The sequence below is a fragment of the Lentzea albidocapillata subsp. violacea genome, from assembly GCF_900100275.1.
In the GTDB taxonomy this organism is placed as follows: Bacteria; Actinomycetota; Actinomycetes; order Mycobacteriales; family Pseudonocardiaceae; genus Lentzea; species Lentzea violacea.
The window spans coordinates 57,672-114,695 of sequence record NZ_FNET01000003.1 but is presented as its reverse complement, the minus strand read 5'-3'; the positions used below and the strand labels follow the sequence as shown (position 1 = coordinate 114,695).

At 69.3% G+C, this 57,024-nt stretch carries 54 protein-coding genes and 2 tRNA genes (2 of these 56 running past the window's edge); 34 read left to right on the top strand and 22 right to left on the bottom strand.

Annotated elements, in window-relative coordinates; translation table 11 throughout:
• The 11 genes from BLR21_RS08395 to BLR21_RS08345 form a co-directional block, all read left to right on the top strand.
• Positions 1-1,111 carry the 3' portion of a J domain-containing protein gene (locus BLR21_RS08395; protein ID WP_090005258.1) on the top strand. 5 nt of this gene lie to the left of the window's left edge, so 1,111 of the gene's 1,116 nt are visible here — the last part of the coding sequence; its start codon lies off the left edge, out of view; its stop codon occupies positions 1,109-1,111.
• Between the two features lie 129 nt (positions 1,112-1,240).
• A complete protein-coding gene (locus tag BLR21_RS08390; protein WP_090005257.1) occupies positions 1,241-2,083 on the top strand; it encodes a type IV toxin-antitoxin system AbiEi family antitoxin domain-containing protein in 843 nt (280 codons plus the stop codon).
• Complete coding sequence (locus BLR21_RS08385; RefSeq protein WP_090005256.1) at positions 2,080-2,991, top strand: nucleotidyl transferase AbiEii/AbiGii toxin family protein; 912 nt, start codon at positions 2,080-2,082, stop codon at positions 2,989-2,991. Before BLR21_RS08390 ends, BLR21_RS08385 begins: the two co-directional genes overlap by 4 nt.
• Positions 2,992-3,034: 43 nt before the next feature.
• On the top strand, positions 3,035-3,601 hold the full coding sequence (locus tag BLR21_RS08380) for an HhH-GPD-type base excision DNA repair protein (protein WP_090005255.1): 567 nt from the start codon (positions 3,035-3,037) through the stop codon (positions 3,599-3,601).
• 91 nt (positions 3,602-3,692) lie between these two features.
• Positions 3,693-4,619, top strand: coding sequence for an SdiA-regulated/phytase-like domain-containing protein (locus BLR21_RS08375; protein ID WP_090005254.1), 927 nt, complete (start codon positions 3,693-3,695; stop codon positions 4,617-4,619).
• A gap of 38 nt (positions 4,620-4,657) precedes the next feature.
• A complete protein-coding gene (locus BLR21_RS08370) occupies positions 4,658-6,034 on the top strand; it encodes a serine/threonine-protein kinase (RefSeq protein WP_090005253.1) in 1,377 nt (458 codons plus the stop codon).
• A 112-nt stretch (positions 6,035-6,146) separates the two neighbouring features.
• Positions 6,147-6,857: an ABC transporter permease gene (locus BLR21_RS08365; protein ID WP_256334559.1), complete on the top strand. Its 711-nt coding sequence runs from the start codon at positions 6,147-6,149 to the stop codon at positions 6,855-6,857.
• Entirely contained in the window at positions 6,850-7,647 is a 798-nt protein-coding gene (locus tag BLR21_RS08360) for an ABC transporter permease (RefSeq protein WP_030478430.1), read from the top strand. Before BLR21_RS08365 ends, BLR21_RS08360 begins: the two co-directional genes overlap by 8 nt.
• Positions 7,644-8,615 carry an ABC transporter ATP-binding protein gene (locus BLR21_RS08355; RefSeq protein WP_090005252.1) on the top strand — a complete coding sequence of 324 codons (972 nt, stop codon included), beginning with the start codon at positions 7,644-7,646 and terminating at the stop codon, positions 8,613-8,615. Before BLR21_RS08360 ends, BLR21_RS08355 begins: the two co-directional genes overlap by 4 nt.
• 45 nt (positions 8,616-8,660) lie before the next feature.
• Positions 8,661-9,008 carry a hypothetical protein gene (locus tag BLR21_RS08350; RefSeq protein WP_090005251.1) on the top strand — a complete coding sequence of 116 codons (348 nt, stop codon included), beginning with the start codon at positions 8,661-8,663 and terminating at the stop codon, positions 9,006-9,008.
• A 97-nt stretch (positions 9,009-9,105) separates the two neighbouring features.
• Positions 9,106-9,297 (top strand): DUF1918 domain-containing protein, encoded by a 192-nt coding sequence (locus BLR21_RS08345; RefSeq protein ID WP_090005250.1) that lies wholly within the window; start codon positions 9,106-9,108, stop codon positions 9,295-9,297.
• Here the strand turns inward: BLR21_RS08345 and BLR21_RS08340 are convergent.
• Both BLR21_RS08340 and BLR21_RS08335 read right to left on the bottom strand, forming a co-directional pair.
• On the bottom strand, positions 9,294-10,109 hold the full coding sequence (locus BLR21_RS08340) for an inositol monophosphatase family protein (RefSeq protein WP_090005598.1): 816 nt from the start codon (positions 10,107-10,109) through the stop codon (positions 9,294-9,296). The genes BLR21_RS08345 and BLR21_RS08340 overlap by 4 nt on opposite strands.
• Positions 10,110-10,133: 24 nt before the next feature.
• The gene (locus tag BLR21_RS08335; protein WP_090005249.1) at positions 10,134-11,114 is read right to left on the bottom strand and encodes a malate dehydrogenase; all 981 of its coding nucleotides are present in this window, start codon (positions 11,112-11,114) and stop codon (positions 10,134-10,136) included.
• Positions 11,115-11,209: 95 nt separating this feature from the next.
• Between BLR21_RS08335 and BLR21_RS08330 the strand changes: the two genes are divergently transcribed.
• Positions 11,210-11,809: a pentapeptide repeat-containing protein gene (locus tag BLR21_RS08330; RefSeq protein ID WP_420843864.1), complete on the top strand. Its 600-nt coding sequence runs from the start codon at positions 11,210-11,212 to the stop codon at positions 11,807-11,809.
• On the opposite strand, the gene BLR21_RS08325 is transcribed toward BLR21_RS08330, so the two are convergent.
• Positions 11,795-14,455 carry a TNT domain-containing protein gene (locus BLR21_RS08325; protein WP_090005248.1) on the bottom strand — a complete coding sequence of 887 codons (2,661 nt, stop codon included), beginning with the start codon at positions 14,453-14,455 and terminating at the stop codon, positions 11,795-11,797. The two genes, BLR21_RS08330 and BLR21_RS08325, sit on opposite strands and share 15 nt — an antisense overlap.
• A gap of 138 nt (positions 14,456-14,593) precedes the next feature.
• Here BLR21_RS08325 and BLR21_RS08320 point away from each other — a divergent pair, with 138 nt between their 5' ends.
• The 3 genes from BLR21_RS08320 to BLR21_RS08310 are packed head-to-tail and all read left to right on the top strand — an operon-like array spanning position 14,594 to position 16,666.
• Entirely contained in the window at positions 14,594-15,514 is a 921-nt protein-coding gene (locus tag BLR21_RS08320; protein WP_256334558.1) for a DMT family transporter, read from the top strand.
• Entirely contained in the window at positions 15,511-16,359 is an 849-nt protein-coding gene (locus BLR21_RS08315) for a bifunctional methylenetetrahydrofolate dehydrogenase/methenyltetrahydrofolate cyclohydrolase (protein ID WP_090005246.1), read from the top strand. Before BLR21_RS08320 ends, BLR21_RS08315 begins: the two co-directional genes overlap by 4 nt.
• A gap of 13 nt (positions 16,360-16,372) precedes the next feature.
• Positions 16,373-16,666: a DUF3017 domain-containing protein gene (locus BLR21_RS08310; RefSeq protein ID WP_090005596.1), complete on the top strand. Its 294-nt coding sequence runs from the start codon at positions 16,373-16,375 to the stop codon at positions 16,664-16,666.
• Here the strand turns inward: BLR21_RS08310 and BLR21_RS08305 are convergent.
• Positions 16,663-17,238: a TetR/AcrR family transcriptional regulator gene (locus tag BLR21_RS08305; protein WP_090005245.1), complete on the bottom strand. Its 576-nt coding sequence runs from the start codon at positions 17,236-17,238 to the stop codon at positions 16,663-16,665. The two genes, BLR21_RS08310 and BLR21_RS08305, sit on opposite strands and share 4 nt — an antisense overlap.
• A 74-nt stretch (positions 17,239-17,312) precedes the next feature.
• Here BLR21_RS08305 and BLR21_RS08300 point away from each other — a divergent pair, with 74 nt between their 5' ends.
• The 3 genes from BLR21_RS08300 to BLR21_RS08290 all read left to right on the top strand — a co-directional run bounded on the left by BLR21_RS08300 (position 17,313) and on the right by BLR21_RS08290 (position 18,367).
• Complete coding sequence (locus tag BLR21_RS08300; protein ID WP_090005244.1) at positions 17,313-17,876, top strand: dihydrofolate reductase family protein; 564 nt, start codon at positions 17,313-17,315, stop codon at positions 17,874-17,876.
• Between the two features lie 250 nt (positions 17,877-18,126).
• Positions 18,127-18,198: transfer RNA gene (locus tag BLR21_RS08295), tRNA-Arg, on the top strand.
• Positions 18,199-18,295: 97 nt separating this feature from the next.
• Positions 18,296-18,367 (top strand) — tRNA-Asn (locus BLR21_RS08290).
• 1 nt (position 18,368) lies between these two features.
• Here BLR21_RS08290 and BLR21_RS08285 read toward each other — a convergent pair.
• The 3 genes from BLR21_RS08285 to BLR21_RS08275 are packed head-to-tail and all read right to left on the bottom strand — an operon-like array spanning position 18,369 to position 24,010.
• Complete coding sequence (locus tag BLR21_RS08285; protein WP_090005243.1) at positions 18,369-21,656, bottom strand: error-prone DNA polymerase; 3,288 nt, start codon at positions 21,654-21,656, stop codon at positions 18,369-18,371.
• A gap of 60 nt (positions 21,657-21,716) precedes the next feature.
• The gene (locus tag BLR21_RS08280; RefSeq protein WP_176929537.1) at positions 21,717-23,219 is read right to left on the bottom strand and encodes a DNA polymerase Y family protein; all 1,503 of its coding nucleotides are present in this window, start codon (positions 23,217-23,219) and stop codon (positions 21,717-21,719) included.
• On the bottom strand, positions 23,216-24,010 hold the full coding sequence (locus BLR21_RS08275) for a hypothetical protein (RefSeq protein WP_176929536.1): 795 nt from the start codon (positions 24,008-24,010) through the stop codon (positions 23,216-23,218). The genes BLR21_RS08280 and BLR21_RS08275 overlap by 4 nt, the downstream gene beginning before the upstream one ends.
• Positions 24,011-24,234: 224 nt before the next feature.
• On the opposite strand from BLR21_RS08275, the gene BLR21_RS08270 reads away from it, so the two are divergent.
• A complete protein-coding gene (locus BLR21_RS08270; RefSeq protein WP_143027655.1) occupies positions 24,235-24,954 on the top strand; it encodes a hypothetical protein in 720 nt (239 codons plus the stop codon).
• Positions 24,955-25,006: 52 nt separating this feature from the next.
• Here the strand turns inward: BLR21_RS08270 and purH are convergent, their stop codons facing one another.
• The 7 genes from purH to BLR21_RS08235 all read right to left on the bottom strand — a co-directional run bounded on the left by purH (position 25,007) and on the right by BLR21_RS08235 (position 33,697).
• Positions 25,007-26,587 carry a bifunctional phosphoribosylaminoimidazolecarboxamide formyltransferase/IMP cyclohydrolase gene (purH, locus tag BLR21_RS08265; protein WP_090005241.1) on the bottom strand — a complete coding sequence of 527 codons (1,581 nt, stop codon included), beginning with the start codon at positions 26,585-26,587 and terminating at the stop codon, positions 25,007-25,009.
• Positions 26,584-27,201, bottom strand: coding sequence for a phosphoribosylglycinamide formyltransferase (gene purN, locus BLR21_RS08260; RefSeq protein WP_090005240.1), 618 nt, complete (start codon positions 27,199-27,201; stop codon positions 26,584-26,586). The genes purH and purN overlap by 4 nt, the downstream gene beginning before the upstream one ends.
• Positions 27,202-27,246: 45 nt before the next feature.
• Entirely contained in the window at positions 27,247-28,749 is a 1,503-nt protein-coding gene (locus BLR21_RS08255; RefSeq protein ID WP_256334557.1) for a cell division protein PerM, read from the bottom strand.
• A gap of 118 nt (positions 28,750-28,867) precedes the next feature.
• A complete protein-coding gene (locus tag BLR21_RS08250; protein WP_090005238.1) occupies positions 28,868-29,575 on the bottom strand; it encodes a DUF5336 domain-containing protein in 708 nt (235 codons plus the stop codon).
• A gap of 176 nt (positions 29,576-29,751) precedes the next feature.
• Positions 29,752-30,639, bottom strand: a complete 888-nt coding sequence (gene sucD, locus BLR21_RS08245) for a succinate--CoA ligase subunit alpha (RefSeq protein ID WP_090005237.1) — start codon at positions 30,637-30,639, stop codon at positions 29,752-29,754.
• Positions 30,640-30,642: 3 nt separating this feature from the next.
• Positions 30,643-31,809, bottom strand: coding sequence for an ADP-forming succinate--CoA ligase subunit beta (gene sucC / locus BLR21_RS08240; protein WP_030478407.1), 1,167 nt, complete (start codon positions 31,807-31,809; stop codon positions 30,643-30,645).
• A 208-nt stretch (positions 31,810-32,017) separates the two neighbouring features.
• On the bottom strand, positions 32,018-33,697 hold the full coding sequence (locus BLR21_RS08235; protein ID WP_090005236.1) for a hypothetical protein: 1,680 nt from the start codon (positions 33,695-33,697) through the stop codon (positions 32,018-32,020).
• Positions 33,698-33,822: 125 nt separating this feature from the next.
• Between BLR21_RS08235 and BLR21_RS08230 the strand changes: the two genes are divergently transcribed.
• Positions 33,823-34,803 (top strand): esterase/lipase family protein, encoded by a 981-nt coding sequence (locus tag BLR21_RS08230; RefSeq protein WP_090005235.1) that lies wholly within the window; start codon positions 33,823-33,825, stop codon positions 34,801-34,803.
• 208 nt (positions 34,804-35,011) lie between these two features.
• Positions 35,012-35,800, top strand: coding sequence for a M23 family metallopeptidase (locus BLR21_RS08225; RefSeq protein ID WP_090005234.1), 789 nt, complete (start codon positions 35,012-35,014; stop codon positions 35,798-35,800).
• 1,368 nt (positions 35,801-37,168) lie between these two features.
• Here the strand turns inward: BLR21_RS08225 and BLR21_RS08220 are convergent.
• Together BLR21_RS08220 and pcrA are read right to left on the bottom strand one after the other, a co-directional pair.
• On the bottom strand, positions 37,169-37,438 hold the full coding sequence (locus tag BLR21_RS08220) for a hypothetical protein (protein ID WP_090005233.1): 270 nt from the start codon (positions 37,436-37,438) through the stop codon (positions 37,169-37,171).
• A 61-nt stretch (positions 37,439-37,499) separates the two neighbouring features.
• Entirely contained in the window at positions 37,500-39,815 is a 2,316-nt protein-coding gene (gene pcrA, locus BLR21_RS08215) for a DNA helicase PcrA (RefSeq protein ID WP_090005232.1), read from the bottom strand.
• Positions 39,816-39,874: 59 nt separating this feature from the next.
• On the opposite strand from pcrA, the gene BLR21_RS08210 reads away from it, so the two are divergent.
• Together BLR21_RS08210 and BLR21_RS44640 are read left to right on the top strand one after the other, a co-directional pair.
• Positions 39,875-40,087: a hypothetical protein gene (locus BLR21_RS08210; RefSeq protein WP_090005231.1), complete on the top strand. Its 213-nt coding sequence runs from the start codon at positions 39,875-39,877 to the stop codon at positions 40,085-40,087.
• Positions 40,017-40,439 (top strand): chorismate mutase, encoded by a 423-nt coding sequence (locus tag BLR21_RS44640; protein ID WP_420843869.1) that lies wholly within the window; start codon positions 40,017-40,019, stop codon positions 40,437-40,439. The genes BLR21_RS08210 and BLR21_RS44640 overlap by 71 nt, the downstream gene beginning before the upstream one ends.
• Positions 40,440-40,460: 21 nt before the next feature.
• Here the strand turns inward: BLR21_RS44640 and BLR21_RS08200 are convergent, their stop codons facing one another.
• Positions 40,461-41,513 (bottom strand): arginase family protein, encoded by a 1,053-nt coding sequence (locus BLR21_RS08200; protein WP_090005594.1) that lies wholly within the window; start codon positions 41,511-41,513, stop codon positions 40,461-40,463.
• A 70-nt stretch (positions 41,514-41,583) separates the two neighbouring features.
• Here BLR21_RS08200 and BLR21_RS08195 point away from each other — a divergent pair, with 70 nt between their 5' ends.
• From BLR21_RS08195 to BLR21_RS08170, 6 genes are all read left to right on the top strand, one after another.
• The gene (locus BLR21_RS08195) at positions 41,584-41,910 is read left to right on the top strand and encodes a hypothetical protein (RefSeq protein ID WP_030478398.1); all 327 of its coding nucleotides are present in this window, start codon (positions 41,584-41,586) and stop codon (positions 41,908-41,910) included.
• A gap of 105 nt (positions 41,911-42,015) precedes the next feature.
• The gene (locus BLR21_RS08190) at positions 42,016-42,864 is read left to right on the top strand and encodes a hypothetical protein (protein WP_090005230.1); all 849 of its coding nucleotides are present in this window, start codon (positions 42,016-42,018) and stop codon (positions 42,862-42,864) included.
• Between the two features lie 173 nt (positions 42,865-43,037).
• Complete coding sequence (locus BLR21_RS08185; protein ID WP_090005229.1) at positions 43,038-43,874, top strand: hypothetical protein; 837 nt, start codon at positions 43,038-43,040, stop codon at positions 43,872-43,874.
• A gap of 206 nt (positions 43,875-44,080) precedes the next feature.
• A complete protein-coding gene (locus BLR21_RS08180) occupies positions 44,081-44,923 on the top strand; it encodes a hypothetical protein (RefSeq protein WP_090005228.1) in 843 nt (280 codons plus the stop codon).
• Between the two features lie 147 nt (positions 44,924-45,070).
• Positions 45,071-46,387: a serine/threonine-protein kinase gene (locus tag BLR21_RS08175; protein WP_256334555.1), complete on the top strand. Its 1,317-nt coding sequence runs from the start codon at positions 45,071-45,073 to the stop codon at positions 46,385-46,387.
• Positions 46,388-46,516: 129 nt separating this feature from the next.
• Positions 46,517-48,160: a serine/threonine-protein kinase gene (locus tag BLR21_RS08170; RefSeq protein WP_090005227.1), complete on the top strand. Its 1,644-nt coding sequence runs from the start codon at positions 46,517-46,519 to the stop codon at positions 48,158-48,160.
• Positions 48,161-48,175: 15 nt separating this feature from the next.
• Here the strand turns inward: BLR21_RS08170 and BLR21_RS08165 are convergent, their stop codons facing one another.
• The gene (locus tag BLR21_RS08165; protein WP_090005226.1) at positions 48,176-49,078 is read right to left on the bottom strand and encodes a LysR family transcriptional regulator; all 903 of its coding nucleotides are present in this window, start codon (positions 49,076-49,078) and stop codon (positions 48,176-48,178) included.
• An 81-nt stretch (positions 49,079-49,159) separates the two neighbouring features.
• Here BLR21_RS08165 and BLR21_RS08160 point away from each other — a divergent pair, with 81 nt between their 5' ends.
• From BLR21_RS08160 to BLR21_RS08150, 3 genes are all read left to right on the top strand, one after another.
• A complete protein-coding gene (locus BLR21_RS08160; protein WP_256334554.1) occupies positions 49,160-50,086 on the top strand; it encodes a DMT family transporter in 927 nt (308 codons plus the stop codon).
• Positions 50,087-50,207: 121 nt separating this feature from the next.
• A complete protein-coding gene (locus tag BLR21_RS08155) occupies positions 50,208-50,627 on the top strand; it encodes an SsgA family sporulation/cell division regulator (protein WP_090005222.1) in 420 nt (139 codons plus the stop codon).
• A 227-nt stretch (positions 50,628-50,854) separates the two neighbouring features.
• Entirely contained in the window at positions 50,855-52,132 is a 1,278-nt protein-coding gene (locus BLR21_RS08150) for a serine/threonine-protein kinase (RefSeq protein WP_256334553.1), read from the top strand.
• On the opposite strand, the gene BLR21_RS08145 is transcribed toward BLR21_RS08150, so the two are convergent.
• Genes BLR21_RS08145 through BLR21_RS08135 form a run of 3 tightly spaced genes read right to left on the bottom strand, consistent with a single transcriptional unit; the run spans position 52,125 to position 54,636 of the window.
• A complete protein-coding gene (locus BLR21_RS08145) occupies positions 52,125-52,706 on the bottom strand; it encodes a hypothetical protein (protein WP_338061036.1) in 582 nt (193 codons plus the stop codon). The two genes, BLR21_RS08150 and BLR21_RS08145, sit on opposite strands and share 8 nt — an antisense overlap.
• A 5-nt stretch (positions 52,707-52,711) precedes the next feature.
• The gene (locus BLR21_RS08140) at positions 52,712-53,362 is read right to left on the bottom strand and encodes a response regulator (protein ID WP_090005221.1); all 651 of its coding nucleotides are present in this window, start codon (positions 53,360-53,362) and stop codon (positions 52,712-52,714) included.
• Entirely contained in the window at positions 53,359-54,636 is a 1,278-nt protein-coding gene (locus BLR21_RS08135; RefSeq protein WP_420843868.1) for a PspC domain-containing protein, read from the bottom strand. The genes BLR21_RS08140 and BLR21_RS08135 overlap by 4 nt, the downstream gene beginning before the upstream one ends.
• A 24-nt stretch (positions 54,637-54,660) precedes the next feature.
• Here BLR21_RS08135 and BLR21_RS08130 point away from each other — a divergent pair, with 24 nt between their 5' ends.
• Together BLR21_RS08130 and BLR21_RS41600 are read left to right on the top strand one after the other, a co-directional pair.
• Positions 54,661-55,845: a PspC domain-containing protein gene (locus BLR21_RS08130; RefSeq protein ID WP_256334552.1), complete on the top strand. Its 1,185-nt coding sequence runs from the start codon at positions 54,661-54,663 to the stop codon at positions 55,843-55,845.
• Entirely contained in the window at positions 55,838-56,029 is a 192-nt protein-coding gene (locus tag BLR21_RS41600) for a hypothetical protein (RefSeq protein ID WP_143027654.1), read from the top strand. The genes BLR21_RS08130 and BLR21_RS41600 overlap by 8 nt, the downstream gene beginning before the upstream one ends.
• 37 nt (positions 56,030-56,066) lie before the next feature.
• Here BLR21_RS41600 and guaA read toward each other — a convergent pair whose 3' ends face one another.
• Positions 56,067-57,024 carry the 3' portion of a glutamine-hydrolyzing GMP synthase gene (guaA, locus tag BLR21_RS08125; RefSeq protein ID WP_030478380.1) on the bottom strand. Its footprint extends 602 nt past the window's final position, so only the last 958 of its 1,560 coding nucleotides appear in the window; its start codon lies beyond the right edge, outside the window; the stop codon is at positions 56,067-56,069.

Here is a 57,024-nt window from a genome sequence, read left to right as displayed (position 1 = left end):
AGGGATCGACTACTACGAGTTGCTCGGTGTCGACCGGGGCGCCAGCGCCTCGGAGATCAAGTCGGCCTACCGCTCTCTCGCCAAGGTCATGCACCCCGACGCGGGTGGGACGTCTGGCGGCTTCCGCCTGCTCCAGGAGGCCTACGAGACGCTGAAGGACCCGGCCCGGCGCGCCGACTACGACCGCCCGACTCTCCGGACACCCTCCGTGGTGCGGCCACAAACACGGCCGCGACCTCGCAGAACAGGCCACACGGGCAGGCTGCGCGACTTCGGCGAGGACCCGAACTACATGGCGCCGCGCCCCCGTGTCGACCTCGGTTCGATGGAGTGGTGGCACCGCATCGACCTCGGCGCGCGCGTCCGGTACGTCCCCGCCACCGGCCTCGGCCACGCCCCAGCGGCGGCCGCGATCGGCGGCTGGCTCGTCCTGCTCATCCCCCTGACGATGACCCTGTCGCCGCTGCTGCTCGCCGTCTGGCTGCCGCTCGTGGCGGGCGCCGGCTACGGCGCGTTCCGGTTGGTACGCCGCTACATGACGGTCGCGCGAGCCGAACGGGCGTTCGCCGGCGAGTACGACGGGAACACGATTTTCGGCCGTCCGGGTGAAAACAGACGCGAACGGCTGACCGCCGGCCTGCTCACGGAGTACATGACCCAGCTACCGGGCGTGCGCATCTTCCACGGCCTCGCCTGGCCCGGCTCGGTCTTCACGGACATCGACCACGCCCTGCTCTGCGGCCGCCGCCTGGTCCTCATCGAGTCGAAGTCGTGGCTCCCCGGCCACTACTACCGCGACGAGGACGGCGAACTCTGGCGCAACGGCCACCCGTTCCGCGGCGGCGGCACCCAACTGATCGAGGGCGTCGAACGCTTCGCCGAACTCCTGCCGTGGCTGGAGGTCCGCGGCGCCCTGCTCGTCTACCCAAGCCGCGCCGGCGAGGTCACGTGCGACGACGACCTCGACTTCGAGATACCGCCGATGACACCCGAGCAGTTCGTCAGCGAGATCGGCGACTGGCTGGCCGACGACCCGGCCACCGTCGACCGCGAGGCATTGCGTGTCCTCGTGCGTCAGGTGGTCTCCGAAGTCCGCGTCGCCGGCGCCTGACATCGGGGCTTCGCCAGGATTCGTGGCCGTCTGCCGGGCATGCCAGGATGGCCGCCATGACCGCACGGGATGCAGCATTTGCTACACCCAGACCGTAGCAAACGCTGCGCCGCGTGTAGCGTTTGCTGAATGGAACGGGTAGAGGCTCTTCAAGTCGTAGGCGACATCGCCGCTGACCAGTGGGGCCTGTTCACAACCCGGCAGGCAGATGCCGCAGGAGTGAACCGCACGACTCTGACGAGGCTGGTGTCGGCGGGGCTTGTCGACCACGTGACGCGCGGCGTCCATCTCGTAGTCGCGGCAGGAACACCGAACCATCTCGAAGAGAAGTCGGCATGGCTCCACCTCGCTCCATCTCGCCGCGCCTGGGAGCGAGACGCCGCCGATCAGGACGACGGGGTCCTCTCGCATCGCACCGCTTGCGTCCTGCACGGGCTCGGCGACATCCCTGCGCCACAAGTCGAGCTCACCGTGCCACGGCGACGTACCACCCGAATCTCCGGGATACGGCTGCATCGTGGCGATCTGTCGCGTGACGAGATCACCACAACCAACGACGGTCTGCCGGTGACCACGGTCGAACGCACCATCAGAGACCTCCTCGCCGGCCAGGTCGACGGAGGTCATCTGGGCGGCGTTCTCAACGATGCGCTGCGTCGCCAACTGGTCGACGTGCAACGTCTTCTGGTGATACTGGCCGACTACGCACCCGCATACGGCGTCGCCGAGAACGGCGGGCTCGGCCTGCTCCGACACCTGCTGCACCAGGCAGGAGCAGACGCCGCGTTCGACGGCCGATCAGCGGTGACGATGGCCGCTGAATCCAGTCCTGAAGCAACCGCAACAGTTCACGCGATCGCTGCACAACTTGCGGGGTTGGACATGCCACAGCTGAAGAAGCTGCAGGCCGCCGTGAACGCGGCAATCGACGAACCAGGCAAGAACAACCCCAGGTTGGAGACCGAGCAGTGAGTTACGCGTCGCCTCAGGCGCTGAGCCGTGCGCTTCGGGATCGCGCCAAACGCGAAGCTGCGAACGCAGGCACACGGCCTGGCGATCTGCTCAACAGATTCTACTTCGAACGGCTCCTCGCCAGAGTCTTCCACCACGACCCCGACGGCTGGCTCCTCAAGGGCGGCCAAGCGATGCTCGTGCGCTACCGCGATGTCCGCCACAGCCGCGACATCGATCTGTGTCGCCCGTATGCCACCGATTTGAACGAGGCGGTGGCGGCGATCTGCTCCGCCGCGGCCGTCGATCTGGGTGACTTCGTTCGGTACGACTACCGAGGTCGTACCGAGATGACGGAGAACCGCCCGACTACACGCGTGTCGTTCATCATCCTGGTAGGCCTGCGAACGGAGGGCACCGTCAGTGTTGATCTGGTCGTGCACTCGCCCCTGCACGGAACACCCGAACTGCGAAGGCTTCAGCCGTCCGTCCCCGTTGACTGGCCTGACGACTGGCCGGTGGTCAGGCTCTACCCGCTGATCGCTCACGTAGCGGACAAGGTGTGCGCCCTCTACGAGAAGCACAACGGGAGGGTTTCCACGAGATATCGCGATCTCGTGGACCTGGTGCTCATCGCCCTGCGCGAGTCCATTCCCGGCCGGGAACTACAGGTCGCGATCAGGCACGAATGTCAGCGGCGGCGAGACGCAGGCATCGATCTTGAGCTGCCCGAGGTGTTCATCGTGCCAGAGCCGACCTCCTGGAACACAGGCTACGGACGCGAAGCCGGCACGCTCGATGCCTTGGCGGCACATCGGACGCTCGCGCAGGCCGCCGAGCTCATGGGGAGGTTCCTCAACCCGGCTCTGTCGGCACCGGACCCAGGTCGGTGGATCGCCACCGAACTGCGGTGGAGCCGGAACCCGTGAGCTCAGCAGGCGACAGTCGTCTGGTCCGTGACACCATTCCAACATGAACCGCACGGTGTGCCTCGCACAGAACCCCGACGCGGACGCACTCCTCGCGTCGGACATGTTCGCCCTGCTCACCGGAATGCTGCTGGACCAGCAGATCCCGATGGAGAAGGCGTTCTCCGGCCCCAAGGTCCTCGCCGACCGCATGGGTGGCCTGGACGTGCGCCGCATCGCCGAGGCCGACCCCGAGGCCTTCGCCACCGTCATGGCCACGCCGCCCGCCGTGCACCGGTTCCCCGGTTCGATGGCCAAGCGGGTGCAGGCGCTGTCGCAGTTCGTCGTCGAGACCTATGACGGCGACGTCACGCGGATCTGGGCCGACGGGGACGGGGCCGCGGTGTTGAAGCGGCTCAAGGCGTTGCCTGGGTTCGGGGAGCAGAAGGCCAAGATCTTCCTTGCACTTCTGGGCAAACAGTTCGGCGTCACGCCCGAGGGGTGGCGTGCGGCGGCTGGGCATTACGGGGACGAAGGAAGCCGACGTAGTGTCGCTGACGTGCGCGATCAGGCGTCGTTGCTGGAGGTGCGCGACTTCAAGAAGGCCGCGAAGGCCGCCGCCAAGAAGTAGCACGGCTGTTCATCGTCTGGTGCACTGGACATCCGCCGCCAGTCTGCGCGAGGTGCGATCTTGCCACCTCGTGAGAGAAGGGGCGTTTGCGTTGCGCATCAAGGTGATCGGCGTGTTCACGGTCCTCGTGCTCGGGTTGACCGGCCTTCCGGCGGGGGCGGCTACGTCATGGCCCGGTGACTCCGCCACGAAGTACGCGGGCGGGAAGAACGTCTTCGGCAAGAACCTGAGCGGGCTGTCGTTCGAGAGTCCGGGTGTCGTGTGGGCGGTCAAGAACGGGCCCTCCACGCTGTACCGGCTCGTGCCGAGCGGGAGCACGTGGAAGGTCGACCAGAAGCGGTCGCTCAGGTTCGCGGACGGGCAGGGTGCTCCCGACGCCGAAGGGGTTGTGAGCACTCCTGACGGGCTCTTTGTGGCTGTGGAGCGCGACAACGACGACGGTGACGTGAGCGCGCCGAAGATCCTCAAGTACGGCACCGGCAGCAACGCGGTCGCCGAGTGGGAGCTCGGTGGCATGCCCGAGGTCGACCCCAACGACGGGCCCGAGGCCATCTCGTGGGTGCCGGACTCGTTCCTCACGCGGAACGGCTTCAAGGACGACAGCGGCAGGACCTACAACCCCGCTGACTACCCCGGTCACGGCAGCGGGTTGTTCTTCGTCGGGCTGGAGGCCACCGGTGAGGTGTACGTGTACGCCCTGCAGGGATCCAGCGCCAAGTTGCTGAGCAGGTTCGCGAGCGGGCAGAGCCAGGTGATGGGCCTGGAGTTCGACGGCGGCAAGCTGTGGAGCCTCTGCGACAACCACTGCGGCGGCCGGGCGACGACGCTCGCCATCAGCAGCGGCAAGTTCAAGGTCACGGCGACGTACAACCGGCCGTCGACGCTGCCGAACGTGAACCTCGAAGGGTTCGCGATCTCGCCGAGCTGCACCAACGGCAAGAAGGTCGTTCTCTGGTCGGACGACAACAACACGAGCAGTCACGCGCTCCGGAGTGGCACGCTGAACTGCACGGTCTAGTCCTGGGATTGTCGGGGTGCGGAACTAAGCTGCCGCGCGTGACCGCACCCCACATTCCCGGCCTCACCGACCTGAGACCGTTGGGCGCGGGCGGGTTCGCCACCGTCTACACCGCCCATCAGGCCCAACTCGGTCGCGACGTCGCCGTGAAGATCGACAACCGGGTCCTGGTCGACGAGCGGGACCGGAGGCGGTTCCTCCGTGAGGCGCAGGCGGCGGCGAAGCTGTCGGGTCATCCGCACGTCGTCGGGGTGCACGACGCGAACATCACCGGCCATGGCACGCCGTACATCGTCATGGAGCTGTGCACGGGCGGGTCGCTCTCCGACCAGCTCGACCAACAGGGTTCGTTGCCTCCCGAGCGGGTCCGCGACCTCGGCATCAAGCTCGCCGACGCACTCGCCGCGGCACATCAGGAAGGCGTGCTGCACCGGGACATCAAGCCCGCCAACATCCTCGTCGACCGCTACGGCACGCCGAAGCTCGCCGACTTCGGGCTCGCGGCGCTGCTCGACGCGCAGGGCGGCAGCACGGTCACCAGGGACGCCCTGAGCCCCAGCTATGCGCCGCCCGAGGCGTTCGCGATGGCCGAGCCGACGCCGCAGGCCGATGTCTACTCGCTCGCGGCGACGCTCTACACGTTGCTCGCCGGCAAGCCGCCACGTCCGGTGCCGTGGCCGATCACCAGCTTCGACCAGCTCGGCGAGATCCTGCGCCGGCCCGTGCCCGCGGTGCCCGGGGTGCCGCCCGCGTTGCACGAGGCGCTGGCGAGGGCTCTGCACCCGGACGCGAACCTGCGCACGCCGAGCGCCGCGCAGTTGCGGGACGAGTTGATCGACCCGATGCGGATGCCGACCGTGCCGGTGTCCGCCCCGCCGAAGCGCAGGACGTGGCCGCTGGTCGCCGGTGCGGCAGGGCTCGTCGTCGCGGTCGTGGCGGGCCTGGTCGTGTGGAACCCCTTCGGCAAGGAGCAGACGACCGCCCAGGGCGCCGGGCCGTCGACGCCCCAGCAGGGCGGTGCCGAGGACATCCCGCCGTTCCTCAAGAAGTGCGACAACGCCGGGTTCTGCGTCGACAAGTCCACCTGCTACCGAGGGATCAACACCATCGGCGGTACGGCCGCCTCCGCGCGCAAGGTCGGTTCCTGCGCGGACGAGCACTACTGGGAGGCGTTCGGCGGCGGTTGGCTGTCCGGGGAGATCCCGGCGGTCGACTCCGACGAGCTGCTGGCCTCGGCGGAGGTGAAGAACGTCTGCACGCCCGCTCTGATGAAGGCGGTCACCAGGCCGAACGTCGACACCACGGGCTGGAACATCACCGCGGTCGGGTACAAGGACGGCTCGCGCAGCTACTTCCTCTGCATGGGCGCCGAACCCGGAGCGGGTGAGGTGGTCACCAGCGCGTTCGGCAGTTGAACAAATCCACTTGCGACGGTCACTAACGTTGACCGACGTGCGTGTTCACGCCGATTTGATCATTGCTGGATTCCGAAGGTACTCGACCTACCGACAAGCGATGCTGGCCGGGATGACCGCGAACGTGGTCTTCGGCCTGCTGCGGGCCGCCGTTCTCGTCGCCGCTCTCCAGGCGGCGAACGGTGAGATCGCGGAGTACGGCATCGCTGCCACCAACACGTACGTCTGGATCGGGCAGGGGCTGCTCGGGTTCATCCTGTTGTGGGGAACCAACGAGCTCGCCGAGCGCGTGCGATCCGGTGACGTCGTGGTCGACCTGTACCGGCCGTGGCACCTGCAGAGCGCTCTGCTCGCGCAGGACCTCGGCCGCGGCGGGTACGCGTTCCTGACCAGGCTCGCGCCGCCGATGGTGTTCGGCATGCTGTTGTTCCCGTTCCAGTTCCCGGCCAGCCCGGTGCAGTGGCCGCTGTTCCTGGTCAGCGCGGTCATCGCGCTGGTCATCAGCTTCGCGTGCCGGTTCCTGATCGACGTCAGCGCGTTCTGGCTGCTCGACAACCGGGGGCTGTACGGGTTCTGGAACGTCACGTCCGGCCTGCTGTGCGGGCTCACCGTGCCGGTCGCGTTCTTCCCCGAGTGGGCTCGGGACGTGCTGTGGATGACCCCGTTCCCCGCGTTGATGCAGGCGCCGATCGACGTGTTCCTCGGACACGGCGACCCGGTGCGAACCCTGCTCTACCAGGTGTTCTGGGCCGTGGCGCTGCTCGCGGCCGGTCATCTGGTCCTCCAGCGCGCGGTGCGCAGGGTGGTGGTGCAGGGTGGCTGACTCCATCTACCCCAGGCTGATCGGCGCGCGGCTGAGAAGCCAGATGTCCTACCGCGCGTCGTTCGCGCTCGACCTCGTCACGCAGGTGCTGGCGCAGTGGATCGAGCTGGTCGTGATCCTCGTGCTGTTCGGTCACGTCAGCGCGCTCGGCGGGTTCACCAAGGACGAGGTGCTGCTGATGTACGCGTTCGCGGGCATCGCGTTCGGCATCGCCGACCTCTTCGCCGGACAGCTCGACAACCTGCCGACGTACATCCGCACCGGCACCTTCGACGTGCTGCTGATGCGGCCGCTCGGCACGCTGCCGCAGATCATGGTCTCGGACGTGCGCCTGCGCAGGGTCGGGCGCATCATCGGCGCGATCGCCGTGATGGTCTACGCGCTGGCGCACGTAGGCATCGGCTGGACGCCCGCGAAGGTCGCGCTGACCATCGCCACGCCGCTGGCCGGCGCGGTCATCTTCGGCGCGATCTGGGTCGTGACGTGCTCGGTGTGCTTCTGGATCGTGGAGGGCCGCGAGTTCGCCAACGCCTTCACCTACGGCAGCAACGCCTTCACGTCGTACCCGGTCAACGTCTACTCCGCCCCGCTGCGCTGGGTGATGGCGTTCATCGTGCCGGGGGCGTTCGTGGCGTACTACCCGAGCCTCGCGCTGCTCGGGAAGCAGGATCCGCTCGGCCTTCCTGGCTGGGTCGGCTGGACATCACCGCTCGTCGCGGCGCTGGCGGCGGTCGTCGCCGGCTTCGTGTGGCGGTTCGCGGTCAGGCACTACCGGGGAACGGGATCATGATCGAGGTCAGGGAGCTCCGCAGGGAGTTCAAGGTAGCCACGTCCAAAGGCCTGCGCCGCAACTACCGGACCGTCACGGCGGTCGACGGCGTCACGTTCGACGTCGCCGCGGGTGAGGCCGTCGGGTACGTCGGGCCGAACGGCGCCGGCAAGTCCACGACGATCAAGATGCTGACCGGGATCCTGGTGCCGACCAGCGGCCACGTCAGGGTGGGCGACATCGACCCGTCGAAGCAGCGGCGCGATCTCGCGAAACGCATCGGTGTCGTGTTCGGCCAGCGCAGCCAGCTCTGGTGGGACCTGCCGCTGGGGGACAGCTTCGACCTGCTCAGGTCCATCTACCGGGTGTCAGCGGAGGACTACCGCAGGCGGCTCGACGAGTGCGTCGAACTCCTTGGCCTGCAAGAGTTCCTGATCACGCCCGTGCGGCAGCTCTCGCTGGGGCAACGGATGCGCGGCGAGATCACCGCCGCGCTGCTGCACGCCCCGGAGCTCCTGGTGCTGGACGAGCCGACGATCGGCCTGGACCTGGAGTCCAAGGAGCGCCTCAGGGAGTTCCTCGCGGACATCAACACCCGTCGCGGCACGACACTCCTGCTCACCACGCACGACCTGGACGACATCGAACGGCTCTGCCCGCGGCTGATGGTGATCGACCACGGCCGGGTGCTCGCCGACGGCCCGCTGGAGGAACTGCGCGCCGAGGTGACGCCTGACCGCGAGCTCGTCATCGACCTCAGGGAACCGGGTCCGGCACCGGACGTCCCTGGAGTGACGGCGGTGCGCAGCGAGGCCAACGGCCTGCGTCACCACCTCACGTTCAGGAGAGCGGAGACGACGGCGGCACAGTTGATCACCCAGGTGGTGCGGCAGGTGGAGGTCCACGACCTCGCCGTCGTGGAGCCGGAAATCGACGACGTCATCCGGAAGCTGTACCAACGTGAACTCGATCAAGACATACGTCGGTAGAGTCTTCGGTAACAGAATCGGACACTTCGGGCACAAGGAGAGCGAATGCGCCTAGTTGGACCGCTTGCCGCGGCTGTCATCGCGCTGGGCAGCTTGACGGCATGCGACGCGATCCAGGGCGTCAGCAACACCGCGGACAAGGTGAAGCTGTGCGCCGACGCGATCTCGCTCGTGGGTTTCTCGCCGGACATGAGCGACCCGCAGAAGGCTCTGGAGGAAACCCAGGCCAAGGCGAAGGAGCTCGAGGCTCTCGCGAGCTCCGCGCCGGACGAGCAGGTGAAGAAGGCTCTCGAAGAGGCAGCCAACGGCATGCAGAACGTCAACTCCGCGGCGGACTGGGTGCAGCAGAAGGCCGATCTCGCCGCGAAGGTCTCCTCAGCCTGCGGCGGATGAGCACTTGAGCCCTGTTGCACATCTCCGGTGGCGGCCTACGCTTTGACGCGTTCATCGTGCCAAGCCTCACGCCGCACACCGGAGGTGTTGCAGCACCATGCAAGCAACAGTGGGTGACAGGCTCCACGTCCACAGCCGTTCCGTCGGCCTGGAGGAGCGTCTCGGAGAGATCCTCGAAGTGCGCGGGACCGACGGGCATCCGCCGTACCTCGTCCGCTTCAACGACGGCCACGAGGGCTTGGTGTTCCCCGGACCCGACTGCATCGTCGAGCCACGGGGCGCCATCTAGCCGTCGAGAACGGTGGCAATCAACTCCTCGGCGAGCTGAGGAGTCGCTGCCGCCACGCCTGACCACCGGTGGGTCAGGTCGGGCTCGAACGTGAACGGCCGCCCGTGCAGGTCGACCAGCACGCCGCCCGCGGCGGGCACGGTGACCAGTGCCGTCGCCAGGTCCATGATCCGGTGTGTGTCGCTGCCCGGATCGATGAAGGCGTCGACCGTGCCTTCCGCGACCAGCATGGTCTCCAGGCAGGTCGTGCACAGCACACGGATGCGGTCGGCGCTGTTCGCGATGCGCAGCCACGCGTCCTGAGTGCGCGTCTTGGGGCGCATCAGGCAGACGGACGCACCCTTCAGCGTCGTGCGTCCGGTGGTGCGGAACGACGTCGGCACTCCTGCGCGCGCGTGCCACGCACGGCCCGTGTCGAACCACGTCGTCAGAGCTTCTTTTGCCGTGCCGTCTTCGACGAGCGCACCGGCGAAGCACGAGAGAGGGACGCCGAACGCGGCGTTCGCGGACCCGTCGACCGGGTCGATGACAAGGGTGATCGCGGAGCCGTTGTCGACGAACCCGGCTTCCTCGGAGAGCAGGTTCACGCGACTGCGGTGGATGGACTCCAGGATCGCGTCCTCGACGATGCGATCAACGAGCATCGTCGGTGTTCCGTCGGCGCCGTCCGCCACTTCTTCGCGGAGTTCGAGGCGCGTGTGCAGAGATCGGGCACGCCCGTACGCCGCCGACGCCGCGCGGGCGGCGTCAGCGAGCGCAGGGTGCACGTCATCGGAGAGCTGTGGCTGGGGAACGTCCCATGGGATCAGCACGTTCCCCACCCTGCCACGAAAGACTCAGATCAGGCCGAGGCCCTTGACCGCGTCGCGCTCCTCGACCAGCTCGGCCACGGAGGCGTCGATCCGGCCGCGGGAGAACTCGTCGATCTCCAGGCCCTGGATGATCTCGTAGCTGCCGCCGGAGCACTTGACCGGGAACGACGAGATGATGCCCTCGGGCACGCCGTACGAGCCGTCCGACGGGATGGCCATCGAGGTCCACTCGGTGCCGTTGACCCAGTCGTAGACGTGGTCGATGGCGGCGTTCGCGGCCGACGCGGCGGAAGACGCGCCACGGGCCTCGATGATCGCCGCGCCGCGCTTGGCGACGGTCGGGATGAAGTCGTTCTCGAGCCACGCCTGGTCGTTCACGGCCTCGGCGGCGGTCTTGTCGCCCACCCTGGCGTGGAACAGGTCCGGATACTGGGTGGCCGAGTGGTTGCCCCAGATCGTCATGTTCTGGATGTCGGTGACCGCGACGCCCAGCTTCTTGGCGAGCTGCGACAGGGCGCGGTTGTGGTCCAGGCGCGTCATCGCGGTGAAGCGCTCACGCGGGACGTCCGGCGCGTGCTGCTGGGCGATGAGGGCGTTGGTGTTGGCCGGGTTGCCGACCACGAGGACCTTCACGTCGTCAGCGGCACCGGCGTTGATCGCCTCGCCCTGCGGCTTGAAGATGCCACCGTTGGCCTCGAGGAGGTCGCCGCGCTCCATGCCCTTGGTGCGGGGGCGGGCGCCGACGAGCAGGGCCACGTTCACGCCGTCGAACGCGGTCTTCGCGTCGTCGGTGATCGTGATTCCCCTGAGCAGCGGGAAGGCGCAGTCGTCCAGCTCCATCGCGGTGCCCTCGGCGGCCTTCAGCGCGGGGGTGATCTCCAGCAGCCGCAGGTTGACCGGGGTGTCCGGGCCGAGCAGGTGGCCGGAAGCGATGCGGAAGAGCAGTGCGTAGCCGATCTGGCCGGCTGCACCGGTGACAGTGACGTTCACGGGCGTGCGGGTCATGAGCCTTCCCGAATGACGATCGTCCTCGTTGACGTCGGGCAGGTCGCCCGGCGTCCCGCACGTTACCAACACGTGCCCGATGGCAGAGTGTGAGAGTGGACAACCTGGTCGAAGAGGTTGGCGAGGACTACGCCGACGCGAACCTGCACGGACAACACTGGGAGAAGCGGTCTTTCACCGACTGCGACTTCACCGAGGCGGACCTCCGCGAACTCGTCACGGCGGGGTGCACCTTCACCCGGTGCGACTTCAGCCGGACGGATCTCGGCGAGTCGAAGCACACCGCGACGGCGTTCCGGCAGTGCACCTTCGACCGCACGGTCCTGACCCGGTCGAGCTTCACCTCGTGCAGCCTGATGGGTTCGAACTTCGTCGACTGCGTGCTGCGGCCCGTCACCTTCACCGAGGTCGACTTCACGCTGGCGTCGTTCGCGAAGGCGCCGCTGTACGACCTGAAGCTGGCCGGTCAGCGGTTCCGCGAGACGAACCTCAGCGAGGCCGACCTGCGCAACACCGACCTGAGCCAGGCGGACCTGCTGGGCGCGCGGCTGCTCGACGCCAAGCTGGAGGGCGCGGACCTGCGCGGGGCGAAGGTGGACGCGAACGGGCTCCGGCAAGCCAAGCTCGCCGGAGCCCTGATCGACGTCGAGCAGGCGATCGCTTTCGCGGCCGCCTACGGACTAGTTGTCGGTTGATCCCGTGATCTCGACGAGGATTCCCTCGGCGACCATCTCCTCGACGGCCTTCGGCAGCAGGTAGGCCGTTCCGCCGCCCGGCTGCTCGAACCACGGCACGGCCACGCCGGTCAGCACCTCGAGCGGGCGGCGCAACCGGTACACGCGGTACGGGCGGTTGATCCACGACGGCACGAGGCTGCGTTCCGGGAACGGGGTGCCCGCCACGTAGACGAGGTTGCCGCTCTGGTCGCCGTAGCGGTCGACCTCGGTGCCCGCCGGCAGTTCGAACATCTGCTTGTGGCGGAACAACGTCAGCGGCGGCTCGCCCGCGAGCGGCGAGATCGGGAACTTCCGCTTCGACGGTTCCTCCTGCGCCACGGCGGCGGCGACCGGCGAGAGCGCCGGAGCCTGCTGTGGGGCGGGTGGCGGCGGAACCGGCTGCACCTGCGTCGGGGCGGCTGCCGGTGCCGGCATCGGCGCGGGCGGGACCTGCACCTGCGGTGGCAGCGGCGGGCGCTGCGGCGGAGCGGGACGGCGCGGCTCCTCGCGGAAGCCGTTGGTCATCGGCCGCTGCGGTGGCTGGGGCGTCCGCGGGGGGATCGTGCGGAAGTTGCCCAGCACCAGCCTGCCCACCAGGTACGCCGACGCGTCCTCGACCTTGTCGAACCGCACCGGGTTCTTGGGGCCGTGGTCGAACCAGCTGACCTCCCAGCTGTCGCCGTCGAGGCGCAGCGACCAGGTGCGGTCGGCGGGCTCGCCGCCGATCCGGAACACGCCGTGCGGCACGTTGAGGTCGTCCAGCGCACGGCGGGTGCCCGCCAGTTCGCGGTCCTCCTCCGGCGTGACCTGCCGCGGCGGCTTGACCGGTTCCGGTTCCGGTTCGGGCTCGGGTTCGGGCTCCGGTTCCGGTTCGGTCTCCTGGAACAGCGCCGCGTCGAACTGGGTGGTCTCCTCGGAACGCGTGGGCGCGGGAGCGGCGGGCAGGATCTCGGGCTCCGCGACCGGCTCCGGCTCGAAGTGCGAGTCGAGCCGCTGGTCGAACCTGTCGTCGAACTCCGGCTCGACCGCCGCCTCGAACGACGTCGTCGACTCGACCTCCTCCTCGGCGAGGTCCGGCTCGTCCTCGGCCGCGGGGACGACCGGGTGCTCCTCGGTGACCTCGGCCGGGCTCTCCAGAGGCTCGTCGAGGACCGGGCTCCACGCCATCGTGTCCTGCATGAGGTCGCGCGGACGTTCCTCGGTCTCGGCGTCCAGGTGGTCCGTGAGTTCCGCTTCGGCCTGGTGCGTGAGGAGCACCGGCTCGTCCGGCCCTGCGGTGGGGATCTCGGGTTCCTCGGCGACGTCCACGTCTTCGTGTTCGTCCAGGGCGGCCGTTTCGTTCGGCTCCTCGGCGACGAACTCCTCGACCGGCTCGGGAGCGACGTCCCGGACGGGCTGCCGGACGATCTCCGGTGCGGACTGCCGCACGGGCTCCGGCTCGTCCGCGAGCTCGCTCGGGTGCGGGGCGAAGAGGTCCATGCCCGCGCCGTACGTGTCGCGCAGGGTCCTCTCGTCGACCGTGTCCGCCACGCCGTCCGAGTCGAAGACGACCCGGTAGGGAGGACCGTCGCCGGCCAGCGGCGGCACGGCCACCGCGAGCGTCTCGCCCGGGTCGTCGGCCACGGGCTCCGGCGCGACCTGCGGTTGCACGGTCGTCACCTCGGCCGCGGTCGGCTCGGGGTACATCGGCTCGAAGTCGTACTCCTCCGGCCCGTCCTCGGCCTCGAACTTCGGGGCCGCGACGAACTGCGTCGCGGCCGCCGCGGGTGCGGGCTCCGGCTCCGGTTCGACCGGCGCCGGCACGACGGTGCCGGGAGGCGCGGCGGGAGCGCCCAGGTTCGCCGCGGCGCCGAGCCTCGACTCCTCGCTGACCTCGGGCAGGCCGAACCCGGCGGCACGCGCCCGTTCGACCAGCTCCGGCTCGGGCGGGACGCCGTACTTGCGCAGGTAGTACGAGACCCCGGCGGGCCAGATCCACACACCGTCCGTCTGGAACCCGGACGGCACGACCGGCGGCGCGTCCGGGTGCAGCACGTCGTTGTCGAAGCCGCGCCCGGCCACGGCGACCGGCGCGTTCGACAGGTACGCGAGCAGCGGCGCGACCTCGGGCTCCGGCACCGGCGGGCGGTTGACCGACGGACGGCCGTTCGGTCCGGCACCGTCGAACACACGAGCCGTGCGGAACACCGGCGTCGGCGGGTTCATCCTGCGGCGCAGCCAGTCCGGGATGTTCTCCTCGACACGCGGGAAGAACCGCATCTCGTCGACGTACGCCTGCTGGGGCGGGGGCGTCTGCCAGCTCGGCTCCGCGCGGTCGAAGTCGAGGTTGTAGCTGGAGGGGTGATCAAGCTGGTACCTGGCGTTGGTCCAGCTGCCCCGGCCCTCGCGATGCATGCCGGCCCGCAGCCGCGCGAACAGCGAGGCCACCTCCTGGGGCACCTGCCACGCGCGCTTGGATCCGTCCTGCAGCTTGAGTTCGGCCTCCAGTTCGAAGTACCGGCCGGTGGCGCGGTACTGCGCGATCACACTGCGCCAGTCCTCTGGTGCGGCCCGCATCAGAGTCAGGCCGATCTGCTTAACCAGAGCGTCCTGCTCGGTAGGGTTCAACGGCTTCGGCTCGGACACGCCAACATCTTCCCCCGCAACTCGCCGGATCGCACACGTCCCCCGCCACTGCGCCGAACGGTGGAGGCACGACCATAACGTGGTGGACGTGCAAGGTTAAAGCTGATCAAGAACACCTTTCACCTGTCTGGAGGCCATGTGACGCGGTCCGCGCAGGTGACCGGCGGTCTGCTGGCGGCGGCGGGCGGAGTGGCGATCGCGGTCCAGGCGCGCGTCAACGGATCACTCGCCCAATCACTGGGCAACGGCCTGCTGGCGGCGTTGGTCTCCTTCGCCGGAGGGTGGTTCGTGCTGCTCGCGGTGGTCCTGACGCGACAGTCCGGGCGGGACGGCCTGTCGCGACTGCGGGACGCGCTGCGCCGCCGCCGCATCCGCTGGTGGGAGTGCATCGGCGGTATCAGCGGCGCGGTGCTCGTGGGCTCCCAGGGACTCGCGGTCGCGACCATCGGTGTGGCGGTGTTCACGGTCGCGGTCGTGATCGGGCAGGTCGTGAGCAGCATGGTCATGGACAACCTCGGGGTCGGTCCCGGCGAGTCGAAGCCGTTTACGAAGACACGTGTCGCCGGAGCGGCCGTCGGTGTTATCGCGGTCACTGTCGCCGTGTCGCACCAGTTCACGTCGCCCGGCACGTTGTGGCTCGCGGTGCTGCCGCTGATCGCGGGCCTGCTGATGGGCTGGCAGCAGGCGGTGAACGGGCTGGTGCGCGAGGCCGCGGCTCACTCGATGGCGACGATCCTGGTGAACTTCAGCGTCGGCACGGTGGCGTTGTCGCTGGTCAACGCCGTGACGTGGAACGGCGTGCCCGGCGCGTTCCCCTCTGCCTGGTGGCTGTACCTCGGCGGGTTGCTGGGCATCGTCGGCGTGGGTGGCGCGATCATGTCGGTGCGGTTCATCGGCGTGCTGATGGTCGGGCTGTGCGCGGTGTGCGGCCAGCTCATCGGGGCCGTGCTGCTCGACGCGGTGAGCGGGCACCTGGCGTTGCCGACGGTGATCGGCGTGGTGCTGACGCTGGTGTCGGTGGGCGTCGCGGCCCTGCCCAATGGGAAGATGAGGACGTGACTGCGACGCTGCTCAACGGCAACGAAACCCGGAACGCGCTGTTCGAGGACCTGAAGGCGCGGGTAGCCGCGCTGCCCGGCTCCGTGGGCCTGGCCACCGTGCTGGTCGGCGACGACCCCGGCTCGCACTCGTACGTCAAGGGCAAGCACAGGGCGTGCGAGAAGGTCGGCATCAAGTCGATCCGGCGCGACCTGCCGGCGACGATCACGCAGCAGGAACTGGAAGCCGTCATCGACGAGCTGAACGCGAACCCCGAGGTCACCGCGTACATCGTCCAGCTGCCGCTGCCGAAGCACCTGAACGCGAACGCGATCCTGGAGCGCGTCGACCCGGCCAAGGACGGCGACGGCCTGCACCCCGTCAACCTCGGCAAGCTGGTGCTCGGCGAGGAGGCCGCGCTGCCCGCCACGCCGCGCGGCATCGTGGAGCTGCTGCGCCGCTACGACGTGCCGATCGCGGGCGCGAACGTCACCGTGATCGGCCGCGGTGTCACCGTGGGCCGCCCGATCGGCCTGCTGCTGACCCGCCGCTCCGAGAACGCCACCGTGACGCTGTGCCACACCGGCACCAAGGACCTCGCGGCGGAGGTGCGCCGGGCGGACATCGTGATCGCCGGTGCCGGCAGCCCCGGCCTGATCACCGCGGACATGGTCAAGCCGGGCGCGGCCGTGGTCGACGTCGGCATCACCCGCACGGAGGCCGGCCTGGTCGGCGACGTGGCCCCCGAGGTCCGCGAGGTCGCCGGCTGGCTCGCCCCGATCCCCGGCGGCTCGGGCCCCATGACGGTCGCGATGCTGCTGACCAACACCGTCGAAGCCGCCGAGCGCGCTCATGCAGCGGTCTGACGCCGAGGCGCTCATGCCGGAACAGCGCTGGCGCTCGGGCCCCGCGAAGCACCTGCCGTTCGCGCTGGTGCTCGGGGTCGGCGCGCTCGGGCTGGTACGGATCTTCCAGTACCACTGGCGGCAGGGCGCCGTACTGCTCGGCGTGTCGCTGCTGGTCGCGGCCGTGCTGCGGATCCTCGTGACCGACGAGCAGGCGGGTCTGATCAAGATCCGCGGCCGCGGCATGGACGCGTTCCTGTACTCGACGCTGGGCGTCGTGGTGATCGCCGTCGCACTGACGATCACCGGCGGCCCGCTGAGCCGTTAGTTCGGGCCGATAGCGCGGTTCACCATGACCTCGACCAGCTCGTCGAGGTCCATGGTGGCCACCACGTCCGGCAGCGTCAGCCGTTCGTAGATCAGTCCCGTCATCGCGAAGTACAGCGAGACGACGGTCATCCGGTCGCCCGGCAGCTCCGACTCCTCGTTGAACGCCACGTTGGCCTCGATGTTGTCGGCGATCGTCCTCGTGAGCGCCTTGCGGATCTCCGGCCTTCTCGTGGCCTCCAGCCGCAGCTCCATCATCGCGAGGTAGCAGGCCTTGTCGGCGTCCGCCCGCTTGATGATGTCGTGCATGAACTTCACCGTGAGCCGCTTGTCACGCGGGTGCGCCAGCGACTCCGCCACCGACTCGTCGGATGGCATGAGCCTCTCGTGCACCCTCGTCATCACCGCCGACATCAGCTCGTCGCGGTTCGCGAAGTAGTTCGACGCCGTGCCCGCCGGCACCTCCGCCTTCGCGTCGATCGCGCGGTACGTCAGCCCCCGCGCGCCCTCCTGCGCCAGGACGTCGATCGCCGCGTCCAGCAGTGCCGTGCGCCTTGCCTCGTTCCGGACCACGCCGCCTCCTCGACAACCACTACGGGCATAGTACTACAGTTGTCGTGGTTCGAACACAACTCAGGGGGTCTGTTTTGCGAAAGCTCGTGTACTACGTCGCCGTCACGCTCGACGGTTTCATCGCGGCCGAGGACGGGACCTTCGACGGGTTCATCTTCGAAGGCGACCACATGGCCGGCATCAACGCGCACTACCCGGAGACGCTGCCCACCCAGCTCCGCGAGCCGTTCGGCCTGGCGGACGCGCCCAACCAGCACTTCGACACCGTCCTGATGGGCCGCCACACCTACCAGGTCCCCGGCGGCCTGGCCTCGCCCTACGCGCACCTGCGCCAGTTCGTCGTGTCCACCCGGGTGACCGACACCCCGTCCGAAGTCGAGGTGATCAGCTCCGATGTCCTCGGCCGCGTGCGGTCACTCAAGGCGGAGGACGGCCTCGACGTCTGGCTGTGCGGCGGCGGCAAGCTGGCCGCCGAACTGCTGCCCGAGATCGACCGGCTGCTGCTCAAGATCCACCCCGTGGTGTTCGGGCGTGGTATCCCGCTGTTCGACGGAAAAGCCGACATCAGGAAGTTCCAGCGCACGGATGCGCGGCTGTTCGAGAGCGGAGTTTCGTTCATGACTTACGACCGCGTTTAAGAAATTGATTGACGGCAGGCAGTGCCCGCCGTAATACTTGTGCCACATACCAAGCCGAAGGGGACAGTCATGACGAGCCGGGAGATGCGAGGCCTGCGATTCAGCAGCGTCGTCGCCTGCGTGCGCTCCTCGCGACCGTTCTCGCAGGTGAGCTCCTTGTAGTGGCATGAGCATCAAGGCCACTCAGGGAGCCGCCCATCGGGAAACCGATCAGGGCGGCTCTCTTTGTTTGCCGTGCATTTCAATTCTTGCCCTTGTAGCTCAATGGAGAGAGTGCGGCGCTACGAACGCCGAGATTCAGGTTCGACTCCTGGCAGGGGTACTCACGGGTGCGAGGGAGACGGCAACCCACCTCATTTGGGATGAGGACACACCGCGTTCGACTCGCGGGCATCCGACGGAAAAGCGACTTGTTCCAGTCCTCTGAAGTGCTGGCGGCGGCACGCCCGACTGTTACGCGGGAGGACCAGGTTCGAATCCTGGCAGGGGAACTCAGCGGAAGTCCCGTGACTTCGACGGGATGCGCAGATCCAGGTGCTGCAACCGGTCCGCCAGCAGGCTGACCACGCCGTCGGCCGATTCCACCACGCCGCGCACGAGCATCGCGCCACTGCCGCGCGCCACCCGCCGGTACCGGGCCCACAACCCCGGCGAGCACACGACGTTCACCATTCCCGTCTCGTCCTCGATGTTGAGGAACGTGACGCCGCCCGCCGTCGCCGGCCGTTGCCGGTGTGTCACCGCGCCGCCGATCAGCACCCGTGTGCCGGGTTCGGCCGAGGCGAGCGCGTCCACCGGCAACGCACCCATCGAGTCCAAAGTGGACCTGACGAACTGGGTGGGGAAGCTGTCCGGGGACAGGCCCGTGGCCCAGACGTCCGCCACCGCCAGTTCGACGTCGTCCATGCCCGGCAACGCGGGTGCGTCGACGCCGACCACGGTGCCGGGCAGGCGATCGGACCGGATCGCGGCCACCGCGCCGGCCGCCCAGAGCGCCTCGCGGCGTTCCAGACCGAAGCAGGAGAAGGCGCCCGCCGTGGCGAGAGCCTCCACCTGGGCCGCGGTGAGCTGCACTCGGGTGCCGAAGTCCTCCATGTCGCGGAACGGTTGCGCGGCAACGATCCGCTCGGCATCAGCGTCGCCGATGCCGCGGACGGCGGACAAACCGATGCGGACGGCGTTCTTGCCCTCGAACGGTTCCAGGCCCGCCCAGGGAAGCGACCTGTTCACGCACGGACCGTGTGCCGTCACGCCGTGGCGGCGGGCGTCGATCACCAGCGACTGCGGCGAGTAGAAGCCCATCGGCTGAGCTCGGAGCAGGGCCGCGCAGAACGCCGCCGGGTGGTAGAGCTTGAACCACGCGCTCACGAACACCAGGTGCGCGAACGACAGGGCGTGCGACTCGGGGAAGCCGAAGTTGGCGAACGCCAGCAGTTTCGCGTAGATGCGCCCGGCCAGCTCCTCGTTGATGCCCTGGGCGGCGCAGCCCTCGTAGAAGCGGTCGCGCAGACGTTCCATGCGGGCGGTCGAACGCTTGGCGCCCATCGCGCGGCGCAGTTCGTCGGCCTCGGCGGCGGTGAAGCCGGCCACGTCGACCGCGATCTGCATGAGCTGTTCCTGGAACAACGGCACGCCATAGGTCTTCTTGAGCGCGTTCTCCAGCAACGGGTGGTCGTAGTCCCACTCCTCCTGCTTGTTGCGGCGCCGGATGTACGGGTGCACCGAGCCGCCCTGGATCGGGCCCGGCCTGATCAGCGCGACCTCGACGACCAGGTCGTAGAACTCGCGCGGCTTCAGGCGCGGCAACGTCGCCATCTGCGCGCGGCTCTCCACCTGGAAGACACCGACCGAGTCGGCCTTCTGCAACATCTCGTAGACGCGCTGGTCGTTGAGGTCGAGCCGGCCGATGTCGACGTCGACGCCCTCGTGGTCGCGGACGAGGTCGATGGCGTAGTGCAGCGCGGAGAGCATGCCGAGGCCGAGCAGGTCGAACTTCACCAGGCCGATGGACGCGCAGTCGTCCTTGTCCCACTGCAGGACCGTGCGCTTGTCCATGCGTGCCTTCTCCACCGGGCACACCTCGCTGACGGCGCGGTCGCAGATCACCATGCCGCCGGAGTGGATGCCGAGGTGGCGCGGGAAGTTCTCCAGCTGCGCGGACAGTTCCAGCACGTCCCGCGGGATGTCGCAGTCGTCGGTGGTGGTGCCGAGCGGCCCCCACCTGTCTATCTGCTTGCTCCACGCGTCCTGCTGGCCCGGCGAGTGGCCGAGCGCGCGGGCCATGTCACGCACCGCGGAACGGGCGCGGTAGGTGATGACGTTCGCGACCTGCGCCGCGTGCCTGCGGCCGTACTTCGCGTAGACGTGCTGGATGACCTCCTCGCGCCGGTCGGACTCGATGTCGACGTCGATGTCGGGCGGGCCGTCGCGGGCGGGGGCGAGGAACCGTTCGAAGAGCAGGTCGAAGCGGACCGCGTCGACGTTGGTGATGCCGAGCGCGAAGCACACCGCGGAGTTCGCCGCGCTGCCCCTGCCCTGGCAGAGGATGTCGTTGCGCTTGCAGAAGTCCACGATGTCGTGCACGACGAGGAAGTAGCCGGGGAAGCCGAGCTGTTCGATGATCCTCAGTTCGTGCTCGATCTGCCGGAACGCCTTCTCGTCATTGTCGGGGTACCGCTGCCGCGCGCCCTCGTAGGTGAGCTCGCGCAGCCAGGTGATCTCGGTGTGGCCGCGCGGCACGTCGAACGGCGGCAGCTTCGGCGCGACCAGCCGCAGGTCGAACGCCAGTTGCATGCCGAGCAACGCGGCGTTGTGCACGGCGCCGGGGAAACGGCGGAACCGGTGGAACATCTCCTCACCGCTGCGCAGGAACGCGGCGGGTGACGGCGGCAGCCAGCCCGCCATGTCGTCGAGGCTGCTTCGTGCGCGCACGGCGGCCATCGCGGCGGCCAGCCTGCCACGGCTCGGGGTCGCGTAGTGCACCGCATTCGTTGCCACGACAGGGAGTTGCAGCTTCTGCGCCATCGCGTTGAGGATGTCGTTGCGCCGGCTGTCCTCGGGCAGGCCGTGGTCGGTCAGCTCGACGTGGACGCGTCCCTTGCCGAACAGGTCGGTGAGCCGGACGATCTCCTCGAACGCCGCCTCCGGGCCTTCTCTCACCAGCGCCCGGCGCACGGTTCCCTTGCGGCAGCCCGTGAGCACCACGACGTCGCCCTTGGTGTCGGCGACGATCTGGTCGATGTCGTAGACGGGCTTGCCCTTCTCGGCGTTGTCGTCGAGGTGGCCGGTGGTGAGCGTGCGGCACAGCGCGTGGTAGCCGTCCTGTTGGCGTGCCAGGAGAAGCAGGTGGTCGCCCTCGGGATCCGGTTCGCCGTTGGCGGGCTTGCTCAGTCCGATGCTCAGCTCGGCACCGAACACCGTGTGCATGCCCAGTTCCTTGGCCGCCTCGGCGAACCGCACGACGCCGTACATGCCGTCGTGGTCGGTGATCGCGATGGCGTCGAGCTTGAGCCGCTGCGCCTCCTCGACCAGTTCCTCGGGGTGGCTCGCGCCGTCGAGCCAGCTGAAGTTGGAGTGGCAGTGCAGCTCCGCGTACGGGACGCGCTTGCGGGTGGCCGCCATCTCGTCCGCGTGCAGCGCGAAACCCGGTGGGGCGGCGTAGCGGTCGCGGTGTCTTCCCCACCCCGGACCGTCGCCGCCGTCGGGTTTCTGCTCGTAGGGCTTGCCGGACAGCGCCCGTTCCAGCTCCCGCCAGCGGACCGGTGGGTTATTCCAGCCCATCGGCTTCCCTGCGCGGCAACGGGATCAGGGTCTCCAGCAGATCCCAGTACTCGTCGTGCATCAGTCGTACACCCCTTCCAGAAACCACCTCTGGTCCCTGCGGATCAGCAGGAACGCCTGGTCGTTGGTCTGCACCTGGATCCGCGCGGCCCGGTGCGGGTCCGGCGCCCACCACCGCTCGTCGACCGGCCACGGCCCGGCCCACGCGGTGATCTCGCGCGTTCTTCCCCTGACGGTCAGGTTCTTCGGCTTCGCGGTGAGTTCGAGCCTGCCGGTCACGCCGACCTCCGCACCTTCGGAGTCCTTCAGTTCCGCGGGGTCGTCGGCGAGCGTCGCGGGCGCCCTGGTCAGCCGGCCGGGCCACGGGTGGTCCGGGTGCGCGGCCGGGGTTCGCTCGTCACCCCACGGCACGAGCCTGACCTGCTCCTTCGGTCCCCTGCCGCCGTCGATGACCCCGGTGAGCACGCCGTCCGGGCCGAGTAACCCCTGGACGTGCAGCAACGCCCGCACCGCGCGTTCGTCGTCGTGGCCCCACAACCCGAGCTGGAGCGCGGTGCCGTTGACGACCTCGACCGGTTCGAGGGTGAGCGTGCGGATGCCGGAGGTGAGGCGTTCGCGGGTGAGCCAGCCGTCGAGCTGCCAGCGCACCCGGTCCGCGATCCCCCTCGGTGTCAGCGGTTCCGCGGCCCGCCACACCCGGCCCAGCTCCTCGTCGTTCTCGGTGCGGGCGTGGATGCCGAGCCGCGTGCACGCGAGACCGCGGGCCGCGAGGTTCTCGTGCAGCCGTTCCGAGAGGATCTTCGCGGCGAACGCTGCCGCGTCGATCCGCTCGACCGGTTCGTCGAAGGTCTCGGTGACCGCCAGCTCCGGCGCGGGCCTGCGCTTGTCGAGCGGACGTTCGGGCAACCCGCGCGCCAGCCGGTGCTGCCTCGTCGCCGGCCCGCCGAACCGGGACGCCACCGCGTTCTCCGGCACCTCCGCGAACGCGCCGAGCGTCTTCAGCCCGAGCCTCCTGAGCAGGTCGACCAGCTCCGGGGCGTCGAGTTCGTGCACTCCCAGCGGTCCGAGGAACTCCGCGGTCCGCTCCGGTGGCACGATCACGTTGCGGTGCGCGGCTTTCGTGGCCCCGAACAGACTGTCGGCCACGCCGACCTGCGCCTCCGTCCCGGTGCGGCTCGCGACGTGGTCGACGATCCGTTCGGCCGCCTGCTCGGCGGTCCCGAAGTAGCCGACCGGGCCCCGTGCCGGCACCGCGACCAGGCCGGGCTGCACGACCTCGATGCCGGGCGCGAGCTCCTCGACGGCCTCCGCCACCGGCTCGAAGAACCGGGCGTCGCGCTGCGGGTCGTGCTCGAAGGTGATCAGCTCCGGGCACATCGCCTCGGCCGCGCGTCTGCGCATGGCCCGCCGGATCCCCTCCTTGCGCGCCACGGCCGAGGTGGACACGATCTCGTTGCCGTCGACCACCGCCACCGGCACGTGCGGGGCGGTGCCGGTGGCGGCGCAGGCGGCGATGACGGGCCAGTCGGGGCACCAGACCGCGAGCAGACGCGTGTCCTTCATGCCGGCGGGCCCTTCCGCGCCAGCCTGACCAGGCGCTCGACCGCCTCCGTCCGCCTCACGGCGGCACTGTCCGCCCGCTTGGCGGCCAGTTCGTCGGCCCGGCCCGGACCGGCATCAGCCGGCTCGTCGGAGCGGGCCGGTCCACCGGCCACCAGCGGGAGCTCGATCTCTTCCGCACCGAACGTCAGCAACGCGTGCTTGGCCTGCCCGGCCGAGCCACGGCCGCCGCTGCGCACGGTGATCTGCTGACGCCGCAACGTTTCCGCGCCGTCGTCCAGGGCGTTCCAGCTCACGGACTCCGCGGTCAGCGCCACGTCGGCCGACGGCCAGGTGCCGCAGGCGATGAGCACGGCGCGGCGCTGGCGGGCGCGGGCCGTCAGGCGGCGAGCCAGTGAGGGGGGTAGCGGGCAGGCGACGGCCACCAGGTCCATGCCGTCGAGCAGGGCCGCGATGACCGGGCCCGGATCGGAACCCGGACGTGGGACCAGCGCCAGGCGCTGCACCGCCACGCCCAGTTCGGCCGCGGCCAGCACCCCGATCTGGGGCAGGCCGACCACGGCGGCCCAGCAGCCGTCGGCGGTCGCGCCCGCCAGGAGGGCGAGCAGCAACGATGTCGATCCGCCCACCGACACCGTGCTGCCCCGCCGCAAGCCGCCCCACGGGAGCAGGCCCGCCAGTTCCCCGCGAACCGGCAGGACCCGCCCCGTGGCATGGTCGGTGGTGGTGCTGGTCAGCTCGCTGGCCGGGTTCACCCCGAGCGCGGCCAACGACGCCGTTGCCGACCTGGACACTCCACCCACCTCCCGTCACGGACCGTGCGCACCCCTGTGCACGACCGCCGAGGGAAGTTCGGCGACTTGCTTATTCGAACTCCTGTTCGAACGAACGAGATGATCGTAGCGCGTGGACACACCCTTCTGTCAACGCCGGGGCGTCACCCTTTTGGTGGACACGGTCACACGCGTCCGGAAGGTCATCTACGGTGCCTTCAGCGCTACTGGGAACTGGGGAAACAGTGAACCAACCACCTCCGCACGGCTGGCATCGGCAACCACCGCAGCAGGGCTGGCCGCAACAGCAACAGCCAGGCTGGCAGCAGCCTGGCTGGGGTCCTCCGCAGCCACCCAAGAAGAGCAAGGCACCGCTGGTCGTCGGCCTCGTCGCCGGGGTGCTGGTGCTCGCCGGCGTCATCACGGGGCTCGTGCTGTACCTCGACGTCAACAAGGACAGCGGCACCAGCAAGCGCGCCGACAAGCTGCCCTCGATGTGCGGCAACATCTCCGAGGCCGCGCTCGCCAAGGCGCGCACGACGAACCCGAACGGCCTGGGCTCACGCGAGACGAAACTGTCGGAAGGCACGCGCACGAGCTGCTCGTGGAACCAGACCAAGGGCGTCGACGGCTCCGGTGTGCGCAGCAGCAACGTCTACGTCTCCAGCGGGCAGGAGCAGGCGGAGACCGACTTCGACCGGGTCGTCGCGCAGAACATGGCCAACAACCAGGGCACACCGCAGCAGAAGCCGCTCGAAGGGCTCGGTGACGAGGCCACGGCCGTGCTGGTGGAGACGAAGTCGGCGTTCACCGAGATCTCGATCATCGTGCGCAAGGGTGACGCCGTCGTCGAGGTCGATCTCTCCGGCTGGGACGCGGGCATCTTCACCAACGCCAAGCCCGACGTCGCGGAGCTCGAAGCCGCCGCGAGGGGCATGGCCGAGGAGATGGTCGCGAAGCTCTGACGAAAAAGCGCCGCTCCCCCGACGGAAGCGGCGCTCTTCTCAGCAACGAGGCTCAGTGGGCGAAGTGACGCGTGCCCGTCAGGTAGAGCGTGATGCCCGCCTGCTCGGCCCTGGCGATGACCTCGGGGTCGCGCACCGAACCGCCGGGCTGCACGACCGCGCGCACGCCGGCCTCCAGCAGCACCTCGAGGCCGTCCGGGAACGGGAAGAACGCGTCGGAGGCACCGACCGCGCCCTTGGCCCGCTCACCGGCGCGCTTCACCGCGAGGTGCGACGAGTCGACCCGGTTGACCTGGCCCATGCCGACGCCGACGGTGGCACCGTCGTTCGCCAGCAGGATCGCGTTCGACTTCACCGCGCGGATCGCGCGCCACGCGAACTCGAGGTCCGCCAGCGTCTTCTCGTCCGCGGGCTTGCCGCACGCGAGCGTCCAGTTCTCGGGCGAGTCACCGGAGGCGTCGATGGCGTCGCGCTGCTGCAGCAGCAGGCCGCCGGACACCGGGCGCATCTCGGCGCCGGCCCTGGAGGGCGCCTCGGCCACGAGGATGCGCACGTTCTTCTTGCGCTGCAACACCTCGACCGCACCGTCCGCATAGGACGGAGCGATGACGACCTCGGTGAAGATCTCCGAGACGAACTCGGCCATCTCCACGGTGACCTCGCGGTTCGCCGCGATGATGCCGCCGAACGCGCTGACCGGGTCGCACTCGTGCGCCTTGCGGTGCGCGTCCGCGATGCTCAGCTCGGACACCGCGATGCCGCACGGGTTGGCGTGCTTGATGATCGCGACGCACGGCAGTTCGTGGTCCCACGCGGCACGCCAGGCGGCGTCGCCGTCGAGGTAGTTGTTGTACGACATCTCCTTGCCGTGCAACTGCTTCGCCGACGCCAGGCCGGTGCGGCCGTCGCCCTGCGTGTAGATCGCGGCGCTCTGGTGCGGGTTCTCGCCGTAGCGCAGCACGTTCGACCGGTTCCAGGTCGCGCCGACCCAGACAGGAAAGTCGGAGCCCTCGACAGCGTCTTCAGCGGGCGCCAGCTGGTTGCCCATCCACGAAGCCACTGCCACGTCGTAGGAAGCGGTGTGGCGGAACGCGTCGGCGGCCAGGCGCTGACGGTCGGCCAGGGTGAAGCCGCCCTCGCGGACGTTCTCCAGCACCCAGTCGTAGCGGGCCGGGTCGACGACGACCGCGACGTTCGCGTGGTTCTTCGCCGACGCGCGGACCATCGCGGGGCCGCCGATGTCGATCTGCTCGACGCACTCGTCCTGGGAAGCACCCGAGGCGACGGTCTGCGTGAACGGGTACAGGTTCACGACCAGCAGATCGAACGGCGCGATGTCCATCTCGCGCAGCTGCTGGACGTGCGAGTCCTTGCGCAGGTCGGCCAGCAGACCGGCGTGCACGCGCGGGTGCAGCGTCTTCACGCGGCCGTCGAGGCACTCGGGGAACCCGGTGACCTGCTCGACCGGCGTCACGGGGACGCCCGCGTTCGCCAGCACCTTCGCGGTGCCGCCGGTGGACACGATCTCGACTCCGGCCGCGTGCAGGCCGGTGGCCAGTTCCAGCAGGCCGGCCTTGTCGGAGACCCCGATCAGGGCCCGGCGGACCGGTCGCCTCTCGGCAGGAGTGGTCACGGAATGCTCACCTTTCGTCCGTTCACGGTGCAGCCCTCGCGGGCGAGCCGGCCGACTGTCTCGACGAGCAGCCGGCGTTCGACGACCTTGATGCGTTCGTGCAGGGTGTCCTCGGTATCGCCGGGTTCGACGACCACGGCCTCCTGCACGAGGATCGGCCCGGTGTCGACGCCCGCGTCGACCAGGTGCACCGTCGATCCGGTGACGTGCACGCCGTAGGCCAGCGCGTCACGGATGGCGTGGGCGCCGGGGAAGGCCGGCAGCAGCGCGGGGTGGGTGTTGATCATCCGGCCGCCGAAGCGGGCGAGGAACTGCTCGCCGATGATCTTCATGAAGCCGGCGGACACGACCAGGTCGGGCTCGTACGACGCGACCGCCTCGGTCAGCGCCGCGTCCCAGGCCGTGCGGTCGGCGTGGTCGCGCAGCTTCACGACGAAGTGGGGCACCCCCGCGCGTTCGGCGCGCTTGAGGCCCTCGATGTTCTCGCGGTCGGCGCCGACGGCGACCACCTCGATGGGCAGGTCGGCGTCCAGCAACGCCTGCATGAGGGTTCCGGAACCGGAGACGAGTACGACGACGCGCGCCGGTGTGGGAAGCCGAAGTTCGGTGCTCAGCGTCTACTCCTGGTCGTTGCAGCAGCTCAGGAGCAGCCTATGACGTCACCGTCCCGGCTTGCCGTCCAGGTCCTCCTCGGGCTCCATGCCGAGCATTTCGTCGAACTCCGAATCAAGGTCCTCTTCTTCGCCGAGGTCCTCTTCCGCTTCCGGTTCGGCGTCGTCTTCCTCTTCGCCCTCAACGTCTTCGGGCTCGTCGTCCTCGTCGTAGTAGTCGTCGGTGTCAAGATCCTCGTCGACCTCGAACTCGTCGGAGTCCACGACTTCGAGCTGCTCGAACTGGTCGGTGAGCTCGTCGTCCTCGAACACGACGTCCGGGTCGGCGGTCTCCTCGTCGTAGTCCGGCTCGACGAACTCGGCGGCGCCGTCCACCGCCACGACCTTCCGGCGGCTGCCGGCGAGCCAGGCCACCAGCGCACCCGGCACCAGCACCCACAGCGCCACGAGCAGCGCGAGCAGGCCGGCCGGCACCGTCACGGGGTCGAACGCGCCGCCCGCCAGCCGTCCACCGGCCGTCGCGGCGAGCACGAGGCTGCCCACGCCCGCCGTGATCGCGGCCACCAGCACCGCGCGCACCCGCGAGGTCGGCCGGTCGGACACCTTGCGGCAGGTCCAGCCCACCAGCACGCCGATCACCGCACCGCCCGCCAGCACGGCGGGGCTCCACAGGAACTCGTTCTCCGGCATGGCCGCCAGCAGGGGCACCGGCGGCACCTGGCCACCGACGAACCGCAGCGGCGAGACCTCGACCCCGCCCATCGAGAACCCGGCGCCCACGACGTACGAGAAGCCCGCGATGATCGCGTTCGGCAGATAGCCGAGGCACAGCAGGAACACGCCGAGGCCCACACCGAACGACGGACCGGCCCCCGCGAAGAGCTCGCTGGTGCGCGGCCACGAGGCCGCGAGACCGGCCGCCACCGCCAGCGAACCGATGCTGACCAGCGCGAACAACGCCATGAAGCCAGCGCGCAGCCCGTGCAGCGCCACCGGGTCGAGCTTGTCGAACACCACCTCGTACAAGCCGCATCGGCGGGCGACACCGATGGTGGCCGCAAGACCGGAGACCGCCGCACAGCCGAAGAACGCCACGGCCGGTGTGGTGCGTACGACCCCGTCGCCCATCACCAGCGCGATCGCGCCACCGACGATCGCGTGCGATGCGGCGATGCTGAGCACGACACCACGGACCTGCAGCGGTTCGTAAAGCCCCAGGCGGTCGGCGGTACCCGCGGCGGTGCGGCCGACCAGCAGCATCAGCAACGCGGTTGGCAGCAACGGCAGCACGCCGAGCTGGCCCGAGTCGAAGCGCAACGGCACGTGGTGCGCAGCCAGCCAGGCGGGCGCGGCGGCGCTGAGCACACCCGACGTGGAGAAGTCGGCGTACGTGGCGGTCGCGGAGACCAGCGCGAGGACCGCGGCGACCGCGGCGTATCCGACGACCACCGATCCGACCGCGGCGGCGACGAGCACGCGCATGCGTTCGGACCGCGAGAACTCCGGTGGGCGCACGGTGTTGACCTCACGGGTCACATCGCGTTGCAGCACGGGCACTTCTCCACTGTGTCAGGCCGGCTGGGCCATTCAGGGCAGGCACGCCGGGTCATACGACAGGGGTGGCACCGGAGAACCGGCACCACCCCTGAGGTCGAACGGTGTGCGGACCTTACTGCTGCGGTCCACCGAAGCCGCCGGGCGGCGTGCCCGGCGAGCCGAACTGGCCCGGCTGCGGCATGAAGCTGGTCTGCTGCGGCGGCTGACCCGGCTGTGCGGGCTGCTGCGGCTGCTGACCGAACTGCTGCTGCTGGCCGAACTGCTGCTGCGGGGCCTGCTGCTGGGGCGCACCGTGCTGCGGGTGCTGACCCTGCTGCGGGAACGCGCCGGACTGCGGGTTCCAGCCGCCCGGCTGGCCGTGCTGCTGGCCCGCGTACGGGTTCGCCGGCTTCGGCTCGAACTTGACGATGCCCTCGGCGAGCAGGAACGCGAGCACGACCGCGGCCGTCTCGAGCAGCGCGACGATGAGCAGCACGATGTCGAGGCCCTGCACGGACGGCGACTTGATGATGCCCTGCAGTTGCAGCAGCGTCTGCACGGCCGCCAGGACCGCGGCGACCGGGACGAAGCCCTTCGGGGTGCTGGGCAGCACCGAAAGGCCAGCGAGCAGGCCTGCGGCGAGCAGGTACGTCACGTTGCCGCTGACGTCGTCAGCGAACGCGACGAGGTACGCCACGAGACCGAGACCCGCCGCCGCCAGCGGGAGGATCAGGGCCAGGTTGATGTTGTTGGCGCCGGCGGCCCCGTGGGCCGGCGGCGGAGCCTGGTGCTGTGCCGGACCCGGCGGCTGCTGTTGGGGTGCGCCGTAAGGCACGGACATGTCGAGGTCTCCTCCTCAAACCAGGGTGCGTCGATTGACGCTAGCAGTGCTCTGCACCCGCTACTAAGACGATGGACCGATCATGCCGGTTCCGCCATACGAGCGAGGGCCGGACTCCGAAAGTACTCTCGGAATCCGGCCCTCGTGTCGCCGAGCGTGTACTGAAGTCAGAAACTTCAGAGACCCTGCATGATCTCGCGCATCAGGTCGGCCGTCTCGGACGGCGTCTTGCCGACCTTGACGCCGGCGGCCTCGAGGGCCTCCTTCTTCGCCTGCGCGGTGCCCGCCGAGCCCGAGACGATGGCGCCGGCGTGGCCCATGGTCTTGCCCTCGGGGGCGGTGAAGCCCGCGACGTAGCCGACGACCGGCTTGGTCACGTTCTCCTTGATGTACGCGGCCGCACGCTCCTCGGCGTCGCCACCGATCTCACCGATCATCACGATCGCGACGGTCTCCTCGTCGGCCTCGAAGGCCTCCAGGGCGTCGATGTGCGTGGTGCCGATGATCGGGTCGCCACCGATGCCGATCGCGGTGGAGAAACCGAAGTCCCGCAGCTCGTGCATCATCTGGTAGGTCAGCGTGCCGGACTTCGACACCAGACCGATCTTGCCGCTGCCCGCGATGTTCGCGGGGATGATGCCGGCGTTCGACTTGCCGGGGCTGATGATGCCGGGGCAGTTCGGGCCGATGATGCGGGTCTTGTGGCCCGTCGCGACGGCGTGCGCCCAGAAGTAGGCGGTGTCGTGCACCGGGATGCCCTCGGTGATGACGACGGCCAGCTCGATCTCGGCGTCGATCGCCTCGACCACGGCGGCCTTCGAGAAGGCCGGCGGGACGAAGATCACGGTCACGTTCGCGCCGGTGGCCTCCATGGCCTCCTTGACGGTGCCGAAGACCGGGAGGACGGTGCCGTCGAAGTCGACCTTCTCGCCCGCCTTGCGCGGGTTCACGCCACCGACGATGTTCGTGCCGGACGCGAGCATGCGCTTGGTGTGCTTGGTGCCCTCGGCACCGGTCATGCCCTGGACGATGACCTTGCTGTTCTCGTTGAGGAAGATAGCCATCGTTCAGACCCCCGCAGCCGCGAGCTCGGCGGCCTTGGCGGCCGCGTTGTCCATCGTGTCGACAACGGTCACCAGCGGGTGGTTGGCGTCGGCGAGAATCTGCCGGCCCTCCTCCACGTTGTTGCCGTCGAGGCGGACGACGAGCGGCTTGGTGGCCGAGTCGCCGAGGATCTCCAGCGCCTTCACGATGCCGTTCGCGACGGCGTCGCAGGCGGTGATGCCACCGAAGACGTTCACGAAGACCGAGCGGACGGCCTCGTCGCCGAGGATGACGTCCAGGCCGTTGGCCATGACCTCGGCGGACGCGCCGCCACCGATGTCGAGGAAGTTCGCGGGCTTCACGCCGTACTGCTCACCGGCGTACGCGACGACGTCCAGCGTCGACATCACGAGACCGGCACCGTTGCCGATGATGCCCACCTCGCCGTCGAGCTTGACGTAGTTGAGGCCCTTCTCCTTGGCCTTCGCCTCGAGAGGGTTCTCAGCCGCCTTGTCGACCAGCTCGGCGTGGGCCGGGTGGCGGAAGTCGGCGTTCTCGTCGAGCGTGACCTTGCCGTCGAGCGCGACGATCTTGCCCTGCGGGTCGCGGACCAGCGGGTTGACCTCGACGAGCGTGGCGTCCTCCGCGACGAAGGTCTCCCACAGCTTGACGATGACGTCGACGACCTGGTCCTTGACCTCGGCCGGGAAGTTCGCCGCGTCGGCGATCTCCGTGGCCTTGGCCTGGTCGACGCCCTTGATGGCGTCGATGGCGATCTTCGCGAGGGCCTCGGGCTTGGTCGCGGCGACCTCCTCGATGTCCATACCGCCCTCGACGCTCGCCATGGCGAGGAAGGTGCGGTTGGCACGGTCGAGCAGGAAGGAGAAGTAGTACTCCTCCGCGATGTCGGAGGCGGGCGTCACCAGAACGCGGTGAACGATGTGCCCCTTGATGTCGAGGCCGAGGATGGCCTTGGCCTTCTCCTCGGTCTCCTCGGCGGTGGAAGCGAGCTTCACACCACCGGCCTTGCCGCGGCCGCCGGTCTTGACCTGGGCCTTGACGACGACGGCCTGGCCGAACTTCGCGGCGATGGCCTTGGCGTCTTCGGGGTTGGTAGCCACATCGCCCGGCAGTACCGGGACGCCGTGGGCGGCGAAGAGGTCCTTCGCCTGGTACTCGTACAGGTCCACTCGGGTCTCCTGCGACGTCGGTGTCGGAACACCGCGCCTGGGTGGTCCTCAAGGGGCCAAGCGAACCCACTTGACGCGGCTGGGCCCAGACACTATCGACCTGCGGCTACCGCTCGCACGCCACCACCGGTGAGGTCGGTCTCAACGGCGGTGAGGTCGATCACGCGCACGCGCGCGTTGCAGCAGAACGCGAGCTCAAAGACACGTTTCAGCGGGCCGAACGAGCTCCCATCAAGCCGGCCGCGACCAGCAGAGCCGCGATGGACGCCAGCGCGAGCCAGGTGCCGGGCGCGGCCACCGCACCCTCGACGCGGTCGCCGGTCAGCGGCAGCTCCAGCGCGCGGACGCCGAGCAGCAGAGCCGCGCCGGCGAGCGTGGCGGCACCGCGAGCGGGCCTCGACCTGAACACCAGCACGAGGGTCATGATCAGCACCGTGAGGGAGATCAGCAGCGTCCAGGAGACCGCGGGGTCGCTGTCCGGGATCAGCGTGGGCGACGTGTACCGGTCGCCGCGCATGGTCGGCAGCACGAAGGCGCCGACCGCGAAGAGCCCCGCGAGCAGCACCGCGCCGAGCTCGGTCACCGGCACCTGCTCCTTCCTGACCTCGCCCGCGTTCTCCCGCTCGATCGCGCCCGCGAGGCCCGTGCAGGCGAGTGCCAGCAGGCCGAGCGGGGCCTCGACGACCATCAGCCAGAACCCGGCTCCCGGTTGCGCGACGCCCACCTGACTCGCCGCCACCACCACCTCGGTCATGCCCGCCGCGGCGAGCTGCATGGCGAGGTAACCGCCCAGCAGCGCCGGACGCACCACCGCAGCCGCGGACGGCACGAACAAGAGGAGTCCGAGGACGCCGAACGCGAGTCCGGCCACCCACAACAGGTTCACGGACGCCAGACCGGGTGCCGTGCCGCCAGTGGTGAGGACGAGCTGCGGCAGGAGCGCGCCGACCAGCATCGCGACGGCGGCGAGGACGGCGAAAACGCCGGCGGTCACGTGCAGGCGCCGGGTGGAGGGCAGCTCGGGGTCGTGCGTCTCGTCGCGCTTGCCGCGCAGCAGTCGGACCGTCCGGCCGAGGAGAGGCACGGCGGGCAGGAGAAGAGCGGCGGTGAACACGGAGACCGATCCCGCGCTGATGCTCAGGCCCGGCGCGAGGGTGCCCACGGCCAGAGGGGGCACCACGACGGCGAGGAGCGACAACGAGACGCCGATCGTCCCGCCCTGGCGGGTGTCGGGGTCGGGCGAACTGGCCGCGAGCGCGGTCGCGAGCGGCGCGGCCACCGCGACCAGCAGTCCGCCGATCAGCCCGAGCACCGGCAGCTCCCACGGCCCCCGGTCCAGCTGGAACGGATCGATCGAGGTGAACGGCTTGCCCAGCAGGCCGATCGCCGCGATCGCGGCGATGAGCACGGGGAAGGCGACCAGGGTCGGCGGCTCCGACTCGTCGGCGGGCATGCCGGCGCGACCCGCCGAGAGCGCGCCGCCGGCGATGACCAGCACGTGCCCGGCGATCAGCAGCCACACACCGGCCGACGGCGTGACGGCGACCAGGGTGTCCGGCCGGAACAGCTCGGGCCTCGCCACGTCCATCGCGTCGAGCACGATCTGGAAGTCGCTCAGCAGCCGGCCGACCGCGAAGACACCGGCCGCCGCGAGCAGCCCCGCCGCCACGAACGGGCGCCCGCGCATCAGCAGCACACCCGCGACGACCGGGGGCAACAGCGCCAGCAGTGCGAGCAGGGGCCACGACGTGAAGGCGGGTTCGGCGCCGTCGACCACGCCGAGCAGCGGCCCGAGTGTCAGAAGGAGGGAGCCTGCCGCGGCGAGTGCCCACGACGTGCGCAGCCTGGCGGCCGCCGGGGTCTGGTTCTCGAGCTCGGTGCGAGTCATCGCGGGCGAACCTAGCAAGACCTGTGTGTGGTCGCGCGCGCCCTGTTAAGACGAAATCCGTTCGCGTGTGGAAAACAGCCGCCGGGTACTCCTAGCCCGTGACTTCATCACCTACCGTCGCTCATATGAGCGAGAGCGGCCGGTCGTGGATCACGCGTCTGACTGACGCGGCTCTCGACCGCGCCGGCTGGGGCGTCCACACGGCCCGGGACGTCGCGGAGGAAGTAAAGGTCGCGCTGCGGGCGATGGCCACGCCCGGCGGCATGCGCGGGGTCGCGATGGAAGCGGCCTGGCTGACGGCCCACGCGGTGCTCTACCCGTGGGGCGCGATCACCGAACAACTGCGGCCGGACGGTCAGTACCGGCACTACCGCACCGACGGCCTGCCACCCCGCCAGCGCGGGCTGGTGGTTTCGGCGATGGACGCGGCGGGCACCCCGATCGTGCTGGTGCATGGCATCGGGGACAACCGTTCCGCCTTCGCGGTGCTGTCGGGGGCGCTGCGAAGGCGGGGCTTCGGTGTGGTCCACGCCATCAACTACAGCGTACTGACGGCGTTGACCGGGGACGTCCGCCGTTCCGCAGCCCTGCTCGGCGCGCACATCGAGCGCATCTGCGAGCAGACCGGTTCCGAACAGGTGCACGTGGTCGGCCATTCGCTGGGCGGGCTCATCGCCAGGTACTACGTGCAACGACTGCACGGCGACGCACGCGTGCGCTCACTCGTCACCCTGGGTACGCCGCACAACGGCACCCTCGCCGCCTATCTGCTGCCGACGCCGCTGACCCGGCAGCTGCGGCCCGGCTCCGAGTTGCTCACGGAACTCGCTGAGCCCTGCCGGCCGTGCCGCACGCGCTTCGTCGTGGTCTGGTCGGAGATGGATCAGGTCATCGTGCCTCAGCGCAACGCCCGCCTGGAGCACTCGTCGTTGCTCGTCGAAGAGCATCAGATACGTGATTCAGGTCACCTCTCTTTGCCGGTTGACACGAGGACGCTTCACGTAGTTGTGACGGCCATCACCCGATCGGATGACTTGTCAACTCACCCCATCGCCGCTGGCGGTGAGGCGTGTCGACCGTCTCAGATCACCGACCGTCACAGTTGACAGATAAAAGCCGCAGGTCGCCGCCCATTGAGGGGACATAACGAACTGGGGTTTGCCCTCCGAGGCTCCGCGCCGTTATCGTCCCCCGGTCCGTTGTCACGGTCTGATCACAGAAGGACACCGAGTCAGAACCCCGAATCCTGACTCACCGGGAATCCCCCGCCCGGCGTCCACCAGATCAGGCTCCCCGAAGGCGGAAGGGCAAGCTTTGAGTCACCACCGCTCCCCCGGCGGCCATGAACGCAGTGCTGCGCTTGAAGAGGCAGTCGACCGTGCCACCACGCGCCCGGTCAGCTCTCACCGGCTTCCCCCGCCACCGTCGGCGCTTCGCGGACGAATCGTCGTCGCCGCCGTCGCAGTAGGCGCGTTCGCAGCAGCAGGCGCAGGCCAGATCGGCCAGGCCGCAGCGAACGACAGCAAGGACGTCCAGCTCGCGAACCACGCCGACGGCGCCGCCACCTTCGACGGCGTGGGCGGCGACACCGCCTCCGCGCCGCAGATCCTCGCGGTCTCCAAGACCACGACCGAGGGCTCCGCCGAGGCCGCCAAGCTCCTGCGCAGCCAGCAGCTCACGACCCAGCGCGAGACCGTCGAGGCCGAGAAGAAGCGCCCGAAGTTCGTCCGCCCCGCCGCCGGCGAGTTCACCTCCGGCTACGGCGGCCGCTGGGGCACCATGCACCTCGGCATCGACATCGCGGGCCCCATCGGCACCCCGATCGTCTCCGCCGCGGACGGCGTGATCATCGAGGCGGGTCCCGCGTCCGGCTTCGGCCTCTGGGTCCGCGTGCAGCACGCCGACGGCACCATCACCGTCTACGGCCACATGGACACGATCGGCGTCCGCGAAGGCCAGCAGGTCAAGGCAGGCCAGCAGATCGCCCGCATGGGCAACCGCGGCTTCTCCACCGGACCCCACCTGCACTTCGAGGTCTGGAACCCGGGCGGCCAGAAGGTCAACCCGCTGACCTGGCTGAACGCTCGTGGCGTGACGGTCTGATCCACCGGGTCTTTTCGGCGGTTCGGGCTCGGGTCTTCGGAATCCTGGTTCGGGAATTCCTGAACTACGGCTGAGTAGCTTTCTGACGGTCGTTCTGCGGCTGGCCCACCTCGTGGTGTGGGTCAGGGTGTTCTGGTCGGCTCAGGAGGCTCGTGTGGCCCAGGAGCCTCTAGCGTCGCTCTGGTCGCGCTCTTGCCGGCCGCTCCTTGGGGGGCGTGTCACGGCTTTCGGAGTTGTGGTTCTGGGCGCTACGGCTCTGGGCGCTACGGCTCTGGGCGGGCGAAGTAGGTCGCCGCTATGCGCCAGACCGAGCACATGTGTTTGCGCCAGCGTGGGCCGCAGGCCTTGCAGGCCCCGCTCTCCGTTGGTTCGTGGTGGCGTAGCAGGGTGCGCCAGGCTTCGACCAGCCTGATGGTCTCCGGGGATTCCAGCTGGTTGAGGATTGCGAACACACGTTCGTGCAGCGCGCCGGCCAGTACGTGATCCAATTTGAGCTCTCCCGCCGGGGTTGTGGCCTCATGCGGTCGATGATGCTCCTGGGGTCTGACAATTTTTGGACGCGGTGGGGCTGACCTGCGTCGATCTTCGGGTTCGTCGGTGTGCGTTGGGACGCGCCGGCCCTTGGATGCGCCGGGCCCTTGGATGCGCCGGGCCCTTGGGATGCGCCGGGGCCTTGGGATGCTGCCGGGGCCGTTGTCCTGAGAAGACAGTGCGGCGTCCTGAAGAGACAGCGCGGCGTCCTGAGAAGACAGTGCGGCCGGACCGCTCTCCCGTTCGGTCCGGCCGCACTTCGCCGCGAAGTTAGGCCCCCGCCGTCCCTTCGCTCCCCTTTTTGTCTGCAGGCTGCTCGTTGTGCCTTGGACCGCCCCGAACGTTCCGTGGCTGTGCTGCTTGCGACACCCACATAGACGTACGTAGTGGCTTGCCGTTGCGCGGATTTTGTGGATTTCTCTGGATTTTCTTGGGGGTGGGTGTTGGTGCTGGTCAGGGGGATGGGGGTGGTGCTGGGGTGGTCCGGTTTGGGTGGGGATGGGCGGACTTGGGCGTTCCGTAATTTGGGGGGCGCGGCGGTTGCGTTGGCCGTCTCCCTGGTGGGTTGGCGGGCGGCGGTTGCGAGTTCGTAGGTGGTCACCGTGCGTGCGGGTGTGTCTGCTGGTTCCTGGGGCTCCGCCCCAGACCCCGCCAATCTGATCCAAAGCCGGGGTCTACGCCGTGCGCGGGTTGATGGCACGCCTGTTGCTCTGGGCGGAGGCGCGTTGCTTTGTGGGGCGCGTTGGTGGGGTGGCTTCGTCACGAGTCGAGCCAAGAGCGGGCCACATGGGTGAAGGGGTGTCAACTCGACGAAAAGCGTGTCGAGTTGACACCCCTTCACCCATGCAGCAAGAGCTGTGGCACGACTCGTGACGAAGCCACCCCACCCAGAACGTTCGGTAAGGACGGCTCGCCTACGGCGTCGCGGGTGGGATGCGTGCCCGTTTCCATGCGCTCGGACGGCTCGCCTACGGCGTCGCGGGTGGGATGCGTGCCCATGAGCGTGCGCTCGGACCGCTTGCCTATGGCATCGCCGATGAGTTGCGTACCCATGAGCGCGCGCTCGGACGGCTTGCCTGCGGCGTCGCGGATGAGTTGCGTACCCATCCATAGCGCGGTCGACGGCTCGCCTTTGGCTTCGCCGCTGGGATCTGGTGAGGGTGGCTCGTTAGAGTTTTGTCATTGGGACGCTGCCGATGAGCATCAGGCGGACTGTGCCTGAGCCGCCGAAGTCGATCGTTGCTGTTGCCCTTAGGCCCGCGCCGTCCACTGCCACTACTCGGCCCAGGCCGTACTTGTCGTGGGTTACCCGGTCGCCTACGTCCAGCTTCAGGGCTGGGGTGTCTTTCCAGCCCGCTTTGCCTGGGGCTGGGCGGGATAGGCCTCTGGAGGCTATGCCTCCGCCTGAGGCTGAGCGGCCCCAGGTCGTGGCTGCTGCCGGGCCTGAGCGGGAGGGCTCTACTCGGCGCCAGTCCAGCAGGTCTTCCGGGATTTCGCCCAGGAAGCGGGAGGCCGGGTTTGCCGAGGGCTGGCCCCAGGCCGACCTCACCAGGGCCCTGGAGAGGTAGAGGCGGCGTTGTGCCCTGGTGATGCCCACGTAGGCGAGGCGGCGTTCTTCTGCCAGTTCGGCTGGGTCTCCCAGTGCTCGCATGTGTGGGAAGACGCCGTCTTCCCAGCCCGTGCTGAAGACGACCGGGTATTCGAGGCCCTTGGCCGTGTGGATGGTCATCAGGGTGACCACGCCGTCCGAGTCGGCGTCCGGGATCGAGTCCGCGTCTGCAACGAGGGAGACGCGTTCCAGGAATGCCGGTAGGGACGGGACCGGGTCTGCGCCTTCGGGGAGCTCCAGTTCGGTGAACTCCCGGGCTACGGTTACCAGTTCGTTGAGGTTTTCGATCCTCGTGTGGTCCTGCGGGTCTTCGCTGGCTTCCAGTTCGGTGCGGTAGCCGGTCTTGTCCAGGACCGCTTCGAGGATGTCGGCCACGTCGTCCTCGCGCGCGACCATCTCGCCGAGTTGGTCCATCATTTCCACGAAGCCTGCGATCGCGTTGCGGGAGCGCGGGTTCAGCATCGGGACTCGGTCGTTCACCGCTTCGCGGAGGGCTGCGGCGAAGCTGACTCGTTCGCGTTCCGCGTAGGCCGAGACGCAGGCTTCCGCTCGGTCGCCGATGCCTCGTTTCGGCACGTTCAGGATTCGGCGGAGTGAGACCGTGTCTTCCGGGTTGGCCAGGGTTCGCAGGTACGCGAGGGCGTCGCGGACCTCTCGGCGCTCGTAGAAGCGGACGCCGCCGACCACTCGGTACGGGAGGCCCAGGCGGATGAAGATCTCTTCGAAGACCCGCGACTGGTTGTTCGTGCGGTAGAAGACGGCGATCTCGGAGTTGTTGACCTCGCCGCCGTCTACGAGGCGGTCGATCTCGTTGGCTACGAACGCCGCCTCGTCGTGTTCGTTGTCCGCCACGTAGCCGACGATCTTCTCGCCCTCGCCGAGGTCGGACCAGAGCGACTTGGCGCGGCGGTTCGGGTTGCGGGAGATCACCGCGTTCGCGGCCGTCAGGATGTTCTGTGTGGAGCGGTAGTTCTGCTCCAGCAGGATCGTGGTCGCGTCCGGGTAGTCGCGCTCGAACTCCACGATGTTGCGGATCGTGGCGCCGCGGAAGGCGTAGATGGACTGGTCCGCGTCGCCCACCACGCAGAGTTCGGCCGGGGGGAGTTCGCCGCCCGCCTTACCGACCAGTTCGCGCACGAGGGTGTACTGCGCGTGGTTCGTGTCCTGGTACTCGTCTACCAGGACGTGGCGGAAGCGGCGGCGGTAGTGCTCTGCCACGTCCGGGAAGCGCTGCAGGAGTTCGACGGTCCTCATGATGAGGTCGTCGAAGTCGAGCGAGTTCGACTCGCCCAGGCGGCGCTGGTAGACGGCGTAGACCTCGGCCACGCGGCGTTCCAGGTCGTTCGTGGCCTGGGCGGCTGCGGTCTCCGGGTCGATGAGCTCGTTCTTGAGGTTCGAGATGTGCACGGCGAGGGTGCGGGCCGCGTACTTCTTCGGGTCGAGGTCCAGGTCTCTGGCGACGAGTGTGATGAGGCGGCGCGAGTCGTCGCTGTCGTAGATCGAGAAGTTCGACGACATGCCCAGGACCTTCGCGTCCCGGCGCATCACGCGCACGCACATCGAGTGGAACGTCGACACCCACATCGAGCGGGCGCGGGCGCCCACCATGTCGGCGACGCGCTCCTTCATCTCGGCGGCGGCCTTGTTCGTGAACGTGATGGCCATGATCTGGCCCGGGTGCACGTCACGCGCCGCGAGCAGGTACGCGATCCGGCGGGTGAGGACGCGCGTCTTGCCCGAGCCGGCGCCCGCCACCACCAGCAGCGGTGAACCGGCGTGCTCGACGGCACGGCGCTGCGCGGGGTTCAGGTCGTCGAGCAGGTGGCCCGCGCGGGAAACGGGGGGACTTGAAGGCAAGTCGAACAAGGCGCTCATCGTCCATCCACGGTACCGGGCGGCACCGACAAATCCGGTACCGCCCGACCATGTGTTCGATGAGCAGGAACTATCAGGCGCTGGTGTCGATCATGAAGTTCTGCCCGGAAGACGGACAGGCCCTGCCTGCGGCCCGCACGTCCCACCTGGTGAGCCCGTTCACCCCGCGAACTTGGCGGGTCCCGGAGGTTCTGTGCAACACTGAATCCATGCGCGCGACGTACTTCGAGTTTTTCTACGGGACCCGGACTCCGGCTCCCGTGGTCGTCTAGCGCTGAAAAGCCACCACGAAGCCCCGGAGTCCTCGGACCCCGGGGCTTCGTCGCTTCCGGGCCAGGACTCGAAGTTCTCGAGAGGTCATCAATGATGGACACCACCACTGACCCCGACATCAACGAGCTGCGCGAGGAGATCGACCACCTCGACGCGGAGATCCTCCGCCTGGTGCAACGGCGCGTCGAGATATCCAAGATCATCGGCGCGGCCCGGATGGCGGCCGGCGGCACGAAGATCGTGCACAACCGCGAGATCGACGTGCTCAACCGCTACCGGCCGCTCGGCCCGGAGGGCAAGGACCTCGCCATGATCCTGCTCAAGATGGGCCGTGGCCCGCTCGGCAGGTAGCTGGTCAGGACGGGCCCGGCGTCACAGCACGCCGGGCCAAAAAGGCTTCAGGGCGGCCCTGACGCGCTCGAGGTCCGCGTCCGCCAGCTGGGTGTCGTCCGGCACGTAGGCCAGCGGGTCCTCGATCAACGGCTCCGGCAGCCGCAGCAGGCCCTCGACCAGCGCGTGCAGGCACAGCGCCGAGTACCCGCGCAGGTAGCCGCCCTCCTGGGTGAGCACGGCCCGCGGTCCGAACGACGCCACCCGCCGCCCGATCTCGCGGTACCCGTCCGCCGTGAGGTTGTGACGGCCGTTGGGGTCGAACGCCGATCCGTCGAACCCGGACGCGCACACCAGCAGGTCCGGCTCGAACTCGCGCAGCAGTGGGAAAGCGATCTCGTCGAGCGCGCGCATGTATGTCGTGTCGCCCGCACCGAGCGACAGCTCAATGTTGACGTTTCTGCCGTTGGCGCCCACTTCTGATGGCGCGCCGGTCTGCGGGTGGTTGGTGCCCCACGAACCGTGCCGCATGTGCACCGAGATGGTCAGCACGTCCGGCCGGTCGTAGAACACCTCCTGCGTGCCGTTGCCGTGGTGCACGTCCCAGTCGAGGACCGCGACCCGCATCCCTTGCCGTCGCGCGGTTTCCGCCACCAATGCCGCGTTGTTCACGAAGCAGTAGCCGTCCGCCATGTCCGGCTGCGCGTGGTGCCCCGGCGGCCGCACGAGCGCGTACGCCACCGGCGCACCGGACTCCAGCGCCGCCAACGCCGTCCCCGCCGCCGCAGACGCCGCACGCCACGTCTCCGGCCCTACGACCGTGTTCACCTCCAGCGCCACACGCTCCGATACGCGCAACGAGTCCAAGTACCCCGCTGTGTGCACGCGTAGAAGCTCGTCGACGGACGCATGCCGCCCCTCGTGCCACTTCAAGTGCGGAGCCACGGGACCGTGCGTCAGCGCGTGCCGGAACGTGCGCAGCCTCGCCGCCGTCTCCGGATGCGGTTCGGCGACGTCGAGCCACGGCCAGGAGCCCGGCAGCTCCCACAGGCCCTCACCGGCGTCGTGCTCGAGGCAGTCGTCGTGCCAGAACATGTCCACCCGAATCGGATATCAGGGCGATCACGGATGGTCCACCGAAAAATTCTCGGGGCACACTGGAGGCATGGGCCTCATCGCCGCACTGATCGCCATCGCCGGCCTGCTCGCCGCCTTGGCGCACGACGCTTACCTGGGCTTGCTCGGTTCGGCCGCGAACAAGAAGGGCCTCGCCGGAGCACCTGTCTCGCAGTTCGTCCGCAGCCGCTGGAAGACCGCGATCATCACGACCGCGGGCGCGGTGATCGGTTTGCTGATCACCAACGGCGACTCGCTGGGCGCCGACGTCATCGGCTCGCTGATCGCGGGTGGCAGCGGCCTGGCCGCGCTCAACGGCGTGCAGAACACGCGCAAGCAGCTCAACAGCGGTCAAGCTCAACTGCCACCGCGCTGACAAAGTTCACACAAAAGAGTGTCACTCGTCCTGAACACCCCCATTTGGTTGCTTCGGCACCGCCGGACGGCCCTACCCTGATTGCGTCGCAGAGGGGTGTCGGGGATGGACGAACTGCCGGGCAAACATCGTGTCGACGACGGGCCGCGGCCGCTGGACGCGCGACCCGTCGCCGGGGGCGACCGCATCCCGCTGCCCCGCCGCCACCAGATCGACCCGCTGCAGGACACCGACGGCCTGCGCAAGTTCAACATCGGGCTGGTGCCCGCCTCGGTCACGCCGCCGCGCACCTGGAAGCGCGCGGCCTGGTTCGCCGTCGTCTCGTCGGTGCTCGTGCTGGTCGGCCTGAGCGTCGCCGCGGCCAAACTGGTCGGCGGTGGCGGCGAGGTCGAGACGGTCGGGCTGCCCGGTTACCCGTCGGACGTGCCGACGATCGCGGCACTGCGCACGGGCGGCACGAGTCCGGCGGCCACCGGCGGCTCCACGCCCTCCGCCGCGCCCACCGGCAGGGTCGCTCCCGTGCCGGGCACGGGGGCGAGCGGCGTGGCGGGCACGAGCGGCCCTGCGTCCGCGACGAACTCCAAGCCGTCCGGGCCGGTCCCGCCGGTCATCACGACCGTGCCGGCCTCCGAGGTCCCCGTCGTCGACGGCGGCAAGATCGCCGAGCAGACCGAGCACTTCTACCAGGCGATGGCGACGAACGCCGACACGGCGCTCGCCATGACCACGGACACCGTGCGCTCGAACGCCGACGCGTTGCTCGAGGGCCGGATCGCCGACATCTCGCTGATCGAGGTGAAGGAGATCCTGGTCGACCCGAGCAAGGGCCTCACCGTGAGCCTGCTGCAGGTGACGAAGAAGGACGGCTCGATCAGCACCGAGAAGCGCGAGCTCACCTTCACGCTCGGCGACCTGCCGCTGATCAACGGTGAACGGTTGAAGCTCGGCGGCTGAAGTGGCTAAAGGTCACGCCCTGAGTTACCGAACGTAGTAGGTAGCACCCATCGAGCGAATCCTGATCACCACTGGCCGCCACGGACGAGTGAAGTCCACCAGGAAACTGGCGTCATGACGTGAGGCCACGGTACGTCTTCACCTGAACACGGACAGTACGGAGGACCAGAGCAGTGCAGCGTCCCGCGGCGACGACCGGACGGCGGCACAACCGCGCCGGCTCGATCAGCGTGGCCGAGCTGATCAAACAGCAGCCGGCACCGATGCGCATCCTGTCGAACGAGGACGCCGCCACCGACGCTCTCGTCACCTCCCTGCTCGGCCCGACCGAGAACATGACCGCGGCGACGACCGTGATCCCGGTCGTCCCGAACCGCCGCCGGCGCGCGAAGCCGGGCCCCGTCGCCAGGATCGCCGGCCTGCTGACCGGCGTGGTCGTACTCGTCTCGTCCATCGCGGGCGCGGCGATCCTCGCGGGCAAGCGCCCGGCGAACGTCGGCGTCCCGGTCGCCGACCGGCCCGTCGCGCTGTCGGGTTCGAGCGCGCTGCGTCCCGACGTCCTGTCGGCCCAGCTGCCGCACGAGCATCCGCCGCTGCCGACCACCTCCACCGCCGTGATGCCGATGCCGCAGCCGTCCGCGTTGCTGCTGGAGACCGCCGCCGGGACCACCGAACCGTCCACGCCGGAGGTCTCGATCGGCCCGCTGCCGCAGGTGGACGTGGTGAAGAAGTTCTACGAGCTGCTCGCGACCAAGCCGAACTCGGCGGCCAAGCTGCTCTCGCCGGAGCTGGTCGGCGCGAACCCCGCGGAGTTCGCCCGGTCCTGGGGAAAGATCAAGACGGTGAGCGTCGACCAGACGTCGGTGCGGCCGGACGGATCGGTGCTCGCGGTCGTCTCGATGCAGGAGATGGACGGCGGCTGGCTGCGCATCGAGCAGCTCTTCTGGCTGACCAGCACGACCCAGCCGCGGATCGTCGGCACCGAGGTCCTTTCGGCGCAGCGTAGTTAGGCCGCAGAGGTTAGGTCGCACCCAAGTGGCTCGCCGTTCGCAGTCGAACGGTGACCGCTCGTCGCGAAAACTGGGTTTGGATCGTGAAAATTCCCCCATAGGGGTTACATCTTGGGTCACGATTCGGTATCCATGAGCCCGCCAGTGCGCGTACGCGAACTTGGAAGGGTGAACGAGCGGTGTCGATTGAGGACCATCGTCGGCGGTTGAACGGATCGGCCGAGTCGACCGGCCAGCTGTCGGTCGCCGAGCTGATCGCCCGCCGCGAGGCGGAGACCGTGGAGATCCCGGTGATCACCGCCGACCTCACCCCCGAGGCGTTCGAGCCGACGATCAAGTTCAAGCCGGTCAAGGCGCCGGGCGGCAAGGCGAAGAAGCAGCCCATGAAGGAGCTGCACATCACCGAGCTGCTGCGCCGTGAGGGCCGCGCCGACGACACCCAGCGCGGCGGGTTCACCGTCGGCAAGCTGGCCGCCGCCGCCAGCGGTGGCGTCATCATCTGCGGTTCCGTGGCGTTCGCGGCCTCCTCGTGGCTGTCCTCGCCGGACGAGCGTCCGCTCGCCGAGGTGCGGTTCGACGAGCGCGCCCAGGCCCGTGGAGCGAGCGCGGGCACCGAAGGCGTCGTGAAGCTGCCGTCGAACAAGACCCAGCAGTCCGACGCCACCGAGACGCAGCAGGCCGACCCGACGTCGGCGGACCCGACCACGCGCGTCGCCCCGTACGTCCAGACCCAGCAGCAGCGTCCGACGCAGCAGACCCCGACCCAGCAGCCGACGCAGCAGCCCACCACCGAGACCTCGACCACGCCGTCGACGTCCACGGAGACCAGCACGCCGAGCACGCCGCCGTCGAGCGAGACGCCTCCGCCGCCGAGCTCGTCCGCGGCCACCCCGCCGAGCAGCAGCACGCCGCCGCCCAGCTCCGAGAACCCGCTGCCGCCGCCGTCCAACCCGGTCGACGTGAGCGTGGACCTCGGCGTCCTCGACCCGGTGCTGAACACCGTGGGCGACACCGTCGGCGGATTCGACTTCTTCGCCCCTGTGACCTGATGTACGACAGGTAGCTCAGCGGCGGGCCTCGACAGGTACCCTGTGCGGGCATTCCGGACGACCCGCTGACTACCGCACGAGGAGCACGAGCGTGGGATCTGCTGCCGCAGCCGCAGTCACGCCTTCGAGCACCCCTGGGGTGGGCTTGTGACGACGTCCGGCACCTCGGACGGCCGTCTGATCGCCGACCGTTACCGCTTCCTCGACCGCATCGGCTCCGGCGCGATGGGCATCGTCTGGCGTGCCCACGACGAACGCCTCGGCCGTGAGGTCGCGATCAAGCAGCTGCTGCTCGCGCCCGGCCTCGACGAGACCGAGCAGGACGAGGCCATCCAGCGCGCCATGCGCGAGGGCCGCATCGCCGCCAAGCTGCACCACCCGAACGCCATCGCCGTGTACGACGTCGTCGAGGAAGACGGCGTCCCGTGCCTGGTCATGGAGTACCTGCCGTCCTACAGCCTGGCCGACGCGCTCGCCGAGGGCGGGCCGATGGACCCGGTCGAGGTCGCCGGCATCGGCGCGCAGTGCGCGGCGGCGCTGGCCGCGGCCCACGCGGCGGGGATCGTGCACCGCGACGTGAAGCCGGGCAACGTGCTGATCGCCGAGAACGGCGTCGTCAAGATCACCGACTTCGGCATCTCGCGCGCGTCCGACGACATCACGGTCACCAAGACCGGCCTGATCGCCGGCACGCCCGCGTACCTCGCGCCGGAGATCGCACGGGGCCAGGACCCGACGCCGGCCTCGGACGTCTACTCGCTCGGCTCGACGCTGTTCGCCGCGATGGAGGGCGAGCCGCCCTACGGAGTGAGCGAGAACACTCTCGGTGTGCTGCACGCCGTCGCGGCCGGGCGGATCAACCCGCCGACCGTCGACCACCCGCTGTCCGACACGCTGCTGTACCTCCTGAACTACGAGCCGGACGACCGGCCGACCATGACCCAGGCGCGTGAGGTGCTCAACGCGGTCGCGCACGGCCGTTCGCCGTCGTTCAGCGGCCTGGCGGTGACCGAGGGCCCCGATCCGACGGCGATCGTGGAGCCCGATCGGACCCGAGTGGTCCGGCCGGTAGCTCGAACCGCGCCAGCGCGAACCGCTCCGCCGATGGCGCCCGCGAGGGGGCAGGAGAACAACCGCCCGCTGGTGATCGCTGCCGTCGTGCTGGCGTTGCTGCTGGTCATCGGCGGGTTGATGGTCGCGCTCGGGGTGTTCAACAAGGAGCAGCAGACCCCGTCCGCGCCGCCGGCGAGCTCGTCGCAGACGGTGGAGCCGACGACTTCGTTGCCCGAGGTGACGACAACCACGCCTGAGGCAACGACAACGCAGCAAACGACGTCTAGCACTACGACGACCACAACCACGACCACCACTACGACCACGACGACTACGACGACGCCGTCCAGGCCTTCGAGCTCGGCTCCGCCGTCTTCGCCACCACCGAGTTCGGTAGTGACGACAAGCTGACTGGGCTAAGCGCAGTTACGTCGTGGAAATCTCGTAAGGTGGGTACACGCACCTGATGGGGTGATCTGAACCCGAAGGTGTGATCAGCCGTTGAACAGAGAGCAAGTGACCGCACAGCGGGGAGCAACTGTGACCGACGATGGCCGATTGGTCGCTGGTCGCTACCGATTGAGCCAGCGGATCGGCAGCGGCGCCATGGGCGTCGTCTGGACGGCACACGACGAACGCCTGCACCGCACAGTCGCGGTCAAGCAACTCCTCCTGCAGCCTGGACTAGCCGAAGCTGACACGGACGAGGCCAAGAGACGTGCCATGCGCGAGGGCCGTATCGCCGCGCGCCTGCAACACCCCCACGCGGTCGCCGTCTACGACGTGGCCGAGGACGACAGCCAGCCGTGGCTGATCATGGAGTACCTGCCGTCGAAGAGCCTGTCCGCGGTGCTCTCCGAACGCGGCACGCTCCCGCCGCGGGACGTGGCGTCGATCGGCATGCAGGTCGCGTCGGCGCTGGCCGCCGCGCACAACGCCGGCATCGTGCACCGCGACATCAAGCCCGGCAACATCCTGCTGGGCGACGACGGCACGGTCAAGATCACCGACTTCGGCATCTCCCGCGCGACCGGTGACGTCACGGTCACCGCGACGGGCATGCTCGCGGGCACCCCCGCCTACCTCGCACCCGAGGTGGCCAAGGGCTACGACCCCGGCTCGCCGTCCGACGTGTTCTCGCTGGGCTCGACGCTCTACGCCGCGATCGAGGGCGAACCGCCGTTCGGTCTGAGCGAGAACACCATCGCGCTGCTGCACAAGGTCGCGTCCGGCAAGGTCAACCCGCCGCGCAACGCCGGCCCGCTGACCGCGCTGCTGATGCGCCTGCTGCGCGCGGAGCCGGAGGACCGCCCGACCATGGCCGAGGCCCGTGACGCGCTCGCCGCCGTCGCGAACGGCCAGGCCGCTCCTGCCTTCACCCCTGCCGTGGTTGCCCCGACCCACCCGCCGTCGTGGCGCGGTGCGGCGGTGCAACAGCCGCAGCAGCAGGCCGCCACGCGGGCCCTCACGCCGCCGCACGGTCAGCAGCAGGCCCCGCCGCCCAACGCGACGCGGGTGGACATGCACACGCCGCCAGCGCGCACGGCGTCCGCGCAGCAGCAGCCGTCGAACCACCGCCCGGCCGCCGCGCCGCAGTACTCGCAGCGCCCGAGGCAGGCAGCGGCCTCGTCGGCGTTGAAGAGCAAGAAGTCGACGGTCTACACCGCGCTCGCCATCGTGGCGGCGGCGGTCATCGGCATCATGTTCGCGAGCATGATCTCGAGCGGCGGCGACAACGGCAACGGCAACAACGCGGGCGCCAACACCTCGACGCAGCAGACCCCGGGCAGCGACCCGACCAAGCAGTCGACGACGCCGAAGTCCGCGGGCAAGGCCGGTCAGTGGACGAGCCAGCCCGGCGCCCCGGACATGGAAGCGTTCCTGAACGAGTACTTCGACACCGCGCCCAAGGACCAGCAGGCGGCCTGGGCACTGGGCAACGGCAACTTCCAGGGCAGCTTCTCCGGCGGCTACAGCGGTTTCCAGGACTTCTGGTCGGGCGTCAAGGACGCCAAGATCCTCAAGGCGACCGAAAAAGAAGGCTTCTACTGGGAAGTCGACGTCCAGTACACGAAGAAGAACGGCGGGACGACCACCGAACGCCGGGGCATCTCGTTCGAGTGGAAGAGCCCGAACTTCCTCCTGCACAGCGACAAGTCACTCGGCCCGGCCACCGGCTACTGATCGCGTCAGCCCTGGTCAGGAGGCCCGTGCGGCCTTCTCCAGGGCTTCCGCGAGAGTGAGCACGGCGGGATTCCACGCGGCATCCTCGCGGTACACGACGTGAATGTGCCGGACGGGTTCCGGATTGCGCACCTTGCGCACGACAACGCCGGGGTGTGCGTATCCCAGCCCGAGCCGGGGAATGATCGTGACGCCCAGCCCGGCCGCCACGAATCCCTGCGCGGTCGCGTAGTCGTCGCTTTCCACGACCACCTTCGGTGAGAACCCGGCACCTGCGCAGGCATTTCGCACGAGGTCCGCGCACGGGCCGGCGGCACCGCAGTCCGCGTCGATCCACGGCTCGTCGGCCAGCTCGCCCAGGTCCAGCACGCGCTTGCGCGCCAGGGCGTGGCCTCGCGGGAGCACGGCGTACAGCGGGTCGGCGAGCAGGTGCCGCGCGACCATGCCCTCCGGGGCGGGCGCGTCGGGTTCGAGGACGGTGATCGCCACGTCCGCGCGGCCCGCCGCCAGTTCGACGAAGGGGTCGGTCGGCTCGGTGAGCTTCAGGTCGAGCTCCACCCCCGGGCGCTCGGCCCGGAACGCCGCGACCGCGGGGGGCACGAGCGCCGCTCCCGCCGTGGCGAAGTAGCGGACGCGCAGGGTGCCGGCGCAGCCGTTGCGCAACGCCGTGAGGGCGCTCTCGGCGTCGGCCAGTTGCTCGGCGAGGCGACCGGCGTGCTCGGTGAGGAGACGACCGGCCGCGGTCGGTCGGATGCCCCTGCCGACGCGTTCCAGCAACGGCATGCCTGCCTGCTTCTCCAGGCCCGCGACCTGCTGCGAGATGGCGGACGGGGTGTAGCCGAGGTTCGTCGCCGCCGCGGTGATGGAACCCGTGCTCACGACGGCCCTGAGCACCTGCATTCGTCGCACGTCCAGCATGCCTCGACCTTACAGCGCTGCTTAAAGGTTTCCCACAACAATTAAATTGTTTTCACGTGTTCGCGGGCGCATGGTTGACGCGTGAACCAACGCGGAACGTTGATCAGGATGGGTGTGCTCGCCCTGCTGTGGGGATCCAGCTTCCTGTGGATGAAGCTCGCGCTCGGGAGTCTCGCGCCCCTGCAGATCTCGCTCGTGCGGACGTTCTTCGGGGCGGTCGTGCTGTTCGCCGTGCTCGCGCTGGCGAAGATGAGCCTGCCGCGGGACCGGAAGATCTGGGGTCACATGCTCTTCGTGGCCCTGTTCGGCAGCGCCATCCCGTTCACTCTGTTCGCGTTCGGCGGCCAGACCGTCGACTCGGGCGTCTCCGGGGTGCTCAACTCCACGACGCCGCTGTTCGCGCTGGCCATCGGCCTCGTGCTCGGCTCGGAGAAGATCAGCAACTTCGTGCGCCTGCTCGGCCTCGCGCTCGGCTTCGCGGGGGTGCTGGTGATCTTCGCGCCGTGGCAGTCGGCCAACAGCATCGCGAGCTGGGGTGCGGTGCTGTGCCTGATCGGCGCCGCGAGCTACGCCATCGGCTACTCCTACGCCGGCCGCTACCTGGTCAACACGGGCGCCACCTCGACGCAGCTCGCCGCCATGCAGCTGACCACCGCGTTGGGAATGCTGCTCCTGGCGACGCCGTTCGGCGGCCTGGAGCCGCTGCACCTGCACTGGATCGGGATCGCCGCCGTGATGATCCTCGGCGTCTTCGGCACCGGCGTGGCGTTCATCCTCAACTACCGCGTCATCGCCGACGAGGGAGCCACGACGGCGACTACCGTCGGTTACCTACTTCCGGTGGTGTCGGTACTCCTTGGAGCGATCTTCCTCGGGGAGCAACTCAACGCGAGGATCGTCATCGGCATGCTGGTGGTGCTCGTGGGCATCGCACTGACCCGGCGGAAGCCCGTCGCGGCAGGTCAGACCGTCTCACCAAACGAGACGCGCGACCTGGTGAAACGCTGAGAGGTGAGACGCACGTCTCCCCCGTTAGGATGGTTCCGAGACGAATCGCGTCCTTATCAGGCTGCTCGGCCGTCTCCTCTTTGTGAGCGGACATGGAGACCAGCCTGGAAAGGACATCGACATGAACACCGACAACCTGAAGGTCACCACCCGGACGACTTTTCAGCTACTGGCACCCGGAGCGGCCCCCGCCCCGGTCGAGGCCGAACTCGTCTACGACCCGGAAGACCCCTACGCCGTCGCCGTCGTCTTCTTCACGGGCTCCGGCCGCGTCGAGTGGATGTTCGCCCGCGACCTGCTGGCCGACGGCCTGCTGACGCCGTCCGGTGAGGGCGACATCCTGGTCCGGCCCGCCTCCGACGACCCCGAGCGCGTCCTGGTCGAGCTGAACGCGCCGACCGGGTTCGCCATCCTCAGCGCCGTCGCCGAGGACGTGGCGGAGTTCCTGGACAGCTCCTACGACGTCGTCCAGCCGGGCGAGGAGGACCTGTGGATCGACTTCGAGCGGGAGTTGCAGAAGCTGGTCTCGACGATCGACTAGCCGCCTGATGAGGGTCCGGGGTGGTCGTACGGGCGCGGGGCGAGGTGCCGGCACGCGGGGCAGCGTGGCCGACCAGCTCGTCACCGGAGACCAACCGGGGCCGGCGGTGATGCCGAGAAGGTTCCAGACGCGAGTCCCCACCGGCGGACTGACTCGGCGCGATCTGCACCACCCCCCCGAGCGGGAAACGGCGGATGCACGTCTGCGCGATTGATTAGTCTCAGGGTGTGACAACCATCGGGGGCCGCTACACGCTGCTCGAGCGGATCGGCAGCGGGGCCATGGGGGTGGTCTGGCGGGCACGGGACGAGGTGCTGGCCCGCGAGGTGGCGGTCAAGGAGCTCATCACCGGTGACCACCAGCGGGCGATGCGGGAGGCGCGCAACGCCGCCCGGCTGCACCACCAGCACGCGATCGCGGTGTTCGACGTCGTGGGCAGCGACGACGAAGAGCCGTGGATCGTCATGGAGTACCTGCCGTCGCACAGCCTCTCGGCGCTGATCGCCGAGCGCGGGCCGCTCAAGCCGGCCCAGGCCGCGAGCATCGGCGCCAAGGTCGCCTCGGCGCTGGCCGCCGCGCACGCCGCCGGACTGGTCCACCGCGACGTCAAGCCCGGCAACGTCCTGATCGGCCACGACGGCACGGTCAAGCTCACCGACTTCGGCATCTCCAAGGCGACCGGCGACGGCACGATGACCGACACCGGCATGATCTCGGGCACCCCCGCCTACCTCGCACCCGAGGTGGCGCGCGGCGAGCAGCCCGACGAGGCGTCCGACGTGTTCTCGCTCGGCGCCATGATCTACACGGCCATCGAGGGCGAGTCGGTCTTCGGGCCGAGCGACAACAGCTTCGGCCTCATCTACCGCGCCGCCAGCGGGCAGCTCCGCGATCCCAAGAACGCCGGTGAGCTCACCCCGTCGCTCATGCGGCTGCTCTCACAGGACCCGAAGGACCGGCCCACGGCGCAGGAGGCCGCGGATCTGCTGGCCGCCGAGCCGCAGCCGTCGCAGCCGCTGCAGATCCCGCAGCAGCAGAGCAGGCGCAGGGCGCCGAACAGGCGGATCCTGGTGATCCTGGCCGTCATCGCGGTGCTGGCGATCGGTGGTGGCGCGGCCGCCGCGTACTGGAGCGGCACCGAGGGCACCCCGGTCAACCAGTCGAACTTCCAGCAGCAGCCCCGCTACTTCACCGCGAGTGAGGCGGCCGGGTTCGTGCTCGACCACTACGGCCAGCTCCCCGCCCACGCCGACGTGGCGTGGCGCAACCTCTACGAACGGGCGACCGAGCCGCTGGAGAAGTACGTGGCGCGGTGGAAGGGCTACTCCTCGGTCAGGTGCTCCCTGTCCACCGTGCCCGTCCGGTCGCACGGCCCGAACTGGGTGGTGACCTTCGACCTGGCACTGCAAACGGACCTGGGAGAGCAGAAGAACGGCGTCTACGAGGCCGAGATCGCCGCCGTCAGCAACGAAATGCGGATCACCAGCATCACGCAGATCAGCTGAGCAGCCAGAAGCTCCCGCCGCCCACGACCACGCCCATCACCGAGCCGGCCAGCACCTGCGCCGTCGTGTGGTCGCCGAGCTCGACGCGGGACCACGCCACGAACGCGGCGGGCAGCGCCAGAAGCAGCCACCACGGGCCGTAGACGATCGCCAGCGTCACGACGGCTGCCCAGGCCACGGCGGCGTGCAGCGAGATCTTCCACTTCGCCCCGAACGTAATCGCCATGCTGACGATCAGCGAGGCGAACATGCTGCCGGCCAGCGCGAGCATGTTCCGGGGAGCGTCGCCCAGGAACATGATCACCGTGCCGGCCGCCAGCGACGCTCCCGCCGTGACCAGCGGTACGACCCTGCCTTCACGGTTCGTGACGTGATGGCCGTCCCACTTACCCTTGCGCGCGCCACGCACGATGACGGCCATAGGGATGACTGACGCTGTCAAAGCGACCACGAACCCCCACAGCAGCGTCTTCCACAAGTTTTCCGTGGCCGCCGCAACGCCGAACGGCAGCAGGATCACCCAGACCCACGGCGCCAGCACCTCGGTGGCACCGCGGGCGACCTTCTTGATCAAGTCCGTCAGACCAGTCTGCGATCGGTGGCCCAGCGGGAGAGCTCGTACCGGTTCGACAGCTGGGTCTTCCGCAGGACGCTCGACACGTGCGTCTCCACCGTCTTCACGCTGATGAACAGCTCGGACGCGATCTCCTTGTAGGCGTAGCCACGTGCGAGGAGCCGCAGGACGTCACGTTCGCGCGGCGTCAGCAGGTCGAGCTCGGGGTCGCTGATCGGCGCGGCACCCGGCCGGTCGGCGAACGCGTCCAGCACGAACCCGGCCAGGCGCGGCGAGAACACCGCGTCGCCCTCCGAGACCCGCACGACGGCCCTGACCAGCTCCTGGCTGGAGATCGTCTTCGTCACGTACCCGCGCGCGCCGGCGCGGATGACGTTGATGACGTCCTCGGCCGCGTCGGAGACCGACAGGGCGAGGAACGTGACCTCGGGGATCTTGGTCCGGATCTGCCGCAGCACCTCGGCGCCGCCGCCGTCGGGCATGTGCACGTCGAGCAGCACGACGTCCGGCCTGTGGTGCGCGATGCCCGCCACCGCCTCGCCGACGCTGCCGGCCTCGCCGACCACCTCGATCTCCTCGGTGATGGTGTCGAGCTCCGCCTTGACCCCCGCGCGGAACAACGCGTGGTCGTCCACCAGGAACACCCTGACGCTCATGTCCTGGCCTCCGTCTTCCTCGGCATCTCGAGCTGCACCTCGGTCCCCTCTCCCGGAGCCGTGCGCAGTCGCACCTCCCCGCCGTGCCGGGTCATTCTCCCCCGGATGCTGCCCGCGAGGCCATGCCGGTCCTCCGGCACCGCGTCGGGGTCGAAACCCTTGCCGCGGTCGCGCACGAACACCGTCACCTTCTCCGGCTCGACCTCGGCGTAGACGCTGACCTCGGCCACCCCCGCGTGCTTGGCCGCGTTGACCATCGCCTCCTTCGACGCCTGCACCAGTGCGAACATGCCGTCCTCCAGCTCGCAGTCGCCGACCACGACCTGGGAGACGGCGATGGCGAAGTCGTCCTCCACCTCCGCGCACGCCTGGGCGATCGCGACACTGATGGAGTGCGGCAGTTCGCCCACCTCACGGCCGTAGAGCCAGCTGCGCAGCTCGCGTTCCTGGCTGCGGGCCAGGCGCTTGACCTCGCGCGGCGACTCGGACTGCTTCTGGATCAGGGCCAGCGTCTGCAGCACCGAGTCGTGCAGGTGGGCGGCGATCTCGGCACGTTCCTCGGTGCGGATGCGCGCACGGCGTTCCGAGTCGAGATCGCGCACCAGCCGCATCCACAGCGGCACGGTCAGCACCGCGACACCGATCAACGTCGCCAGCACGGAGAGCACGACGGTCGAGAGGTTCTGGACGGAGTCGTTCACCACGAGGAACGCGGCGACCCCCGCCACGACCAGCGCGCCTCCCGCGACCGTCCGCACGATGCCCGTCTTCCCCTGCGAGAAGGCCCCGTCCCTCCAGCGTCGTCGCTGCGCCTCGTCCGCCTCACGCCACACGACGGCCGCACCGATCAACGCCACGGCGATCGGCCCGGTGATCCACCCGCTCCACGCTCCCCCGAGCAGGCCGGTGAACACCGCGACGCCGATACCGAGGGCTGCGAGGCCCACGGCCTGCTGCCACTCCTTGCGGTCCTTGTCGGTCTCCGGTTCCGCGAGCGCCGACTGCGGGACGAACATCCAGAGCAACGCGTAGGCGATGATCCCGACCCCGCTGAACGCGGCGAACACGGCGAAGATCGCGCGCACCCAGAAGACAGGTGCGCCGAGATGGTCGGCCAGTCCGCTCGCGACCCCCGCGACGACCCGGCCGGTGCGTCGACGGCGCATCGGCTCAATGCGTGCACTCACCGACTGATCGTCACATGTCGTGGCTGGTTGTTCATCAGGGATGACCCCGGTTCCGTGAATCAGGGCTGGTCCCTGATGTGGTTCCAGGCGCGACAGCGCAATGTTGTCGTCGTGAGCGGGACTGAGAAGGCAATGCAGGGCGTGGCGGACACGCTCAGAGAGTTCTGGGCCCACCGTCCGGTGCGGCCCCGTGCAGGTCGCAAGGCCGGTGGTGTCGCCACCGGTATCGCTCTGCGCTTCCAGATCGATCCGGTGATCGTCCGGATCGCGTTCGTCGCACTCGCCCTGTCGGGCGGCGTCGGCCTGCCGGTGTACCTCGCGGGCTGGTTGCTGCTGCCCGAGGAGGGGGACACGGTCTCGCCCCTGGAGTCGCTGCTCGGCAAGGGCTCCAGCTCGATGTCGCACGGCCAGACGGTGCTGCTGGGCATCCTGATGTTCCCCGCGCTCGCGTTCACCTTCGGGGGCAACAGCGGGTTCCAGGTCTTCGTGACGCTGGCCGCGACGGTCGCGTGCGTCTACCTGCTGCAGAAGAACCGTGGGCACCTGCAGCCGGCCGTCACGCTGACCGAACCCGCGCCCGTGCCACCGGCACCGGGGGCGCCGGCCTGGGACCCGCTGGGCGCCGCCCCGTTCGCGTGGGACCTGCCAGAACCCGCGCCCGCCCCGACGCCCCAGCCGCCGATGCACCGGCCGCGCAAGCCGCGCATCGGGCTGATGACGCTGGGCGTGGCGACGCTGGTGGTCGCCGGATCGGCGATCGCGGGTGTCTGGGCGCCGTGGTTCACCGTGGCGCACACCATCGGCCTGCTGGTCGCGGTGCTGGCGGCGGGCCTGCTGGTCGGTTCGTTCACCGGCGGCGGCCGCGGCCTGGTCTGGCTGCTCGTCCCGTTGTCCGTGGTCGGCTTCGGCCTGACCGCCATCGACTTCGACGGCAGCCCCAGCAAGCTGAGCAGCTTCAACGAGACGCCCAAGACCGTCGGCGACGTCCGCGACCGGTACGCCACGAGCGTCGGCAGCGTGAGGCTCGACCTGCGGCAACTGCCGGACTCCGGTGACGTGAAGACCGCGATCCAGGTCGAGCTCGGCGAGGTGAGGGTGCACGTGCCGAAGAACGCGGACGTGACGTACCGGTGCGAGGCCTCGTCCATCGGCGACCTCGACTGCCTCGGCAAGCGAGCGGAGGGCAACAGCGTGAACGTCAGCGGCAAGGACCTCGGCGAGGACGGCGAGGGCGGCCTGAAGATCGAGCTCGACGTGCAGGCGAGCGTCGGAGAGGTGAAGGTGCTCCGTGACTGAGCAGGGGATGCGCAGGCGGATCGACCCCGTGACGCTGGTGTTCGGGATCGGCGGTGGGCTGGTGGCGGCCTACGTGCTGAGCAACGGGTCGTTCTGGTTCGACTTCCGGTGGGCGCTCGGGGGGACGGCCATCGTGGTCGGCCTGGTGCTGCTGACTAACTCGCTGCGCCGCAAGAGCCACTGACGAGAAAGGCCCCGGTCTCCCGGGGCCTTTCCTCATGTCATTCCCACTCGATGGTGCCCGGCGGCTTGGACGTCACGTCCAGCACCACGCGGTTGACCTCCGCCACCTCGTTGGTGATCCGGGTCGAGATCCGCTCCAGCACCTCGTACGGCAGACGCGTCCAGTCCGCGGTCATCGCGTCCTCGGACGACACCGGGCGCAGCACGATCGGGTGGCCGTAGGTGCGGCCGTCGCCCTGGACGCCGACGCTGCGGACGTCCGCGAGCAGCACGACCGGGCACTGCCAGATCTGCCGGTCGAGGCCGGCCAGGGTGAGCTCCTCGCGTGCGATGGCGTCGGCCTGGCGCAGCGTGTCGAGGCGGTCCTGGGTGACCTCGCCGATGATGCGGATACCGAGGCCAGGGCCGGGGAACGGCTGGCGCTGCACGATCGTCTCGGGCAGGCCGAGCTCGGTGCCGACGCGGCGGACCTCGTCCTTGAACAGCGCGCGCAGCGGTTCGACCAGCTCGAACTGCAGGTCGTCCGGCAGGCCGCCGACGTTGTGGTGCGACTTGATGTTCGCGGTGCCCGCGCCGCCGCCGGACTCGACGACGTCCGGGTAGAGCGTGCCCTGGACCAGGAACTTGTAGTCGCCCTCTGCCTTGAGGTCGCGCTCGGCCTGCTCGAACACGCGGATGAACTCGCGCCCGATGATCTTGCGCTTCTCCTCCGGGTCCGTGACGCCAGCCAGGGCGTTCAGGAACCGCTCGCGCGCGTCGACCGTCACCAGGCGGATGCCCGTGGCGGCCACGTAGTCGCGCTCGACCTGGGCGCGCTCGCCGGAGCGCAGCAGGCCGTGGTCGACGAAGACGCACGTGAGGCGGTCGCCGATGGCGCGCTGGACCAGCGCGGCCGCGACGGCGGAGTCGACGCCGCCGGACAGGCCGCAGATCGCCTTGCCGTCACCGATCTGCTCGCGGATGCGGCTGACCTGCTCGTCCAGGATGGACGACGTG

What these genes read in the sequence shown, in the direction of transcription:
- BLR21_RS08390 (WP_090005257.1), top strand. Translation starts at nt 1,241, where the DNA reads ATGGAACGGGTAGAGGCTCTTCAAGTCGTAGGCGACATCGCCGCTGAC.
- BLR21_RS08380 (WP_090005255.1), top strand. Translation starts at nt 3,035, where the DNA reads ATGAACCGCACGGTGTGCCTCGCACAGAACCCCGACGCGGACGCACTC.
- BLR21_RS08365 (WP_256334559.1), top strand. Translation starts at nt 6,147, where the DNA reads ATGACCGCGAACGTGGTCTTCGGCCTGCTGCGGGCCGCCGTTCTCGTC.
- BLR21_RS08355 (WP_090005252.1), top strand. Translation starts at nt 7,644, where the DNA reads ATGATCGAGGTCAGGGAGCTCCGCAGGGAGTTCAAGGTAGCCACGTCC.
- BLR21_RS08350 (WP_090005251.1), top strand. Translation starts at nt 8,661, where the DNA reads ATGCGCCTAGTTGGACCGCTTGCCGCGGCTGTCATCGCGCTGGGCAGC.
- BLR21_RS08345 (WP_090005250.1), top strand. Translation starts at nt 9,106, where the DNA reads ATGCAAGCAACAGTGGGTGACAGGCTCCACGTCCACAGCCGTTCCGTC.
- BLR21_RS08335 (WP_090005249.1), bottom strand. Translation starts at nt 11,114, where the DNA reads ATGACCCGCACGCCCGTGAACGTCACTGTCACCGGTGCAGCCGGCCAG.
- BLR21_RS08310 (WP_090005596.1), top strand. Translation starts at nt 16,373, where the DNA reads ATGCCGGAACAGCGCTGGCGCTCGGGCCCCGCGAAGCACCTGCCGTTC.
- BLR21_RS08285 (WP_090005243.1), bottom strand. Translation starts at nt 21,656, where the DNA reads ATGGGCTGGAATAACCCACCGGTCCGCTGGCGGGAGCTGGAACGGGCG.
- BLR21_RS08280 (WP_176929537.1), bottom strand. Translation starts at nt 23,219, where the DNA reads ATGAAGGACACGCGTCTGCTCGCGGTCTGGTGCCCCGACTGGCCCGTC.
- BLR21_RS08250 (WP_090005238.1), bottom strand. Translation starts at nt 29,575, where the DNA reads ATGTCCGTGCCTTACGGCGCACCCCAACAGCAGCCGCCGGGTCCGGCA.
- sucD (WP_090005237.1), bottom strand. Translation starts at nt 30,639, where the DNA reads ATGGCTATCTTCCTCAACGAGAACAGCAAGGTCATCGTCCAGGGCATG.
- BLR21_RS08235 (WP_090005236.1), bottom strand. Translation starts at nt 33,697, where the DNA reads ATGACTCGCACCGAGCTCGAGAACCAGACCCCGGCGGCCGCCAGGCTG.
- BLR21_RS08230 (WP_090005235.1), top strand. Translation starts at nt 33,823, where the DNA reads ATGAGCGAGAGCGGCCGGTCGTGGATCACGCGTCTGACTGACGCGGCT.
- BLR21_RS08220 (WP_090005233.1), bottom strand. Translation starts at nt 37,438, where the DNA reads ATGGGTACGCAACTCATCCGCGACGCCGCAGGCAAGCCGTCCGAGCGC.
- pcrA (WP_090005232.1), bottom strand. Translation starts at nt 39,815, where the DNA reads ATGAGCGCCTTGTTCGACTTGCCTTCAAGTCCCCCCGTTTCCCGCGCG.
- BLR21_RS08210 (WP_090005231.1), top strand. Translation starts at nt 39,875, where the DNA reads ATGAGCAGGAACTATCAGGCGCTGGTGTCGATCATGAAGTTCTGCCCG.
- BLR21_RS08200 (WP_090005594.1), bottom strand. Translation starts at nt 41,513, where the DNA reads ATGTTCTGGCACGACGACTGCCTCGAGCACGACGCCGGTGAGGGCCTG.
- BLR21_RS08195 (WP_030478398.1), top strand. Translation starts at nt 41,584, where the DNA reads ATGGGCCTCATCGCCGCACTGATCGCCATCGCCGGCCTGCTCGCCGCC.
- BLR21_RS08190 (WP_090005230.1), top strand. Translation starts at nt 42,016, where the DNA reads ATGGACGAACTGCCGGGCAAACATCGTGTCGACGACGGGCCGCGGCCG.
- BLR21_RS08165 (WP_090005226.1), bottom strand. Translation starts at nt 49,078, where the DNA reads ATGCTGGACGTGCGACGAATGCAGGTGCTCAGGGCCGTCGTGAGCACG.
- BLR21_RS08155 (WP_090005222.1), top strand. Translation starts at nt 50,208, where the DNA reads ATGAACACCGACAACCTGAAGGTCACCACCCGGACGACTTTTCAGCTA.
- BLR21_RS08140 (WP_090005221.1), bottom strand. Translation starts at nt 53,362, where the DNA reads ATGAGCGTCAGGGTGTTCCTGGTGGACGACCACGCGTTGTTCCGCGCG.